We start from the raw sequence: 49,915 nt of genomic DNA on the forward strand, positions 1-49,915 counted from the left end.
TTGTATTTCATGAGAAGTTCTAAATCCGTCAAAGAAGTTTACGAAAGGTATTCTTCCCTCTAGTGCTGTTAAATGAGCAACTGGTGAAAGATCCATTACTTCTTGTACACTATTTGATGCAAGTAGCGCAAATCCTGTTTGTCTAGTTGCCATTACATCTTGATGATCTCCAAAAATGTTAAGTGCATGAGTTGTTAACGCTCTAGCAGCTACATCAAATACTCCTGGTAAAAGTTCTCCTGCAATTTTATACATGTTTGGGATCATTAATAATAATCCTTGAGAACATGTAAAAGTTGAAGTTAAAGCTCCAGTTTGAAGTGAACCATGAACTGCTCCTGCAGCGCCTGCCTCTGATTGCATTTCCATGATTTTAACTTTTTGACCAAATACATTTTTTGTTCCTTTAGCTGCAAGTTCATCACAATATTCTGCCATTGTTGATGATGGCGTTATTGGATAAATTGCTGCCACATCGGTATATGCATACGCAACGTGTGCAGCTGCTGTATTACCATCCATTGTTTTCATTTTTCTCATTTAATAAGCCTTCTTTCGTTAAATTATTTATCTGCTTTCAAAGCTGTTGCAGCGACCCAAGGAGATGATTTAATGCTTAAACTCCACATTTAATGTTTACATTTATGAACCACCATAATTTTATGAAGAATTCAAGATATTACTCCTATAATATAGCATTTTGCTCGTCACCCCTCAGGTATTTCAAGTCTTGTCAATCTATTTTATTCACAAACTTTTCCTGGATTTAATATATTTTTAGGATCAAACGCTAATTTTATATTTTTCATAAGACCTACATACACAGGACCTAATTGTTCTAGCATATAAGCTTTTTTAGCAAAACCAATCCCGTGCTCTCCGGATACTAAACCTTTAAGTTCCCTAGATTTGCTATACATTGCTTCAAATACTTCTGCAATTTTTTTGTCCCATACTTCATCTGTAAGATCATCCTTTAACACATACACATGTAGGTTACCATCACCTGCATGACCAAAACTTCTTATTCTTATATCAAACTGCTTTTGAAGTTCATTAGTATAATTAATAAATTTTGCAACCATGTTTCTTGGAACTACAACGTCACATTCATCCATATAACTTGTTGTTGCTTTAACTGCTTCAAGAAAAGCTCCTCTTGCAGACCAAACAGCTTCTTTTCTTTCATCTGTATCAGTAATAAATACATCAAGAGCACCTTGCTCTAGGCAAATATTTGCAACGCCTTCATAATCTTTTTCTATTTCTTCTATAGTATTACCATCAAAAGTTAATAAAAGGTATGCATCTGACGAATTATCTGGGAACTTTTTACCAAGGAACTCTTCAGCTGCAAGAATAACTTCTCTTTGCATAAATTCTATTGCAGTTGGTGCTGCTTTTGATTTAACTATCAACGGAACTGTGTTTATTGCCATATCAAGGTTAGGAAAAGGTATTAATAGTGATACAGCTTTTTTAGGTAATGGTATAAGTTTTAATATTATTTTTGTTACTATAGCGAGTGTTCCCTCTGACCCACATATTAAATCTTTTATGCTATAGCCAGTAGAATTTTTAACTACTTTTCCACCAACTTCAAGTATTTCTCCACTTGGAAGCACTACTTCAAGACCTCTTATATAATCCCTCGTAACCCCATATTTAACAGCTCTCATTCCACCAGCATTTGTATTTATATTTCCAGCAATTGTTGCAGATTTCTCTCCTGGATCTGGTGGATAAAATAAATCAAACTCTTCAACATATTTACTTATCTCCATTAAAAGAACACCTGGCTCGAGTGTTAGCATTAAGTTTTCTTCATCGATTTCAAGTATCTTATTCATTCTAGACATATTTATCATTATTCCACCGTAGATAGGAACTGATGCTCCAACTAGCCCTGTTCCTGATCCTCTTGCTACAACTGGGATCATATTATCAGATGCATATTTCATAATCTTTGACACTTCAGCAGTATTTAGAACTTCAACTAATACTTCTGGCATTTTACTTATTCCACCCATTTCATCATGGCTAAAATCATCATTTATATTATCGCCTGTAAACACTCTATCTTTGCCTAATATAGAAACTAGAAATTCTATGTCCTTAGCATCAATTTTTTTATAGCTCATAAAATTGCCTCCTTGATTACTTATTTAGTGTAAGTACTAACCTAGTTAGTGAACACTCCCTATTTATTTTGGTCACAAACTTATTTGGTGAACTCCTAATTTTTCTTAGTGAACTCCCAACCTATTTAGTGAACCGCTACATTATCTTTTCTTATTAACGAACACAATATTCTGCACCAAAGTTTTTGATGTCATCAATTAATTGAGGAACTATTTCATATATATCTCCTACTATTCCATAATGAGCTACATTGAATATAGATGCATTTGGATCTTTATTTGCTGCAAATATACGCTCCGAACCATTCATTCCAGCTGTAAATTGAACTGCGCCAGAAATTCCAAGAGCTATTATGAGTTTTGGTTTAACTGTTCTGCCTGAAAGACCAATTTGTTTTTTAGCATCAATCCAACCCGCTTCAATTGTTGGTCTTGTACCTGCTACTTGAGCATCAAGAAGATCAGCAAGTTCTTGAATCATAGCAAGGTCTTTTTCTGATTTTAAAGCCCTACCAACTGCAATTATTACCTCAGCATCTGATATATTTTCTTCAACTTCTTTTTTAGTAACTTTTAGTACTTCTATATTCGATTTAAGTTTTGCTCTATCCATTTCACAAATTGTAATTTTACCTTTTGCCTCACATAATTTTTCAGGAGCATTCATAACCTTATATCTTACTGTTGACATCTGTGGTCTATTATTAGGACATATTATTTGAGCCATAATATTACCACCAAAAGCAGGTCTTATCTGTACTAAGTCTGTATTTTCTTTCATTTTAAGTATTGTGCAATCAGCAGTAAGTCCTGTTCTAAATCTTGCAGCAACTCTAGGAGCAAGTGATCTACCAATAGTTGTAGCTCCAACAAGTAATGATGATGGTTTTACCTTATTTACAAAATCCTCAAATGCTGCCGTATAAGGTTCTATTCTAAAATCTTTTAGTTCTTCGTAATCGTATACAAAAACCTCATCCACTCCATAACTAAGTAATTCTTTTGCTTTTTCCTTTATATTATAACCAATGAATACACAATAAACTGGGAAATTAACAACTTTTGCAAGCTCTCTAGCTTTTCCAATAAGTTCAAATGTTACAGGATGTATAACCCCTTCAACATGATCAACATATACACCTATACCTTTCCATAAGCTCTTATCAACTTGTTTTTCCTTTGTTTCAATAAATTCCATTACACCAGTTGGGCCCTTTTTAACGCATACCTTACACATTTTACAGCCTGCATTAACTTCGATTTTTCCATTATTGTATTCAATAGCACCAAAAGGGCAAATCTTTATTAACTCTTGAACATTTGTTTCATTTACTTTCTCTTGATTACAAATTAATTTACTCATTAGAATTCCACCCTTCTTTATACAAATTTTAATTCTTTAAGTTTTGATGCTATTTTTGAACTAAGTTGTGCTCCAGTACCTGTCCATGTTTCACGATCATTGTTTACAGATGGTGGAAATATTCTCTCAACTTGAGTTGGTGAACCGTTAAGTCCATATTTTTTTTCATTCTTATCTTCAAAATCATTTAATGTTATCATTTTTATATCTCTATCTTTTGTAGCTAGTTTCTTCCTATAAGAAGGAAGTCTTGGTTGATATATGTCTTTATCTACAGTTAGAAGACATGGGAATTGAACCTCGGCTACTTCTATAGTATCTGCCATATCCATTTCTACTACAATTGATTTTTCTTTTAATTCTATTATTTTTAAAACGTTTGCAATGTGAGGAATACCTAAATATTCTGCCATTTCTGGTCCTACTTGAGCAGTGTCACCATCAATTGTTTGCTTTCCACATAATATAAGATCAAAATCGCCCATTTTCCTTACTCCCTGCGAAATTGTATAGGATGTAGCTAGAACATCAGCGCCTGCGAACTTTCTATCAGAAATTAATGCTCCCTCGTCTGCACCCATCATATAAGCTTCCCGAATTACATCCTTTGCTTGAGGTGGCCCCATAGTAATAACCTTTATTAATCCGCCTTGTTGTTCCTTAATTTTAAGAGCTGTTTCTAATGCAAACAAGTCAAAAGGATTCATTTTGGAATCTACACCGTCTCTTTTTAAAACGCCTGTAACTGGATCTACTTCAACTTTTGAAGTTCCTGGAACTTGTTTTATACAAACTAATATTTCCATATATATCTTCCTCCTATATTTTGTATAGAAATTATAAACATTATTTCAATGGTCAGATGGTCTGACCACTTTGTAGTTTCATAATAACATACTATTTAGAATATTTCTATAACATTTTGAATATTTATATAAATTTGTGAAAAAGTTTACATGTATATATGAATTTTATATATTAAGAGGTGTTACAATTATTTTATATATTTTTTTAACAACATTTTGGAAGCTTCATTTCTGCCATATTCTGTGAGTGGCAGTTGTTTAGCTTAGGGAAATTGATTTGGTAGAAGTCTAAATCTGCTTCCAAAGTTGTCAATGCATCTTTTTCAAAGCTGTTGCATCGACCCCGGAGATGATTTAATGCGTATTAACCAACAATTAAGCATATTAATAATAAAGGCAATTTTTTATAGATAAAGAAAGGAATGATTTTATGAAAATACAAAAGGCTCCTAATGAATCTAAAAATAACTTTGAAAATAAATATATTTTTAATATTATTTTAAGCAAAAATAAAATTCCAATAAATTTAACAGGCCTCACAATATCTCTTTTAATTTTAAAATTGGGTTCAGAGATAGTAATAGATTCCGCTCATATTGTAATAACTGATGCCATACATGGAAAAATAACAATAACATTATCTGATTTGAATATTTTATCAATTGGTAATTGTAAGACACAAATATTATTAATAAATAATAAAAACAAGAAAATAAAGTTCCCCGAATTTACGATTAACTCAATAATAAACAATACTATAAAACAAAAAGATGTCATTTCACAAGTTGATGTATCGCACCACTGTGAACATAATCATATAAAAAATGTACAAAGGAAAGTTGTTGACACTAGTACAAATAATACAATACAATTTGCTTTCGTAACGGATCTTCACGCTGATGATTACAAAAATTATTATGATCAAATTGTAAAACACTTAAACGCTGTTATAAATATTGAAAGTTACGGAATATTAGATTTTATTGCTATAGGTGGCGATATACATTCTGGTGTTTATAAAAACAAAGGAAATCCTAAAAGTAAACTAAGTGAAATCGCAAAAATATTAAGAGTATCCAAAACACCTGTATTTGTACTTCACGGTAACCATGATGATAATAGTTATACTGTTGTTTCACCTAAAAATCCTGTTTTATCTAATCTTATTACTAAAAAAGAATGGTTTAATCGAATGATAAAACCTTTTATGAATGGAGAAATACATGATTCTAAGGATAATATGAGTCTTTATTATTATAAAGATTTTTATGACAAAAAAATCAGAGTAATATGCCTTGATTCAACAGACTATCCAATAATAAAGAATAAAGATAACACTGTAAAATGGTGTGGCCAAAATTTTTATGGATTTGGATCAAGGCAAGTTTTATGGTTACAATCTGAAGCTCTTAATACACTAGATAAAAATGATTGGTCAGTTATAATATTATCTCATATGGCTACAAGGGATAAAGATTTGATGTATAACGGTTCTAATCCATATAATGGTACTCTTGTTGAGGGAGTATTGAAATCATTTATGAACGGTGACGAATTTTCAGCAACCACTTCAGGAGATTATGGTCTATCAGTAAATGCCAACTTTAAAAGCCAAGGTCCAAGAAAAATACTATGTTACGTCTATGGGCACACGCATACTGACAATATTAATAAGCCTGTTGATTTGGGATGGAATTTTATAAATACTGCTTCTTGCTATAGTTCAGGCATTAAAGAAAGAACTTTAGGTACAAATAAAGAAGATTTGTGGGATGTTATCGTTGCAGATAAAATCACTGGCGTTATCGATTGTTTTAGATATGGATATGGCGTTGATAGACATATCTTGTAATTTATAATAAAACCAAAACATATAAAAAAATACTTGTAGCTAAACACGTAAAATGTTTATCTAACAAGTATTTTTTTATTATTAATGATTTTTTTAAACAATAATTTCTTTGAAATCACTTATTTCAGCAACAGCGAGTGTTGCATTATCAAGAACCATTCTTGATTTGGCATTTATATAAAATCCATTAGGATAATCTTTAAACATTTTAAAGTATTCTGCTTTTATTTTGTAAGTTGATTTCTGTCTTCCATTTGAGGGGGCTCTTCCATCCACTTATGTATAATCATTAGTTTTCCACCTTTTTTTGCATAATCAAATGTATCCTTTGCAATAATTGCAAGTTTAGTATGTAAATCACTTCTCATACTAAAGGATGTACCTAAAGCATTGTAACCTATTGAAGAGCTAGACACTAAACTTGTTATATACATCATAAGTTTATCAGAAAAAGGTGTCTCAGTTGAATCTGTAGCTCTACCTGCCCATGTACTCGGAGGCTGAATATCACTTTGTAATAATACATTACTTAAATTAGTAATAATCTTTTTTGCTAATTCTTTACCTTCTATGAAATATTCTTTAACTTCACTTTCCGCTGCAACTTGTGCAAACCCTGTCATCAACTGCATACCAAAAATGTTATCTTCAATAGCTTCATTAATAAAACCAACTTCAATTGTATTTAATGCACGTTTATCAGCAAAAATATTATGGCCACTCATGTAATTTTTATCTTCAATAAATTCTATTTTTTGGGGCACAGTTACATACGGTGGCTTTGCAAGCACTCCTTTTTCTAATAGATAGTTTGTTGTCATAACATAATACTTATCAGAAAGATCATAATTATGCTTTAATATATCATGAGCTTCTTTTGTAAATGACATAGCTGAAAATACTGCAGAATGACCAAAATTTAATTTCATCATTTGGCGAAGGAACATTATATTAAAAATGTCATCAAATAGAGGAGGTGCTTCTTTTACCACGTCACGTTCATCAAATCCCATTGGAATAACTGCTTTCTCATTATTAAATACATTCACAATTTCATTCAGTATATTTTGTCCTTGAGGAATATAGGTACTTAATATGTTTTGAGCCTCTTTATCAATAGTTTTATCTTTAAACAAATCAAATATTATTAACCTTGCTGACTTTGATATATAAGTCATCCATAATGTACCTAATTCTGATGAAGTTAATTGTATTTTCGCTTCTGTAGTCATATAAACCCTTCTTTCTATTAAAATTTATAATATGATATTAATAAGAATATATATATATATAATTCTTATATTAGAGAGTTTGAATGTCTAAATTTTGATGTTCTCAATTAATCATTATGCTTTAATTTGTCTTACATTATTATGCTTTAATTTGTCTTACATTATACTGTTATATGATATTTTCATAAATAACTCACATTTTTGCTATTATGTTTGGTGTATTTACTAAGACGTTTATGTATCTTCTATAAATATAAAAACCACGAATGAATATAAATAACTCCATAATATTAATTTGTATAACCCAAAATATACGTATACCATCCAGTAAAATATTGATATAATAACATATATGAAGTTGTTACTATTGTTAATTCAAATAGATTATAAGTTCTAACTAATCCGAATATTTGAGTAGGTTATGCCCATAATGTCATTTCGATTCCCCCAGTATTAAGGAAAAGAGCCTTAAAAATGGAAAACACTTATATTACGAATAAAATGAAATAGTATATGAGCATAATAGCAACTCCAAGAGGAAGTCCTAGCTTCATCCATTCTTTACTTTTGATTTTTAATTTTCCAGAGGAAATAATATTTGGAATGTTACCTGGAATCATCATTCCTCCACTAACAAGTAATCCAATTAACACAGCTTTAACTTGCGTCAAAGACATTTTGGAACTTATTTCAGCCGCAGCGAGTGTTGCGTTATCTAGCACTGCTGAAGACATATTAACCCAATATAAATAACGAGTATCAAGAGGTACTATATAAGCTTCAATTATTGGTTTAAAGCCCTCTCCAAGTAATTCTAGTGCAATAATGAACATAAAAATTTTAATAGCTCTTATGAGGATTATATTATTTGACTCTTCTATATCATTTTCATCTACACTCTTTGTGTCAATTTTTTCTTCTTTACCATACCATGCTCCAATAATTCCAAGAACCAATATACCAGGTATAATATAAATAGCAAAGTTCTCAAAAAGATACCAGAAATCTACATTGAGCTTAGATACCACAATTGTAGATAGTGGTTCACCTATTGGCGTTAATATTGCCCCAAGCCCAATTGAAAAACATGAAACTATATTAATATTTATTTTGTTTTTTCTACTCACTGGTAATATGCTAACTATTTCTACCAGAAGAAGGGCAGCAATAATTGCAGTTATAATACTTGATAAAAGCCCTATAATTACTACTAATAAAAATATAAAAAGTTTTAACGGAACACGTTTTAGAATATGTGTTAATCCTCTTTTTATATGACTAGTAATTGCTTTAAACAAAAATCCACCTAATAATACTGCAAAAGTTATTATATACATAAATTTATTTTCGAGTATATATAAGAAAAGTTCTTTATTTAAAACTCCTGAAGTAATAGCTGCTAACACCCCTACCGTAAATAGAAAAAACTCAAGGTTTCTTTCTACTTTCTTAGATATAATTGGTAACACAAAAGTTATTGCTAAAAGTAAAATTAATATGTATAAAATTATTATCACTCCCTTATTATTATCTATTCCCTAATGTTCTTGTACTTAACAGTAATCCTACCTTTTATTTAGTTCTTCTTGTCTTTTTTCTTTTTTCTTTTTCAAATTTTGAGGTAGTCTAAAGTTAATATAAACAAATCCTATAAACATTACTGAAACAATAATAATTATAAGTATATTTAAAGAATTCATATTATCACCTCCAATAATTGTTAATATATGTTATTTCCCATTTGACAATCAAAAAATAAAAAAGCAGGGAACTCAATATAAGAGTTTCCCACCCTAGAAACAAAATTCTCAGAATCAAACTAAATTTCAGTTTGTCCAACCGCTAAAAAATATTAGATTATAGAGTATATTATACTATATTGTTCTCCTTAACTCAAGTTTTATAATCAATATATACTACAAAACCATTTCAGTATTTAAATTAATCTCATTATTTTCTATTCTCTTCTTTAAATCTTTAACTTTTTTTTCAATTATTTTTGCTGTTTTTATAAATTCTTCATCAGATTTTCCAGTAGGATCATCAAGTCCCCAATCTTCCTCATGCCTATGTGCCATAATTGGACAAACTACATTACATCCCATTTTTATTACAATATCGGCCTCAGGTATATCCTCAATTAATTTTGAAAAGTGGGTTTCATTCATGTCTACCTTATATAAATTTTTTATTATTCTAACTGCATCTTGGTTAATTTGAGGTTTAGTTTCCGTTCCTGCCGAATAAGATTTAAATACAGCTGACCCAAACATCTTTCCCAGAGCCTCTGCTATCTGAGATCTACAAGAATTGTGAACACAAATGAACGCTACCTTTGGTTTCATAATATAATTCTCCTTTATATCTTAAGTAATAATTTTCTCCATAATTTAAGCCTTTTCTTTATCAAAATATTTCTTTTTCCAATGTAATGCAACATTAACTAGTCCTATCATTACTGGAACCTCAACAAGTGGCCCAATAACTGCTGCAAAAGCTTCTTTAGATTGTATTCCAAATACGGCCACTGCAACTGCAATAGCAAGTTCAAAATTATTACTTGCAGCTGTAAATGCTAGTGTTACTGTTCTTTTATAATCAAATCCTTGTTTATAACTAATAAAGAATGATACTGAAAACATAATAACAAAGTAAATTAAAAGTGGAATAGCTACTTTAATAACATCTAAAGGAAGTTCAACAATATATTGTCCTTTATAAGTAAACATAACTACAATTGTGAATAACAATGCAATTAAAGCAAGTGGACTAATCTTTGGAACAAACTTCTTTGTGTACCACTCAGTTCCCATTTTAGGTTCTAAAATTGCTCTTGTGAGAAATCCCAGTGCAAATGGAATTCCTAAATAAACTGCAACAGAGGAGGCCACTTCTCCCATTGAAATATTAACTTTATAACCAGTAAGTCCAAATAAAGGTGGTAATACTGTTACAAAAACATATGCAAATACTGAATAAAATATTATTTGAAATATTGAATTAAAAGCTACGAGTGCTGCAGCGTATTCACTATCTCCACCTGCTAAATGATTCCATACTATTACCATAGCAATACACCTTGCAACACCTATTAATATAAGTCCTGTCATCAAACCCGGATCTGACCTTAAAAAAACTATGGCAAGTATAAACATTAATATTGGTCCAATAATCCAGTTTTGTACCAAAGATAAACTTAAAATCTTTGGACTTTTAAATACCTTGCCAAGTTGTTTGTAATTAACCTTTGCAAGTGGTGGATATAACATTACTATTAGACCAATTGCAATAGGTAATGATGTATTACCTATTGATAGTTTTGATAAAACAACCGATGCTCCCGGTACTGCCCAGCCCAATAAAATACCCACTGCCATAGCAAGGAATATCCATAAGGTTAGGAACCTATCAAGTAATGATAACCTTGATTGTCCTTTCATATTAAAATTCTCCTTTTATAATTATTTTTTTTTAATATAGATATATCTTTTAAATTAGCTATTAACAGCATCCACCCTTACAATCACAACCTTTAGATGGTTTTTTAATAGTTGATTTTAGAGAACTTACTGGCACTTCTAATAATTTAGAAAACTCTTCATCTGTGGGATATTTCTTTGTTTTTACAACAACATCATCAACCATTGTAACTGGAAGCACATCTATTCCGTCATCGTCTAACATTTTATTTATTGTTTTATTATCAACAAATATTTGTGGATTACTTGATACGTTATACCTCTCAACTAAAATACCATTATTTTTTAAATTATTAATTACTGTAGAAACTCTTAATAGCTGTCTGTCAACGCCTGGGCCACAAACTCCTGTTGAACAACACATAGCTGGCTCAAAAATAATCATTTTTTTCATATAAAACACTCCTTTATATTTGTTTATTATTTGCATTCACATTTAGTTTTATCCTTACATATACATTCATCTTTTTCTGTTGTAAGGTTCATAAGAAATAGTATAAGTTTATTACAATTGTTATTATCTAAAGAATAATAACTCCATAATCCCTCTTTTCTACATTTTACAATACCAGATTCCATTAGCACCTTCATATGGTGTGAAAGCGTTGGTTGCGTAAACTCAAAATGTTCTAATATATCGCAGGCACACTTTTCACCGCAGGACAAAATATCAATTATTTTAAGTCTATTTGCATCTGAAATTGCTTTTATATTTTTTGCACCATCATCATAATTTTGTTTCACATCGTCACCTCTTATATTTACGTTCATCTATATATAATATATACCCTTATCTATATTGTGTCAATATGTTCCCTATAAAATAGTATAAACTTTATATATATATTTACAATATTATATATAAAACATTCTATGTAGATTTTAATTAAACGTTCCAATAGTTTTTATTTATTAATCACAATAGCAATTAAGTTAGATTTACAACAAATTATTTTAACAACATTTTGGAAGCTTCAAGTCTGCCATCTTCTATAAGTGGCAGTTGTCTAGCCTAGGAAAATTACTTTGGTTGCATCTAAATCTACTTCCAAAGTTGTCGCAACTCCATAGAGGAGATGATGCATCTTCTTCGAAACTGTTGCGACCCAGGAGATGATTTAATTAAAAAATAGTAACTCAGTTATTAGTAAATTTAAACTAACTGATATATATAATTTTTTTTAGTAGTATAAAGCATTATTAGGTAGTCTTTTAAATATACTCAATAAAGTAATCAATATAAGATTTTCTTTCGTATGATTATCTTATATCGATTTAACTTTTACAAATGAATTTGATCTAAAAAAAAGCTATAGAAACTATAAGGACGGTGTAATAAAATGAAAGCAGTTATTCTAGAAACATATGGTGACAGAAAGCAGCTAAAATTACGAGACGTACCTAATCCAATTGCAAAAGCAAATGAAGTATTAATTGAAAATGCATGCAACTTCAATTAATCCAATAGACTGGAAAGTAAGAGGCGTAACTCTTAAAGAAATGATGCCTTTCACATTTCCACTTATTTTAGGTTGGGATGCAGCTGGTATTGTTACAAACGTTGGTAAAAATGTTTCTTCATTAAAGATTGGAGATAGAGTGTTTACAAGGCCCGCTACTACATCAAATGGCACCTATGCTGAATATATAACAGTTGCAGAAGATTTAGTTGTAAAAATACCTGCAAATATCAAATTTGACGAAGCAGCATCAATTCCTCTTGCTGGTGAAACCGCTTGGCAATGTCTTGTTGACATTGGAGAAATTAAATCCGGTGATCATGTATTAATTCATGCTGGTGCAGGCGGTGTTGGAAGCTTAGCTATTCAAATAGCTAAAAGTTTTGGAGCTTATGTAACTACTACCGGCAGCAGTAAAAATGAAAGCCTTCTAAAATCTCTTGGTGCAGATAAAGTAATAAATTATGAAAAAACTGATTTTGAAAAAGAGCTTAAAGATTACGATTTAGTATTTGACACTTTGGGTAATGATATTCAAGATAAAAGCTATAAAGTATTAAGAAAAGGCGGAACATTAGTTTCTATTGTTCAACCTCCAGATAGTGAAAAAGCAAAAGAATATGGAGTAAATGCAGTGTTTCATATGTTACAACCAAATGGTCAAGATCTTGAGAAATTAGCAAATCTTATGGCCAAAGGCAAACTTAAAGCTGTAATAGGTAAAACGTTCGAATTTAATGAAGCTGGGCTTCAAAATGCTCATGCATTAAGTGAATCACATCATGCTAAAGGTAAAATTATAATAAATATAAAATAATTTACATTTAGAAATTTCAATAAAATCACCCCCAATTATAATTTTATTATCTATAATTGAGGGTGATTTTATAATGTTTATTTTTAGTTGTTTAACGACATTTTTGTAACTTACTCTATTTTTGTTTGAATTCTGACCAAATTGAATCATATAACTTAGATGCACTACCAGCATCCTGTAAATGTTTAGCTTTGGTAAATTCATTTTTAGGTATATATATTGCCTTGTTATTAAGAACCGTTTGAGGCATGAATTTTTTAGCTGCTATATTAACATTTATATATTCTATACTAGTTGTAATATCGCTGCTTGCTTTACCACCAAGTACATAGTTTATAAATTTTTCAGCATTTTTTTGATGAGGTGCATTTACTGGAACAATTAAATTATCCTCTTCAAACTGCATCCCCTCTTTTGGATAAACAATTTTGAACTTTTTATTACCTTTAATTGCTGCTGATGCCTGTGATCCCCACATAACTCCAATATTTGTATCTCCATTAATTAAACTAGTCATTGGTGTATCTGCATCAAACACTTTAACATTAGCTCGAAGTTTAGCAAGCTCAACCTTTGCCTGTGCTAATTTTGCTGGATCTGTCTCATTAATGTTATACCCAAGCTTTGTTAATGCCATACCTATTACAGATCTTGGGTCTTCGAGTAATACCTCGGAACCTTTCAAAGAAGGACTCCATAAATCACTTATTCTCTTAATATCTATTTTAACCTTGTCTGGATTATAAACTATCATCTGACTTCCAAGTGAATAAGGTACTGAGTACTTATTGGTCTTGTCATAATATTGACCTAAGTAAGCCTTATCTATATTTTTATAATTAGGAATTGCAGATTTATTAATAGGCTGTAATAAGACATTTTTCTGTTTTGCCATAATCTGTACCATATAGTCTGCACAAATTATTACATCATATTGTCCACCTTTAGATGCGCGTAACTTTGCAAGCATCTCTTCATTTGTTGAAAAGTTACTATAATTAACTTTAATTCCTGTGCTTTTCTCAAAATTTTTAACAACATTTGCTGGAACATAATTTGCCCAAGTATAAATATTAACTACTTTTTCTTCACTAGTCTTCGATTTTCCGCACCCAACAAGTGTGAATCCTATAATTGAAACTGCAAGTAAAATACTTAAAGCTTTAAATCGATTTTTTAACATAAAAATAAATTCCCCCTTAATTTCTTTAACAAGTGTAAAACCTCATTTAAAATACATTTTATTTTCCTTTTTTCAGTTTTATACCTTGTGATAATAATAAAACAACAAAAGTTGTTACTAGCATAATTGTACACAACGCGTTTATTTCAGGTGAAAGACCAAATCGTATCATTGAGAATATCTTAATTGGAAGTGTAGTACTTTCTGGTCCACTTAAGAAAATATTTATTATAACATCATCAAGTGATAATGCAAACGCAAGCATGGCACCTGAAACCACTGCTGGTAAAATTAGCGGAAGTGTAATTGTTCTAAATACCGTAAATTTTGATGCTCCCAAATCCATTGCTGCCTCTTCAATAGACAAGTCAAAATCCGCAAGTCTTGATTTAACATTTATAAGCACAAATGGTATACAAAAAGTTGTATGTGCTAGTACTAATGTAAATATACCAAAATTAATGTTAAGAGCTGAGAAAAACACAAGTAATGATATTCCCATTATTATCTCTGGAATTACAATTGGAATATAAACAAGAAAACTTATTACTGCTTTTCCTTTGAAATTATATCTCTTTAATCCAAACGCACCAACCGTTCCAATTATTGCTGAGATTGCAGTGCTTAAAGTTGCAATGGTTAAACTATTAACAAGTGCAGTAATTACATCATCATCATTAAATAACTTAGTGTACCAATCAAAAGTAATCCCACCAAATACTATATTCGATTTAGCTGAATTAAATGAGTACATAATAATTATTGCAATTGGAACATACAAAAATGCGAATATAAACAATATATATGCTCTTTCTGATCCTTTGGATAATTTTGAATTCATTAGAACACCTCCGTGTCTAACTTTTTACCAATAACTTTTACATAAATAAGAATTAAAATTAAGGATAGAAAGATCATTACTATTGATAGAGCTGCCCCAAAAGGCCAATCATTTGCTGAAAGAAACTGATTTTCGATTAAATTACCAATAAGCATTACATTACTTCCACCCATTAAATCTGGTATGAAAAAGAGCCCTACAGATGGTATAAATACTAAAATACAACCAGCAACTATTCCTGGCATAGTTAGAGGCACCGTAATAGTTCTAAAAGTCTTCCATCTACTTGCACCAAGGTCTTTAGCCGCTTCAATGTAAGTTTTATCCATCTTATCTATAGAATTATATATTGGAAGTACCATAAATGGAAACATTGTATATATCATTCCGATCATTACAGCAAAATAAGAATATAACATCTTTAATGGTTCTTTTATGATTCCAATTTTAATCAATAAATGGTTTAATACTCCTCCAGTACTTAGTATTACAATCCATCCATAAGTACGTATTAACGAATTAGTTAAAAATGGTGCCATTATTAAAAGCATTATTATAATTTTATATTTCTTTATCTTAGCCGCAAAGTATGCAAAAGGGTAACCAAATCCTAATGTAAATACTGTTGTAACCAAAGCTACTACTAAAGAGTCCCAAAATACTTTAACGTACAATGGGTTAGCCATTTTTGTATAATTTGAAATTGTTGGTATATAGACTATACCACCATCATCACCTCTTTGCATAAAACTAATAAACACAATATACAATAAAGGTATTGCAACTAGTAAAATCATCCAAAAAGATATTGGTGTTATAGTGAATCCAGTTGAAATATTAATTTTTTTCTTCATTTTTCTCACCTAACCTTCTTCAACTAAAACTACATCTTCAGGTTCAAAATATATCCAAACCTCACTACCTATGCCTATTAAATCTTTTTTCTTATCATAATCATATACAATAATTTCTTGACCGCTTTCGGATTCAACAATAGTTTTAATCATAGATCCGATATAACTATGTTCTTTTATTATTGATTTGATTCCAAATTGTGGTTTTTCCCTAGTGTATTTAACGTTTTCCGGTCTTACTAAAGCATAGCTTTCTTTATTCTTTGAATTGTCATAATTTTTATAATTCACAATCATCTCATTTTTATCAAATTCAACAGATATTTTTTCTTCATCAATTTTTTTTATCCTAGTCTTAATTAAATTAGATTCTCCAATAAAACTTGCTACAAATTTTGTTTCCGGCCTCTCATATATATCTTCAGGGCTTCCTATCTGCTCTATAATTCCTTCATTCATAACCGCTATTCTATCTGACATATTAAGTGCTTCTTCTTGATCATGGGTAACATATACAAACGTGATCTGTAACTTTTTCTGCAATTTTTTAAGTTCAATTTGCATTTGCTTCCTAAGTTTCAAATCAAGTGCCCCTAAAGGCTCATCCAATAGTAATATTTTAGGTTTATTTATTAGAGACCTTCCTATTGCAACTCTTTGTTTTTGACCACCGCTTAATCCATCTATTTTTCTTTTTTCATAACCTTCAAGTTGGACTAAACTTAACATTTTCATAACTCTTTCCTTTATTTCTATCTTATTAACCCTTCTGATTTTTAAAGCATATGCTATATTATCAAACACATTCATATGTGGAAATAATGCATAGTTTTGAAATACTGTATTTACGTTTCTGTCATTAGGTTGCTTATTTTCAACATGTTTACCTTCAAGTAAAACGCTGCCACTTGTTGGATTCTCAAAACCTGCTATTATTCTAAGGGTTGTTGTTTTCCCACAGCCACTTGGCCCGAGTAATGTTAAGAACTCCCCTTTATCTACCTTTAATGATATGTTTTTAATTACCTCTTGGTTATCAAACTTTTTTATTATATTGTCCATTTCTAATATAATCTCTGACAATTTTAAAAAACTCCCCCCGTATATCTTGCATTTAAATGAAAAATTATTTATTATATTAATTCCATAATGTTCATTATTTTGATGTTGTTTCTAATTATACTACATATATGATGAGAATTATTCCCATTATATTATTTATTAAATTGAAAGATATTAATGCATTCATAAAACACCTAACCTAATACTGCATTTTAACAACATTTTGGAAGCTTCAAGTCTGCCATCTTCTATAAGTGGCAGTTGTCTAGCCTAGGAAAATTACTTTGGTGGCAGTCTAAATCTGCTTCCAAAGTTATTAATATTGCTGCGACCCAGGAGATGATGTTACAGCTCCACAGAAGATAATTTTATATGTATGCTTAGTATCGTTGAGAATTATCTTAACAAGAAAACAAAGGTTTTAAATAAAACATCAAAATTGAACTCAATAAAAGCATTAAGATTTCAATAATATAATAAATCTATAAATAAAAATTGGAAGGTAATTAGAATAAGTCTAATTACCTTCCGATTTTAAAACTAATTACTTTTTATATAACTATATAAATTCATATAGTTTTCAGCTGATTTCTCCAAACTGTTGTTTGAAATCATGGCATTGTGAATTAATTCATTCCAAGACGCTTTGTCTTTGTATAAATCTAGTGCTCTATTTACTGCATCCAATAATTCCTCGCCACTATAATTATTAAAAGAAAAACCGTTGCCATTACCTGTATATTTACTATAAAAAACAACAGTATCCTTCAATACTCCAGTTTCATGAATAATTGGAATGCTTCCATATTTTAATGCTATAAGCTGTTCTGTACCACTGGGTTCAGATAAAGATGGCATCAAGAACATATCTGAAGCAGCATATATTTGCTGTGCTAGATTCTCGTCAAAAACAATATTTGTTGATATCCTACTTGGGTACCTTGACGCATAAAATTGAAATATATCCTCATAATATTCATCACCATTACCAAGCAATACTATTTGAATATCAAGGCTAAGTAATTCTTCGAGTTTATCTACAATTAAATCTACTCCCTTTTGTTTCACTAGACTAGTCACAATACCTATCATCGGTATATCTTCATCTACTGTAAAACATAGTTCTTCTTGAAACTTTAATTTATTTTTAACTTTTTGTTTTATGTTTTCCGGATCATAATTTTGGAATATTTTTTTATCGGATTTAGGATTATAAACCTCATAGTCTATACCATTTACCATGCCATAAAGTTTTTCAGCTTTTGAGGCCAATAATCCATTTAAACCTTCTCCATAAAAAGGGGTCTGTATTTCTCTTGCATAAGTATTACTTACAGTAGTTATTGCATCGCAAAAAATAATTCCACCCTTCATAAAAGATATAGAATCATAAAATTTCAGTGCATCCTCATTAAAATAAGTCTCGTCTAAATTTAATAACTCCTTTAGCATTTCTTTTGGAAATATTCCTTGGTGTTTTATATTGTGTATAGTAAATATGCTCTTTATTTTATTAAACTTAACATCTTTACTATAGTTCGCTTTAAGTAAAACTGGTATAATTCCACATTGCCAATCATTACAATGAATTATATCTGGCACAAAATCCCTCATGTATTTCATAGATTCTAATATTGCTTTTGAGAAATAAGAGAATCTTTCACCATCATCATAATATCCATATGTACGAGTTCTCTTAAAATAATATTCATTATCTATAAAATAGTAAGGCACATCGTCATAAAGTAAATATTGCAACCCACAATATTGATTTCTCCATCCAACTTTAACCTTGAAAGTAGCTATAGTTTCCATACAGTTTTTAATATACAATGGAATACCACTATATTTAGGTATAATTACTCTAACATCAATTCCTATCTTTCTTAAAGCTTTAGGTAGTTCATCTGCCATATACCCGTCTCCAGCTTTTATAAAAGGATATGCCTGTGAAGCTACAAACAACACTTTTATACTCATACTAACCCCTCCATTTAGTTTACTTATCTTATATCTTATCTCTTAAACTTCTACATAATATTGTAATTCCCTTTAATTTCTAGAATATTAAAAATAAGCTACATTTAGCACAAGTTAAGTCAATATGAGTTATTAGTTATAACTTTATTTTTTAAGAATTTGTATTTCCATAGGTTTTAAATTTAAACTTACTGTACATACTTTACCCATAAACTTACTTCCATCAAATCTACAAGTAATAGTATTCTCTTTAGTCGATACAACCGCCGTAGTCTTTTTGTTGTAATTACTGTAAAGCAGCTTCAATTTTGAAGCTTTAAAATTGAGGATATAATCTATTATCACATAACCAGACCAACTATTCTCTGTACTAGTATTAATGACAACAAGAACTTCTTCATCGTAAAGTATTCTAGAGTAAGCTAATACTCCCCCTTGATATGATGAAATTCCATAATTAATACCATCTCCAGATATTTCTCTAAAATATTGACGACCATATCTAAGAGTAGCCTCATTAGAATGAAGGGTATTAAGCGCCTTCATAGATTTATATATAGGATTAGTAGTATCAAAAGCATTTGGTTTTCCCCATAAAGCTTCCCTTACATTGTCCATTCCACCGCTTCCACTTAATTCCTGCTCAGTGCCATAATATATGCAAGAAATGCCTTGCAATGTTATTAGTGCACCAATTGCCATCTTTAGTTGTTCTTGATATCCTTTTGAATAAAAACGTTGAGCTTGATCATGATTATCAATGAAAGAAACAAAATAACGTCCAGCATCTGCATGAGAACTTAAAAAACTCTTCTGAATTTCCCTGCGATTGGAAAATACCCTTACTACTTCTGAAGGTGGAATAAGTCCCTTTATAACCATAGGCAGAACATAAAAAAGGGGGTAATCTAAAGCAGCATCAACTCCTATAATTCCATTCGTATCTTGGGTATTTCTCCCTATGTATTGGTTTATTTTCAACTCAGTGTCATACACCTCACCAAAGGTAAAAAAATTCTTTTTCCCAATACTTTGGGAAAATTCTCTTATAGCATTACCAAAAATATGTGCAAAATCATTTGAAATATATTTTAAAGTATCAATTCTAAATCCATCACAATCAAATTTTGCTATAGCATATTGATAGGATTTAATTAAAATATCTCTTACAGGACAAAGTCTATCTTTATCCATAAAATCTATATTTATTTTTCTTAGGGAGAAAAAATCTCCACTATTGTTATCCTCTGCATTTCCATTTCCAAGTCTAAAAAAATAGTTGCTATTTCGAAGTTCAGCTGGCCAAACACCTGCATCATGACTACAGTTTTTAGGTGGCACGGACCACTTGCCCTTTCCATTTTTATCTCTCCACAAAATATTACTAGGATGATTTGAAAGTTCTGGTTCATCTACAATGTTACCATTACCTAGGTCATACTTAAAAACTTCCCCTGTATGATTTAAAACAATGTCTAAAATAATGTAAATACCTCGGGCATGAGCTTGATCAATTAGATTCTGTAATTCTTCTTCTGTCCCTAATCGTGGATCAACGTTCAAGAAATCTTGAATACCATATCCATGATATGTATTATCAAAAGCACAGTTTTTAAAGACAGGGCTTAGCCAAATTGCTGAAAATCCTAGAGATTTAATATAATCTAGTTTATCGCTAATTCCATTAAAAGTTCCACCTTGAAAATCATTATATTTTTCATCCCATTTAGATTTTGGTTCTGAATTAGGGTTATTAAACCTGTCATTCAAAATAAAATAAATTGTAATGTCCCTCCAATCCTCAGGTGAGGGAAAAGGCCTTTTGATTTTTACAATTGAATTCCCAACGAGGACATCTTTTTCTTCTGAATTTCTAGCACTCTTTAACACCTTTGAAAATGCTTGAGAATAAATTGAATTAATCATATTATTTTATCTCCTTTTTAAAAAATTTGTTTAAATAGTATATCTGACTGTAACAATTTGCTATAATATTATATTTTATTACATTATATACTATTTTATTGAATTATATTTTATAATTTATAATTTATAATTTATTTATAACTTATTTATAAATAAACACTATCCAATTACAACGATTTTATATCCTATATTAGTATAAAAATACACCCATACTTATAAAACCCCTTTTTTCTTGAATTATCTAAATGATTAGTGAATCTTATTGCTATATCTTGCCTTGTACTACGCAGAGTTTGACGAAAGTTGCGAGTGAATTATAGTACTAAACACACTATAATTGAAGGAAAGTAATATGTATTTGTAGAAATATAAATATATTAAATAATATAAATAGTTAAACAATATAAATAATATAAATAATTAATAAAAGGAGATATGCATTATGAAAAATGTAATGCCAATTATAAATTTGGATTGTAAAGATATTAATGTTGATAAAAATGAATATATAGAAAAACCAGATTTGGAAAAGAATTTAAATGAAAAAATCAAACAACTTGAAAATGAACTTCAGTATACTAAAAAATGTCTACAAACCTCAAATGAAGAGCAACTTGCTTATAATGAAGAACTAATGAGTGCAAATGAAGAATATCAATCAGTAAATGATGAATTGCAAAAACTCAACACCCAGTATCAATATAAAAATCAAGAATTAACTACTTTAAATGATGATATGACAAATTATTTAAATAGTTCAAATATTGGAACTGTTTTTCTTGATGAAAATCTTTGTATAAGAAAGTTTACACCAAACAGTACTAAAGAAATAAACCTTAAGGATCAAGATATTGGACGTCCAATGCATGACATATCAACTAATCTTATTAATGATGACTTAAATGCGGGTGCTAGCGAAGTATTAAGCAGTCACAAGTCTTCTGAACATGAAGTTCAAAGTAAAAATGGAAGTTGGTATTTATTAAAATGCTCGCCATACTGCACGGTTGAAAATCAAATTAAAGGAGTTGTCTTATCTCTTGTCGATATAACGAATAAGAAATTGTTGGATGAAACAATTTTGTCAGAAAGTTTAAAGTCAGAATTTTTCAGCAATCTTTCTCATGAACTTAGAACACCACTAAATGTAATTTTATGTACCTTACAGCTTTTGGATACCTTTAAAATTGGTAGTGATGTTAAAAACCAAAGAAAATTTAAAAAATATAGTAATATAATGAGACAAAATTGTTACAGACAATTAAGACTTGTTAATAATATAATTGATATTACAAAACTTGATGCTGGTTTTTTTGATTTAAATCTACAAAACTGTAATATTGTAAATGTTGTTGAAAGTGTTACCATGTCGGTATCTGAGTATATTAAGTCTAAATCCATTGAATTGGTTTTTGACACTGATATAGAAGAATGTATATTATCATGCGATCCAGAAAAAATTGAAAGAATAATACTAAATCTAATTTCTAATTCAATAAAGTTTACAAAACCAGGTGGAAGTATAAAAATAAATATGTATGATAAAGGAAAAAATATTATAATCTCATTAAAAGATACAGGAATTGGTATACCGAAAAATAAATTAAATATTATTTTTGACAGGTTTAGTCAAGTAGATAGATCACTTACTCGGAATCGAGAAGGAAGTGGCATCGGCTTATCCATTGTAAAATCACTTGTTGAGCTACATAAAGGCACAATTTCCGTATCAAGTGAATATGGCAAAGGAACAGAGTTCACCATTGTGCTTCCAGTAGTAAAACTACCTGAAGATAATAGCGTACGTGAGGAGTTTGAAACTGAATCAGAAGAAAGCATTCAAAGAATACATATTGAGTTTTCAGATATATATTCCTTAGATTAATCATCTCTTTCAGAGATGAAACCGCAATAATATAGAGAATTATAAACTATTGTACTCTAATTAGCAATAATTTGTTATAATAAAAGAATATGATGATGTGTTAAACAATCTGTAAATGGAGGGGTACGATGAAAGAGAATAAGAAATTAGACAAAAATGTAAAGATTAAAAATCCTGAAGACAATTCTTCTGTGCCAACTATTGCAAAAAAAGGCTTTTCAATAGTTGGTATAGGGGCTTCTGCAGGAGGATTAGATGCTTTGTTAACTTTTCTAGGTAATGTCCCTAAAAATAGCGGTTTGGCTTTTGTTATAGTTCAGCATATGGAGAATAACAGTAAGCAAATTTTGGTAAATTTACTTCAGACTGCTACTACTATGAAAACTGTTCAGGTATATGAAGATATATCAGTTCATCCAGACTGCGTCTATGTAATTCCGCCAAATAAGAATATGTCTATTAAGCATAATGCGCTACACCTTTTTGATTATATTGAGCCTCACACTTTGCGAATGCCCATAGATTTTTTCTTTTGCTCCCTTGCAAATGAATTGCATGAGAGAAGTGTTGGTGTCATCCTCTCGGGCATGGGTAAAGATGGTACATTAGGCCTCAACGAAATCAAGAAAAATGGAGGAAGTGTATTTGTTCAGCTACCATCATCTGCTAAATTTGAAGACATGCCTCGTAGCGCCATAGATGCAGGTTTAGCTGACATTATATCAGACGTAAAAACAATGCCTTCAAAAATTATTTCTTACCCTCGGCACAAACCATGTGTCAAGATTGATGACCAGGACAAAACAAACAACCTAAACAGTTACTTCGATAATATTATTGCCCTGTTACGAGTACATACAGGTCATGATTTTTCTTTATATAAAAGAAATACTATACAACGTAGGATTGAACGTTGTATGGATATCCATAAAATTAGCGATTTAGCTACCTATGTATGCTTTTTGAAACAAAATCCTCAGGAACTGAAATTACTATTCAAGGAATTTTTAATTGGGGTTACCAGTTTCTTTCGCGAACCCGCAGAATGGGAATTGTTAAAAAACAAAGTTATACCGGAACTCTTAGAGCAAAGGTCCCCTAGTGATATGCTACGGGTTTGGATATCTGGTTGTTCAACCGGTGAAGAGGCATACTCTCTAGCAATTGTTTTCAAAGAAGTGCTTGAGGAGTTAAAAACATCCACTGACTTTTCTATGCAAATTTTTGCTACAGATTTAGACAATGAAGCGATTGATAAAGCTCGTGAGGGAATTTTCTCAAATAATATATCAAAAGATATGTCTCCTGAGAGGTTAAATAGATATTTTGTCAAGGTGGATCGTGGATATCAAGTTAACAAAACTATTCGTGATATGGTAATCTTTGCTCAGCAAAACATGATTAAGGATCCCCCATTTACAAAAATTGATATATTGCTCTGTCGCAACCTGCTTATATATCTGACTCCAGAAATCCAGAAAAAGCTCATTCCTCTTTTTCACTACAGTCTTAATAATGGTGGATTTTTGTTTTTAGGAAGTGCAGAGTCAGTGGGCAACTTTACTAATCTTTTTAAACCACTTAATCTTAAATCACGAATTTATCAGAGGCTCCAAGCCTTAATTCAAACAGATCCTATAGAATTCTCGACCTCATTTTCTCCGGATCAGACTTCCATGATCCCGCCATCGGAGGAGGTTCAGAACATGCAGTCACTAGCGGATAAATTGATTTTGGAAAATTATTCACCAGCCACAGTTCTCGTAAACGGTAAAGGTGATATTCTCTACATTACAGGGAGAACAGGCAAATATCTTGAGCCACCTGCTGGTAAAGTCAATTGGAATGTTTTTGCCATGGCGCGTGAAGGGCTAAACTATAAACTTAGTGACACTTTCTATAAAGCACTTCGTCAAAAACAAACGGTGAATTTCAAGAATGCAGTTGTGATAAACGAAGGTGGTCCGTTAATTGTTGACATCTCAATCAATCCGCTCAATGAGCCAGGTGGACTATGTGGAATGGTAATGATTGTTTTTACCGATGTGACCAATGCTAATGTTGACGAAATAATAAATACAACTAAGCAAGTCCCTGCAAGTAATAAACGTGAAGAAGAACTAGAACAACAACTACTACAAGCTCGCCAAATGTGGCAAGATACTGGTGCTGAAATGCAAATATCCCAAGAGGAGTTTAAATCCAGTAATGAGGAATTGCAGTCATGCAACGAAGAGCTTCAATCAACAAACGAGGAATTGACCACAACAAAGAAAGAAGTTCAGTCCTCAAATGAAGAACTAAAGATAATCAATTTTGAATTACAGGCAAAACTAAACAACTTGTCACTAGTCACAAATGACATGAAAAATTTAATGGACAGTACAGAAATTGCTACTTTATTTTTGGATAATAAGTTACTCGTTAAACATTTTACCAATGAAATGAAAGTAGTATCAAGATTAATTCCAAGTGATGTAGGTCGACCAATAACTGATATAGCGTCGGATCTTATTTATCCTGAAATGACAGATGATATTAAAGATGTGCAACGCACATTGAAAACTGTTGAAAAACAGGTCATCTCTAGTAACGGTAATTGGTTTAACGCTCGTATTCTTCCTTACCATACGTTAAAAGACAAAATCGATGGTGTAGTTATAACTTATGTAAATATCACTAAATCCAAATCACTTGAAGCGAAGCTCAGCAAATCGAAATTAGCTTTAAAACAAAGGCTTGTTGATCAAGACAAGGAATTATTACTAGTAAATGATAGGTTAAATGAATTACAAAAAGGTCATAGTGAAGTTGCCGCGTCTACCGATCCTGATGATAAATAAGTTTGAGTTATAGTATTTCACCCCTCAAAGTATATTAAAAGTTATTTTTGCGCATAATAATATTTACAATTGAGAGGTGAAAATATTGGATATAATTTCATTAATAAAAAAAGTTAAGAAAAGAGAAGAAAACCTAGATATTCAGGAAGCATTTAATATATATAGTCTTCTAAGGGCAAGATATGTTAGCACACAAACTGTTCAATTATTTAAAAATTTTGTTCATGACGTAGGTTGGGACGTAATACTTTCAAAATTTCAGATGAATTTTGAAAAGCAAATAGAAAATTTAGAGGAATTAGGCGAAATTTTTCGTATCATCATGCCAAACAGACCTCCTCTAGACGTTAAATTTGCAACCCGTGTTAATGATATAACAGATGATTATAACTATAAAAAGATATACCATGACCTCATAGCACAACTGATGTCTCTTATCCATGCAGTTCGTTCAACTAGTACTAATGATAATTTAAGACATATAATCATAAAAGATTTAATAATCCATTTTGAGGATTTTGATACGCTTTATAAATTTGGTAAATTGAAGGGCTGGGAAGAGACATATCCTGTTGACAAAACTTCTATTATTCAAAAATAAGAACAACTTTCCACTTCTGAAGCATTTCATATTTGGGATCATATTACTATGAGGTATGAACAAATTGAACTCATAGGTATATTTTCTAGTTTTGCTCATGATACCGAATTCAAAGTAATACTTCAACATGGAATATACATCTATAATAAACAACTTAACAAGCTTGAGCAATTAGCACTAAAACTTAATGTACCTCTTCCTAACAGACCAGCACTACCTGTAACTTCTCCAATCGATCCTGAAACAATTACGGATAAGTTTATGTACAGAATTATTTTAAGCTGGGAATTAGCTTCCTTAGATACTCATGTAAGAGCAATCATTGAAACTATTAGGAACGACTCATTGCGCAGGTTATGGAGTGAACTTCTTACTGCAGAGTTAGGGTATTATGATAAATATCTGAAATATGGGAAAATGAAGGGCTGGACAAGAGTAGTCCCAATTTATGGCGAGCCTGTTACATAAATAGATAACTATATGTTTTAAAAAAATCATCTAACTTTTAGATGGTTTTTTTAACAACATTTTGGAAGCTTCAAGTCTGCCGTCTTATATGTGGCAGTTGTCTAGCCTAGGAAAATTGCCTTGGTGACAGTCTAAATCTGCTTCCAAAGGTTGTCGCAGCTCCATAGAGGAGTTGATTCATCTTCTTCGAAGCTGTTGCATCTTCTTCCAAGTTGATTTATCTTCTTCAAAGCTCATGCATCTTCTTCAAAGCTGTTGCAGCGACCCAGGAGATGATTTAACTACGGTATTCTTCCCGTTGTCACAATGTTTGTATTTTATTTTACTTACCAGAATGACTTTTTCTTTTGTTATTGTCCATTGTTCCTATTATTTTTCTTTATCAAAAATGGTACGAAGTGGACTAAACAAAATGAATAAAATGTAACCTTTCCTTTGTTTTATAACTTAGTATTTGTATAGAATAAATAATTCGTTGAAACTATGTTCAATAGATGATAAAATGGAATAAAAGTTATATTTTATCATCTATTAAACATTGTTATTTCATTTAGTTGGAATTAGCATTGAAAGGATTGAGTTGATTATGGAAAATATCAAAGAAGATTTGATGAAATCTATTCAAATTAAGTTACCACGTTTAAGTAAAGGTCAAAAGCTGATAGCTGAATATATTTTAGAACACTATGATAAAGCAGCATTTATGACAGCTTCAAAATTAGGTACAAGTATCGGAGTAAGTGAATCAACTGTTGTAAGATTTGCTAACGAGTTAGGCTTTAGTGGTTATCCAAAACTGCAAAAATCTCTTCAACAATTAATCAGAGATAAATTAACTACTGTACAAAGAATCGAATTATCTAATGACTACATGACTCAAGAAAATGCGCTAAAAAGTGTGTTAAAAGCTGATATGGAAAATATCAAAGCTACATTGGAAAAAATAAATTATCAAACTTTTGACGATATAGTTAATTCACTATTTAAAGCTAGAAAAATATATATTATCGGCCTTCGCGACTCATCTGCATTATCTGAATTTTTAGCTTTTTATTTAAATCTTATTTTAGATAATGTTGAAGTAGTGGCCTATGGTGTAAGTGATATATTTGAACAAATGCTTAATGTTAATGAAGAAGACATAGTTATTGGAATAGGATTCCCTAGGTATACTACAAGAACTATAGAAGCCTTAAACTTCGCTAGAAGTAAAAATGCAAATATTGTAGTAATTACAGATAGTTTATTGTCTCCATTAGCAGCTAAAGCTAATTATACGTTAATAGCACAAAGTAATATGACTTCCTTTGTTGATTCTTTAGTAGCACCACTTAGTGTAATAAATGCATTAATAATCGCTGTTGGATTAAGAGAAAAAGATAAGATTTCAAAGACATTTACTACTTTAGAAGGCATATGGGAAGAATATAAAGTTTATCTATAAATTAATAGTAAATAATATCACTATTTAACATAATACATATTTAAAATAGAGTGTCATTAGAAGTTTCAATTCAAATATTCTAATAATAAAAAAGCAATAAAATAAATTACACATTAATATTTTCACAGAGCATTAACAATAGTTTTATAGTAATTATCTATAACCCTATTGTTAATGCTTTATGTCTATTTTGTCGTGGGTCCATTCTTAAGCCTTTCCAGTAATAGTATAACAATAATTGATAATTTACCTAAGATAATTCTTCCAATTTTTTTCATTATTTTAAAGGGTTTATTTTACTTTATGAGGAATTAATGTAAAGTAATGTATATTTTTAAAATTTATTTATGAATTTTTTAAATAAAACACATAAGTTTAACTTGCTTATCATATTATGATAAAATGCTTCTACAAAAGTAGAATTGTTAGTAAACATTAAATAAAATTTTAACGACATTTCAGAAGGAAAGTCTCCCACTTCTATAAGTGGGAGTTACATTCCCTAACAAATAGAAAACTTCAGTGGGAATATAACTCTCCTTCTGAAGTCGTTAATGCATCTTCTACGAAGATGTTGCAGCTCCGCAGGAGATGATAAATGTAAGGTATCAACTATTGCAAAACTATGCATCATATGGGGGAGTTCATTATATGAAGAATAAAATAGTTGTTGTTTCTGGCATTATTTGTATGTTGATAATCGGAATTGGTATTGGGTATAATATAAAATCAAATACTGTTAACAGTATAGCCTCTTTAAAAACAAATACTATAACATTAGCGAGTAATAAGAAAAAACTTGTTGTTCAAAATAAAGCGAAACTTGATAGTGAAAGGCCATCTAAATCTGTATTAAAATCATCAGATAAAGGTGAAGATGTAACAAGAATACAAACTAGACTTAAAAAATATGGTTATAATGTTGTCATTGATGGAGATTATGGTGATGCAATAACCTATGCAGTTATGGATTTTCAGCAAAGACATAACCTTGTACCTAGTGGTACAGTTTCAGGTAAAACATTAGATGCTCTGTATAAATCACCTACAAAAGCAATATGTACAAGCCAGCAACACAATCACTACTTACTGCAGATGATATTGCTAATAAATCCATTTATGAAAAAGAATTAAATAGTGTTGATAGTACAAGCAATACGAATAATTATATTTTAGTAAACATATATCAACAAAAAGTATACATTTTTTCAGGTTGTGTTCATAATTGGAAATTGATTAACATCTTTTCTTGTGGTTCCGGTAAATCTAGTACTCCAACTGTAACTGGACATTTCCGAGTTGGGGTCAAGGGACTATGTTTTAAATCTGGTGCATCCGTTTATTGTAAGTATTTCAGCCAAATTAGTGGTAATTATTTATTTCATAGTATTTTATATGACAGATACGGGAATGTAATAGATGGTAATTTAGGTACAGTGGAATCACATGGTTGCATAAGATTGGCTCTTAAAAGCGCAAAATATATTTATGACAATGTGCCAATCGGCTCTAGTATTTGGATAAAATAAATTATGCACCATGTCTATTAGGGTACAAAATAATTTGTGCCCTATTAGATATTAAAATTAGATAAATATATAATTTATTACATATTTTACAAATTAAATTTTTAATGCTATAATAGATATTACCGCTTCATTATCATTATAAAAATAGGGGATTAATTTAGGAGGATATTTAATGATTACGTTTAAGAAAATGTGGGATGATGTATTATTACTATTAACAAAAAAGGAATACAAGGATATTGATATTTTAGAGAAATTTAATTCTGGGTTCTCTATTAAGGATAGAAATGATATAACCTTTATTTCAAAGGATGACTTTTCGAATGTTTGGTGCAAATTATTGTACTATGACGAATTTTCTTTAGAACAGGTTATCGGTGATGATTTATTAAAACCAAAGTATATTTACGCTATTTTAAAACAATTACCATATATATCAGAAAGTTCAACTGCAATTAAATTAATACAATAATTAAAAAATATTTTTCATATTATTTAAAAATAATAATCCCCCTGGTAGCTACCAGAGGTTTTTATTATTTGCTGGTTTTTTCTATAATTTTTTTCACATTTTTTATCTCTATTAGCAGTTACTCTCCCTATCAAATCAAATATTTTTCTAAAATCTGGTATAATATTTCTGTAATTTTTATATATTAGAGTATCTCATAATTTTTAACAACATTTTGGAAGCTTCAAGTCTGCCATCTTCTATAAGTGGCAATTGTCTAGCCTAGGAAAGTTACTTTGGTGGCAGTCTAAATCTGCTTCCAAAGTTGTACATATCAAACATTAATTATAAATAAAATAATAAACCTAATATATATTATGATAAATATAGGGGGGCTAAATGAGTACTAAAAGTATTAATAATACAACTAATGTGAAAAAAAGTTCTTTTATATATAGTCATAAAAGTAATAAAAGTAATAAAAATTCAGGAATATCCTTTTTTATTCTCACAATACTCACTGCTTTTTTAGTATGCTTAATTATACCTATAAATGTAAAGGCAATAGAAAATAAAAAAAGCAATGCAAATAACATTTATGTTAATGTTATTGATAATACAATGTCCGTAATAAAGTGTTTTAGCAATGAAAGTCAGTCTGCTAATAATGAGGATGTTAGTATTAACTCTTTTAATTTAAATAATAAAGACGTCATTGATTCTAAAACTAAGGTTAACAATTCTAATGTGAATGCTACCCTATATGATCCAGACCTTAAAGGTATTCTAAATAATGCCAAACCACGAGTGCTAATATATCATTCTCATACTAATGAAGCTTATGCAACCTCTGACAAGGATAAATCTAAAACAGACAGAAGTGGGGATCAAACAAGAAATGTAGTTGCAGTGGGTGATGTAATAACCAATTCACTAGAAAAAAATTATGGGATTTCAGTTATACATGATAAGAATGTAAATGATAAACCAAATTATGATAAAGCATATCAGAATTCTGGAGCTACTTTAGCTAAGTATATAAAGAAATATGGGAAATTTGATTTAGTAATAGATTTGCATAGAGATAGTGTAGTTAATAAAAATGAAGAGCTAACTAAAATAAACGGTCAAGATGTTGCTCAATTTATGTTCGTCGTTACACGCCAAAACCCTAAATACGCAAAACAGAAGAAATTAGTAGATTCAATGATAGGAATATCAAATAAATTATTTTCAGGTCTTATAAACAAGGCTCCTATCCTTTATCATGATTATGGAATTAATTTTTATAACCAAGGTCAAAGTGATAATGCAATGCTAATTGAAGTAGGTACATATACTAATAGTATTTTCGAAGTAAAAAATACTGGTAACTATTTATCAAGAATAATTGCAGAGCAATTAAATGGTAAAAAATAAACAATGCCCTTATAGTTTTTTATTAAACTATAAGGGCCTATTTTATTATTATATATTTTATATCATTAATTAATAGTATTGGCATTTTTTCTTTTCTGGAGCATGCTAATAATTCCAGTTGCAATTAATATTATTACTAAAGCAACAATGCCGCAAAATATATAACCTAAAGATGAGTTAAAAAAATTACTACCGAATCCTGGTATAGAATAATCTGGTAACAATGCTTTCCAAATGCCTCCGAGTCTTACCATTCCATCTGGAATAAATCCAAGTTTTGCTTTTAAATCACCACCAGACCATTCACCAAAGGCAGTCCCTTGAGCCAATAATCCAATAGGAGCAAAAATAATTAAAGCGATTATTGCATACCAATATTTCTTTATACCGCCTATCTTCAAGTTTTCAAGTGGAGATTTTTGAAGTGGATAAATTTGAAGCATAGCAGAATTGGATTTTTGTAAATATTTTACTACAAGTCCTGTTACCACTCCTTCTACAGGACCAGCTAAAGTTATATGTGCAAACAACATTGCCGGTATAGTTTGTATAAGAGTATATGGTGCATACAAAGGAGTTCCATTAAGTTTATGGAATAATAACGGTTGAAGCCCAAGTTCAATTGCAGCAAGCAATGCTCCCATGTTAATTGCTATATACCCGGCAATGATCGAACCAATAAATCTACGTTTCGATGTGATTTCAGACTTACCTGATATAAACTTATATACATAATAGCTTACGAATGGAATCACAAATGCCATGTTTACAATATTGGCACCCAATGTAAGAATTCCTCCATCTCCAAAGAAAAATGCTTGAATTATAAGTGCAATACTAACCCCTACTACGGCCGCCCAAGGACCCAAGATTATTGCTAGTATTGAAGCTCCAACTGCATGTGCTGTAGTTCCATCAGGTATTGGTATGTTGTACATCATAATTGTAAATGAGAAAGCTGCTCCAATCGCCAGTAGTGGAACTTGTTTGTCCTTTAATGTTTTTTTTAATTTTACCGCTGCTATGCCTATTATTGGAACCGCTATGGCCCCTAATACAACGCAGGTTTGGGGACTTAAATATCCATCGGGTATATGCATAATATCTCCTCCTAAAATTAAAATTATATATAATTAGCTAAAAAGTTATTCTATCTATATCAAGATAAAAAAAATAACCACAAAAGTTTCATTCCTAAGAAATGAACCTTCGTGGTACATTGTTTTAAAGTAAAATATTGATTTTAAATTATTATTACGTATCCTCGTGATACGCCTTAATTATATAATAAATTTCGGCTTAAAACAACTGTTTTTCACATTTTTAAAAAATGTAATAATTTACTATTATTACTATTAATACTATTGTTACTATTATTAACTATTCATGACTATGAAAATGATTATGATCATGACTTTGATCTGCTTCATGAACATGATTATGATAATGCTCATCTATGAGATTTACAGAAAGTAATAATTCTTTATTTGATAATATATCTCGTGGTGAACCCTGAGCAACTATTTTATGCTCTTCATTAAAAACTATTACTCTATCTGCAATTTCGTAAACAATGTCCAGATTATGAGTACATGTAATTAAAGTTTTTCCTGAATTATTGAGTTGTGCCAATAAATTAATTAGCCATCTCTGACTTCTAGGATCTAAACCATTAGTGGGTTCATCCAATATCAGAACCTCTGGATTTATTGATAATATTGAAGCAATAGCTACTTTCTTTTTCTCACCTCCGCTTAATCTATATGGTGGTCTGTCCTTTAATAATTCCAAGTTAAGCATCTTAATAACTCCATTTACTCTATCATTTACTTCCTTCAAATTAAGCTTCATCTGCAAAGGTCCAAAAGCTATTTCTTCCCATACATTCGTAGAAAACAATTGGGCATCCGAATTCTGAAATATAAATCCGATTCTTTGGCGAAAAGCTTGTGAAAACTGCTCGTCATTTAATGTTTCTTCAGTAACAAGTTGACCAAAAGCCCTATACTCACCTTTACTTGGAAATATCAAACCATTAAAAATTTTTAGAAGTGATGATTTTCCCGAACCGTTAGCCCCTAAAATAACTAATTTTTCACCACTGTAAATATCTAAGTTTATATCTTTAAGTACCGTCTCATCCTTTATATATTCAAATGAAACATCGCTAAGTTGCATTATTCTTTCATTATCCAAGAATTATTTCACCTCCAAAAGCTGCTAAAGTGCAAATTATTACCCCTAAAATCCATTGAAAATCCAGTAAAGTAAATTTAAACCTGTTCATAATAACCGGTTCCCCTTTATAACCTCTTGATAACATAGCCCCATACACTTCTTCACTTAAGGCATAACTTTTGCCAAAAAGACTTCCAATTGCATTTGACACAAATTGGCGGCCTTCTTTTGATTTTATTTTACTAAAAGTTCTGCTTTTTCTAGCAATAAACATATCTGTTGTAATATTTAATAATATAAAAATATAACGATAACACATTTCGAGTGTTGTAATAAATATTTTTGGTAAAAACAAAACCCTTAGTGCCTTCAGCAAATTAGCCCACCGAGTGGTAGTAGTAAATAAAAAAGCTAGAGAGACTGTAACACCAACTCTGACTATTAATAAAATAGCTCCCGATACTCCTTGCGACGTAATCGTAAGAACAGACGGAAATGTCAATGGTCCAAAATTCACTTGATGACCAAAGTTTATAAGTGTAATTAAACTAGTACCAGGCCTTACGAAATTAAAAATTGATGGTAATACCGCAATTCCCGTAAAAAGAGGTGTGATTAACCATATTCGTTTAAAATATAATTTTAAAGATACACATGATATTTTTGCTAAAATACATGATATTAAATAAATAATAGTCAATATAAATACATTATGAATCAAAGTTGACGTTAAAACTAATATAATCAAAGATATTACCTTTGTTCTTGGATCTAGCCTTTGTAGAAAACCTTTTTTAAAAGCTATATCTTCAAAAAAAATGACTTCTTTTAAAAGCTTAGCAATACCATTAGTAGTCTTTTCTAAAAAATTTGCTTTCTTCCTTTTGCCAATACATCCACATGGGCACATCCCTATTTCTCCACTATTTAGCAACCATTCCGGCACTTCATTTTTTGAATTCATTTGATTTCTCCTTTATATTCTAAAAACCACAAAAATTAATATCCGCTTTACAGAAATCAACCTTCGTGGTCACTAATTTAACGACATTTCAGAAGGAAAGTCTCCCCCTTCTATAAGTGGGAGTTACTACCCTAGCAAAAACAAAACCTCAATGGGGGTTTAAATCTCCTTCTGAAGTCGTTAATGCAGCTCCTCGGAGATGATTTAATATACACGTATATTCAAGTTTTGTTATAATTGTACACCCTCGTGGCATACAAATATTAAATATCCAATAATTTGTTGTTTTTAAGAAAAATTTATAATCCATTGTTAATTAACATCTACTCTATTGTTTAAACTAAAACACAATACATCTCTATTTTATAGTATAATAATGCGCATGTATACAAAAAATAAATACCATTGTAATATAATTCAAATCGTTGGGGGTATTATCGTGAAAATTGCAGTTATAGACGCACAAGGGGCAGGTCTTGGCCAGACAGTTATAAAAAAAATTCTTAAAGAAATAGATCATAGTGTTTATATAATTGCACTTGGTACAAATACATTTGCTACCTCCAATATGATAAAAGCCGGTGCAAACGAAGGCATTAGTGGAGAAATTCCAATTTGTACATATTGTAAATCAAATAAAATTGACAGTATAATTGGACCTATTGGGATACTATGTAATGGTGGTATAAACGGAGAAGTTACTTCCATGATTTCTAATTCGATATTTAATATGGATTGTACTAAATATATACTTCCTCTACAAAAACATGGTATTTATATACCAGGAACAAGAAATTTACAAATCAAAGATATGATTGAAGAGATTGTACTTGATATAAAAAACAATATCAAATAACAACTGTATTTAATATTATCTTATATAGTTATTATTTCTAGCAAAAATCAATGGAAGCCATTTAGACTTCCATTAATTTATTATAGCTTCAATTTTTTATTTTTCTAGCCTATGAATTAAGTTTTCATTTACTATTCGTATCCACTGTTGATTTAATTGGTCACTCTTACCAAACCCTTGCATAAACTCAGATTGTAAGTTTAATGCTGAATCTTCCTCTTCAATTTGTTCCTGTATTAATGACAATCCGCCTTCAGATACTGGCATAGTATATAACCAGCTTATTGTACCCTGATCATTGTCAATCCTTGCCTGTTCTGCAATAGCATAAAGCAGTTTAGTAGTTACAAGCTCAGTTGAGTAATATTTTTCAAGTATTTCTTTAATGTCTTTAAACTGATAATCTGAATAGGGTAATACATTTATCTCATAAGCAGCATCCTTATCGTCTAAATAACTTATAACATGTTTATAATGATCATACTCTCCTTCAGCTTGCACACCGAAAAATGATGCCCATCCATCCAAATCTAAGTTAGAGAAATAAGCCTGTATATTGCGATAAATAGTGTGATTATTAAATTCATGTGATATTTGCTCATTTAACAAATTTAATGTTGCTTTGGTTAAAAACATTTAATCGCCTACTTTCATTTAATTATATTCAATATAATCATAATAAGAACAAGTTTTATAATGTTTTTATATCATATAAAGCAACTTAAAGCGACCTAGTAGATGATGCGTCTCTTTCAGAGTTGTTACAGCTCCGATAGGAGATGATTTAACAGCTCTGAAAGAGATGATTTATCTACCTAATTACTTAACCTTAGCTTATCAGCAACCATTGCTATAAATTCAGAATTAGTAGGTTTCCCTTTTTTACTGATAATTTTATAACCAAAAACATTATTAATAGTTTCTTTGGGAACCTTAGACCATGTAACATCTATAGCATGCCTCATTGCTCTTTCTACTCTACTTGCAGTTGTATTATATTTTTTACCTACTAAAGGATACAACTCTTTAGTTATTGCCGATAAAAGATCAACATCATTAATTACCATAATTATTGCCTCTCTTATAAACATATATCCTTTTAAATTAGCAGGGATTCCAATATCATGAATAATATTAGTTGTTTGTTCCATAATATCACTATTAACCGGTTTTCTTTCCTTAATAATACACTCAGTATCATTAAGATAAAGAGGCACTTTCATAAAACTGGAATTATCTGCATCGCTATTTACCATCTGTCTTATTCTTTTAATTAATAATTCCATGTCAAATGGTTTAACAACATAATAATCCGCTCCTAGTGATATAGCTTTTTGAGTTATGTTATCATTCCCAACACCTGATAAAACTATCATACAAGGCTTTGGTCTTAAATCTAATTCTTTTATCCTCTCTAAAACAGCCAGTCCATCAAGAATCGGCATAATTATATCAAGTAAAACCAAATCAGGTTTTTTTTCTTTAATCAAACTAATTGCCTCTATCCCATTTTTAGCAATGCCAGAGACGACAATATCATCCTGAATTGATAGATAATCATAAAGAACATCACAAAATTCCTCGTTATCATCAGCAATAATTATGTTTATTTTTGAACCTTCCATTTTAAAATCCCCCTTATATAATGTCATATCTGTCATATATGTAATATGTCCTAATATTATATAAGTTCGACAATTAAATACAAATTCCTCTTTATATTGGCATTTATTTTTAACCTTTGTCGAAACGCGCATAAATAGAAGTATCAAAAACCACATTTTCTAATATTAAAGTACTCTTTCTTAGCCGTTCATATTATAATCTATAATAAATAAATGGAAGCCGCTCTGGCTTCCATTTATCAGTCTCGATATTTTGAAATTTTTTATTTTTTGTATCCTTGTGGATGACCTTTATGCCAATTCCATGCAGACTCTATAATAGTTTCAAGAGACGCATACTTAGGAACCCAACCAAGAATTTGTTTAGCCTTATCACTAGATGCAATAAGCACTGCTGGATCTCCTGCACGTCTAGGAGCCATTTCAGCCTTTATATCGACACCAGTAACCTTCCTAACTACATCAATAACTTGTTGAACAGAAAAGCCTTGTCCATTTCCAAGATTGCAAGTTACGCTATCTTCTCCTCGTCTAAGCCTTTTTACTGCAAGTAAATGAGCACTAGCAAGGTCAGTTACATGAACGTAATCTCTTACGCAAGTACCATCCTCTGTTTTGTAATCATCGCCAAATATCATAATCTTTTCTCTTTGGCCAAGTGCTACTTGAAGTATAATAGGGATTAAATGAGATTCTGGTCTATGATCTTCTCCTATTTTCCCACTTATATGAGCACCTGCTGCATTGAAATATCTTAAAGCAGTATATTTTATGCCATAAGCATTATCACACCATTTTAATATTTTCTCAACGCAAAGCTTTGACTCTCCATAAGGATTTGTTGGGAAAGTCTTATCGTTTTCAAGTATTGGAATATTATCCGGCTCACCGTAAGTTGCTGCAGTAGACGAGAAAACTATGTACTTAACATTATGATTTTTCATAGCCTTAAGTAAATTAACTGTAGATCCAATATTATTTTCAAAATACTTTAAAGGCTCTACAACGCTCTCCCCTACAAGTGAATATGCTGCAAAATCTATAACTGCATCTATCTTATTCTCTGTAAATACCTTATTAAGTATCACATCATCTCTTAAATCTCCAACGTAGAGTTTTCCACCTAATAATGCATCATGATGACCCTTTTCAAAATTGTCTAAAACAACAACCTCTTCGCCTTTTTCTAGAAGCTCAGCCACCATATGACTTCCAATATAACCTGCTCCACCGCATACTAAAATAGCCATTAATTTAACTCTCCTCTCATAACAATTTATTATTAATTATATACAATACTATTTTAACACATATTTTGTATTAGTCCTTAAATTGTTAATAAATGAATTTTATTTACAATTGACACTGAATGAGTTCAAGGCATATAATAAGAAGATTGTTCCCTTTATAACAATTAGGAGGTGTACCATGTTCAATGGATTAAACGAAGAAGAACTAACCGAATTTTTGCTAACAGAGACCATTGATGAGATAAATAAACTTATTCAATTCATTCATCCAGCAGATATTTTAATAGCTATTAGGGAATATGAGGGCAATAAACTTGATTTACTTGGAAAATTGTCTCCAATTATAGTAGCAGATATTATTGATGAAGCTGATGATGAGGAAAAATATGATTTATTATCCATTCATTCTAAAATAAAACAGAGAACTATCATACATGAAATGTCTTCCGATGAATTAGTTGATTTATTAGAATCAGTTTCAGAAGATGAAGCTAAAAACATTATGATAAATATGAATAAAGAAGATGTAGATGAAGTAAAAGATTTGTTAGCCTATGACCCAGACTGTGCGGGTGGGATCATGGCTACTGAATTTATTAGTATAAAAGAAAATATGACTGTAGATGAAACACTTAAGTATTTACAAAAAGAAGCTCCTGACGCAGAGACCTCTTATTACATATATGTAGTAGATGGAAATTCTCTTTTAAAAGGCGTTATTTCACTAAGAGATATAGTCGTTAACAAATTTGATGTTAAAATCTCAGAAGTTATGAATAGAAGCGCTATGAGCATACCCGTTGATATGGATAAAGAAGAAGTTGGACATATATTTGAAAAGTATGGCTATTTAACTATGCCAGTAGTTAACGAATTTATGCAAATTCTAGGGATAGTAACTGCTGATGATGTAATGGAGATTTTAACTGATGAACATACTGAGGATTTATATCGTCTTGCTGGTGTGCAAGAGGATGAAAAAGTTACTGGTTCTCTTAGTTCTTCAATTAAAAGTAGATTACCTTGGCTATTTGTAAATTTAGTAACTGCAATTCTTGCAGCCGCAACTGTTAGTCTATTCCAAGGCACCATTCAAAAAGTTGTAGCTCTCGCCACTTTCATGCCAATAGTTGCAGGTATGGGTGGTAATGCAGGTACGCAAACTCTAACCATTATCATTCGTAGTATTGCACTTGGAGAAATAGACGCTAAAAATGCAAAAAAAATATTAGTTAAAGAATTTGGTGTAGGTATTATTGCAGGTATTGCTATAGGTATTGCTGTAGCAATATTAGGTTATATGTGGGAAAAGAATGTTGTTTTCGGATTAGTCATTGGTCTTTCTATGATACTAAACATGGTGGCAGCAACAATGTCCGGGTTTACAGTACCAGTTATACTAAAAAAGGTTAACATCGATCCAGCACTCGCATCTGCTGTGTTTGTTACTACTGTAACCGACGTCTTGGGTTTCTTTTTCTTTCTAGGACTCGCTACATTATTTTTACCTTACTTAATCTAATAAATAGAAAAAAGTATAATGATAGTTCATGTGGATGAACTATTATTTATGGTTGTAAGTATGATTACCATGTCCACCATGATTATGCTGTGGCAATAATTTTTGTATTTCAGTTTCTTGTTCTTTTGTTATAGTACCATTATCAATAAGTACCTTCATTGGACTAACTTTAGTATTCTCCATTTTTTTCATATAACTTTCTCTTTCTTTTTCACTCATACCTTTCATTTTCTTAAACATTTCTTTTCTTTGAACCTGTGCTGACATTATAGACGAATTAACTTTATTACTTTGATCGAGAGTTAACACTTTTTTAATTACAAGTATGTTCATGCCTTTTTTAAATTCAGCAGTTCTTATTTCTGTAACTTTAATATACATACTTTTTTTAAGTGCATCTGATTTCTCCTGGGTTAAAATGTTCTCAGTTACCAAGTCTCTAAATAATCCGCCTTTTTCACCGTCACATTTTTCTTTTTTACATTTTTTATCTTTTCTCAATTCGCCACGATTTTTCATGGATTTAGAATTTACATACTCTAAGACCTTATCACCTTCAGTTTTTGTAATAATCTTTGAAGATACACCTTCCTTAATTACAAGCTTTAGTGTAACTTTCATCTGAGCGTGATGAGCTTTTGCATCTTTTTTCCCATTTTCATTAGCCTTTAATTCCATATTAATATTCTCTTTTGCATTATCATTTTTAACAGCGGCAAAAGTAAGACCTGTTGAAGAAAATACAAGTCCTGTACATAACAGGCCACTTAATAATTTCATTCTAAGAGATTTGTTTTTCAATTTTATTCCTCCCTAAAATATTATTCATGTCAACATATTATTACTGTATTAGGATGATAATATACATCACTATAATTCTACATAAATCTCTGTTTTTTTTATAATATTATCAATATTATTAATATTACATGCCAAATGAAAAATTATATGGATTTATGATTTATTTAATGCTACAATTTTACAATATTATTGTTTTAAAACGACATTTCAGAATGAAAGTCCCCCACTTCTATAAGTGGGATTATAAATCTTCTTCGAAGCTGTTGCAGCTCCTTTAGGGAGATGATTAATTAAAAAGTAAAAGTGAGTGATGAAAAATGATAAACCTCGATTATATTAGAAATAAAATGTTACAAACAATAAATTTTTTTAAAAATGAAGTAGTTTTTACTTTGGCTTTATCTCTCGCCATTATTACATCATTCTTTTCCACGCCCAAGGTAGAATACATTGATTTTAAAGTTTTAACGACATTTCAGAAGGAAAGTCTCCCACTTCCTATAAGTTGGAGTTAACTACCCTAGCAAAATAAAACTTCAGTGGGAGTTTAAATCTCCTTCTGAAGTCGTTATACTACAGCTCCGCAGGAGATGATTTAATTACTTTATTCAATCTTATGATTATTGTAGGTGCCTTTAGTCATATGAAAATACTCGACAAAATAGCTGTAAGTTTACTTACTAAATTCAATAGTTATAAAAAAATTTCTCTTATTTTAATATACTTAACCTTTTTCAGCTCCATGCTTATAACAAATGACGTAGCTCTAATAACATTTATACCCTTAACTCTTATAATAAGTAAAAGAGCTCACATAAATCCGATGAAACTTGTAATCTTCCAAACGCTTGCCGCTAATATTGGTTGTGGCCTTACCCCTATGGGAAGTCCTCAGAATTTATTTATTTTTTCCTTTTATAATCTAAATGCTTCTCAATTTTTTAAAATAATGCTTCCATTTACTATTTTTGGCATCCTTTGGCTTTTTATCTTAAACATATTAGAAAAGAGTAAAGAATTTAATTTTAATTTAGAAGATATAATTATTGAAAATCAAACTCATGTGTTAATCTTTTGTGTCTTGTTTATATTTATCTTATTATCTGTATTTAATATAGTAAATTATAAAATAGCATTAATAATTACGATTTTGGTTGTGTTAATATTAAACAAAAGACTATTAGCAAAAGTAGATTATATTTTACTACTTACTTTTATTTGTCTTTTTATATTTACTGGAAATTTATCAAGTTTCCCTTTTATAGAGTCCTTTGCAAGAGCTTTCTTGCATAATAAAACCACGACTTATTTTTCTTCAATATTATTAAGCCAGTTTATTAGTAATGTTCCATGTTCAATGCTTCTTGCAAACTTTACTTCAAACTGGAAAGAACTTTTACTTGGAGTAAATATCGGTGGACTTGGGACTTTAATTGCATCTTTAGCTAGTGTTATCTCCTATAAGCTCTATATGAACGACAGAACTTCAAAAAATCAAAATACATACATAATTTGGTTCACATTTTATAATGTAATCAGTTTAATAGCATTTACATTAATAAACTATTTTATTTTTATTTTTTAAATTTAAATAAAAACATTTTTTAAACATAAAAATTACTATGTACAATGTTGACATAATAATCTATAATTGACTTGATTATATAATGCTATTGACATAAATAGCTCATTAAATATTAATTTAAATCTGAAGGGAGGAATTTATCAAAAGGATAATTACTGCTTTTGATAAAATCAAAAATGCCAAATGACTCTAATTTAAAACCTATTTATAAAAAAATAGCTATTGATATTAGTAATAGAATATTATCGGGAGATTATTCTATAGGCGACAAACTATACGGGAGATCTTCACTTGCAAGTGAGTATAATGTATCACCAGAGACCATAAGAAGAGCAATAACTCTTCTAAGCGATATGGATATAGTTAAAGTAACAAAAGGCAGTGGAATAGTCATAAACTCCGTAGATAATTGTTTAAGCTTTATTGATAAATTCAAAGATATAGACTCTATAAGTTCTATTAAAAAAAATATTATAGAATTACTAGAAAAGAAAAAAACAATAGATAAAAGTATCGATGATTCAATCGATGAATTAGTAGATTATTCTAGTAGATTTAGAAATAGTAACCCCTTTACTCCATTTGAATTTGAAATACATCCTGAAATGTGTATCATAGGTAAAACAATATCGGAAACTAAATTTTGGGAAAAGACAGGTGCCACCGTTATCGGGATTAAAAGAAATGGTAAGTTAATACTTTCGCCAAATCCACTTACTACATATAAAGTTAAAGATATATTTGTAGTGATTTGTGACGAAAATAGTTATTATAAAATTAAAACTTTCCTTTATGGAAAATAATAAATTTATATTTGCCCCTATATCTCATTTTATATTAATGTGATATAGGGGTTTTTCGTATTATATATCAATATATTATCATATATGTACCTTTTTCCTAATAAAACTACAATTATCCATAAAAAACGACAGATTAGTGCTATAATAAGTCAGATAGGAAGTAGCAACTTAACACTATGTTTAAGTCGTTGCTAATAAGCAATTATGGGGGGGTATTAACTTTGATAGAATTCAAAAATGTAAATAAAAGTTTTAATGGTAGGAAAATATTAAAAGACATAAATATTACTATACAAGACGAAGAATTAGTTGTTCTAATTGGACCGAGTGGTTGTGGAAAAACTACAACGCTTAAAATGATTAATAAATTACTAATGCCAACTTCTGGTGAAATTAGAATTAACGGTAAAAAAGTTGCAGACCAAAATACAATAAAGCTAAGACGAAATATGGGTTATGTTATACAACAAGCAGGACTTCTCCCACATTTAACTATAGGTGACAATATAGCATTAATACCTTCTATAGAAAAAATGGACAAAGATAAAATACATACTAAAGTAATTGAGTTGTTAAAACTTGTAGGACTAGACCCCGATATGTATATAAATAAATATCCCAATCAATTAAGTGGTGGTGAGCAGCAAAGAGTAGGCGTTGCAAGAGCCTTTGTAATGAATCCCGAGATAATACTCATGGATGAACCCTTTAGTGCCTTAGACCCAATATCGAAAGCTCAACTTCAAGATGAGGTATTTAGTATACAACAAAAATACAAAAAAACAATAATATTCGTAACTCATGATATGGATGAGGCATTAAAATTAGGAGATAGAATTTGCATTATGCATGATGGTCATGTGGTTCAATTTGATGCTCCATCAGAAATACTTAAAAACCCTATTAATGACTTTGTACGTGACTTTGTAGGTAAAAACAGAATATGGGATCAACCTGAATTAATTAAGGCAAAAGATATTATGATAAATAAGCCTGTAAAATCAGTTGGAGAAAGAACAATACTTCAAGCAATTGAAATAATGAAAACAAGTAGTGTAGATAGTTTACTTGTTGTTGATGAAAATAATGCTTTAACCGGTCTTATCACCCTAAAGCAAATCAGAACAACTCTTAGAAAAGATCCAGATAGCACCAAAAAAGTAAAAGATATAATGCAAAAAGAACTAATAACAGTAAATGATGAAGATTCAATAATAGATGTATTAGAATTAATAAAAAAAGAAGATATAAACTTTGTTCCTGTAGTTGATAATGAAAAGAAACTAACAGGTCTTCTCACAAAGAGCAGTCTTTTATCTATACTAAGTAATCAATTTATAGATATGGAGGTAGATATTGATGAATAGTTTAACTTCATTTATGAATTTCGTAATAGAAAGAAAAGATCAAATAATAAGTTTGTTTATTCAACATATCCAACTAACTTTATTCGCAATTGTTATTGCTATTGCTATAGCTATACCGCTTAGTATACTTATAGTTAAATATAGAAAACTTTCAGTTCCTATCATTGGTTTTGCAAATGTAATTCAATCAGTACCTAGTCTTGCATTACTTGGATTTTTAATACCTTTACTTGGTATTGGAAGTAAACCAGCAATTGTTATGGTAGTTATGTATTCACTTCTACCAATCTTAAAAAATACATTTGCAGGACTAACTAACATTAGCCCAGCACTTATTGAAGCTGCTGATGGTATGGGACTTACAAATACGCAAGTCTTATTCAAAGTCCGTTTTCCACTAGCTATGCCAATTATTATGTCAGGTGTTAGAATATCTGCAGTCACGGCAGTTGGACTTATGACCATAGCTGCATTTATAGGTGCTGGTGGCCTTGGATACTTGGTTTTCTCAGGTGTACAAACCGTTAATAACAATATGATTCTTGCCGGAGCTATTCCTGCTTGCTTTCTTGCTATTTTTCTAGATTTCATTTTAGGAAAAGTAGAAGATGTAGTAGTTCCAGAGGGTATAAAAATCACCCAAACTAAAACCCCCAAAAATAAAACAATTTTTAGTAGTAAAAAATTCAAATATATAGCATCAGGATTAATTCTTTTAGTAATTATATCCTCAGTAGCTGTAAGTTTTGTTAAAAATGAAGATACAATAGTCGTAGGCTCTAAAAATTTTAATGAGTCAATAATACTTGGAGATATGATGTCTTCACTAATAGAAGCTAAAACTAAGTATAAAGTTGAGAGAAAATTAAATTTAGGAGGATCTGCTGTAGTATTTACTGCTATGAAATCAAAAGACGTAGATATATATCCAGAATATACTGGAACGGCTCTTGTAGACATACTAAAAAAGCCCACAATTAGCGATCCAACTAAAGTTTATAATATAGTAAAAAGCGAGTTTTCAAAGAAATATGATCTTGATTTTTTAGAGCCCCTAGGCTTCAATAACACCTTTGTATTGGCTCTAAAACCAGACTTTGCTAAGAAAAATAATATAACCACCATTTCAGATTTAGCAAAAATAAGTGGTGATTTAAATGCCGGACTTACTATGGAATTTGCAAATAGACAAGATGGTTATATTGGACTAAAGAAAACCTATAGCCTAAATTTTAAAAGTTTAAAAGGAATAGATGGAGGGCTTAGATATACTGCTCTTGAAAAAGGTTCAACCCAGGTTACAGATGCATTCTCCACAGATGGAATGATCAAGAAATTTAATTTAAAACTTCTTAAAGATGATAAGGCTTTTTTCCCACCTTATTATGCAGTTCCTATAATAAGAAATGACACATTAAAAAAGCATCCTGAGCTAAAGGGTATATTACAACTTTTAGCAGGGAAAATTACTGATGAGGATATGCGTACTATGAATTATAAAGTAGATAACGGTGCACAATCTAGAACAGTTGCTGAAGACTTTTTAAGGTCTAAAGGTTTGATAAAATAAATAAGTCAAAAAGCGATATATTGTAAAAATATATCGCTTTTTTCTGCTCAAATTAAAATAGAATTTTAAATCATAAAAATTTTTGTATAAATATTCTTTAACTGATAAATAATAATCATATTATAGTTATATACAAAATTGTATAAATTCACACTTTCTTTACAGAGTAACAACTCAATGATATAATAGAGGTTGTTACTCACTGAAAAATTAGGAGGTTTTAACTTTGATTGAATTTAAAAACGTAAGCAAAAGTTTTAACGGTAGAAAAATATTAAAAGATATAAATATTACTATACAAGACAAAGAATTAGTTGTTCTAATTGGACCAAGTGGTTGTGGAAAAACTACTACACTAAAAATGATTAATAAATTATTAGTACCAACTTCTGGTGAAATTATAATTGACGGTAAAAAAGTTGGAGACCAAAACACAATAAAGCTAAGACGTAATATGGGTTATGTTATACAACAAGCAGGCCTTCTCCCGCATTTAACTATAGGTGACAATATAGCATTAATACCTTCTATAGAAAAAATGGATAAAAATCAATTACATACTAAAGTAATTGAGTTATTAAAACTCGTAGGACTAGATCCTGATATATATATAGATAAATATCCTAACCAATTAAGTGGTGGTGAACAACAAAGAGTAGGAGTTGCAAGAGCTTTTGTAATGAATCCTGATGTAATACTCATGGATGAACCCTTTAGTGCCCTGGATCCGATAACAAAAACTCAGCTTCAAGATGAGGTATTTAGCATACAACAAAACTACAAGAAAACTATTATATTTGTAACTCATGATATGGATGAAGCATTAAAACTTGGTGATAGAATTTGCATTATGGATGGTGGACATGTGGTTCAATTTGATACACCATCAGAAATATTAAAAAATCCTATTAACGACTTCGTACGTGACTTTGTGGGCAAAAACAGAATATGGAATCAGCCTGAATTAATTAAGGCAAAAGATATTATGATAGACAAGCCTGTAACATCAGTTGGAGAAAGAACCATACTCCAAGCAATTGAAATAATGAAATCTAGAAATGTAGATAGTTTACTTGTTGTAGATAAAGATAATACTCTAACTGGACTTGTTACATTAAAACAAATTAGAGCGAATCTAAGAAAAGATCCAGATAAAGCTAGAAGAATAAAAGATTTAATGGAAACTAAACTTATAACCGTAAATCAAGAAGATTCAATAATTAATATATTAGAAGTTATAAAAAAAGAAGATATAAATTTTGTTCCAGTAGTAGATGATAAAAATAGATTAGCTGGCCTTCTTACCAAAAGTAGCCTTTTGTCTATACTAAGTAATCAATTTATAGATATGGAGGTAGACGTAAATGAATAGTATTAATTCTTTTATTAGTTTTATAGTAGACAGAAAAGATCAAATAATGGATTTGTTTATCCAACATATTCAACTAACTTTATTCTCAATAGTAATCGCTATAGCAATTGCTATACCACTTGGTATACTTATAGTTAGGTATAGAAAACTTTCGGGTCCTGTTATTGGTGTTACAAACGTAATTCAATCGGTTCCCAGCCTTGCATTGCTTGGATTTTTAATACCAATACTTGGTATAGGTAGTAAACCAGCAATTATAATGGTAGTTATGTATTCTCTTCTACCAATTTTAAAAAATACATTTACAGGACTCACAAACGTCAGTCCTGCGCTTATTGAAGCCGCCGATGGCATGGGACTTACCAATACTCAGGTACTTCTAAAAGTTCGTTTTCCACTCGCTATGCCAATCATAATGTCAGGCATTAGAATATCTTCAGTTACGGCTGTTGGACTTATGACCATAGCTGCTTTCGTAGGCGCTGGTGGCCTTGGATATTTAGTTTTTTCCGGAGTTCAAACAGTCGACAATAACATGATTCTTGCTGGAGCTATTCCCGCTTGTTTACTTGCTATTATATTAGATTTTATTTTAGGTAAGATAGAAGACATCGTAGTTCCTGAGGGAATAAAAGTTACCCATACTAAAAAATCTAAAAAGAAAAGTTTGTTCGGTAGCAAGAAGTTTAAACTTATAGCTTCAGGAATTGTACTTTTAGTTATATTATCAACAGTAGCTATAAGTTTTTTTAATGATAAGAACAAAATAGTAGTAGGTTCTAAAAACTTTAACGAACAATTAATAATGGGAGATATGGTATCCTCTTTAATTGAAGCTAAGACAAAATATAAAGTTGAAAGAAAATTAAATTTGGGTGGAACTAATGTAGTATTTAGCGCTTTGAAAACAAAAAACGTTGATCTGTATGTAGAGTATACTGGTACAGTTCTTGTAAATATGCTAAAAAAACCTACTGTGAGCGATCCAAAAAAAGTTTACGATATCGGAAAAGCAACTTTGGCTAAAGATTATAGTATAGAAATGCTTAATCCAATAGGATTTAACAATACCTATGTTATAGCAGTAAAAAAAGATTTTGCAAAAAAATATAACTTAGAAACTATATCTGATTTAGCAAAAATAAGTCCAAAAGTAACTGCTGGAGTTACTATGGATTTTGCAAATAGACCAGATGGTTATCTTGGACTTCAAAAAAAATATAATTTAAAATTCAAAAGTGTAAAAGGTATCGATGGTGGACTTAGATATAAGGCACTTGAAAGTGGTGACACTCAGGTTCTAGATGCATTCTCCACTGATGGACTAATTAAAAAGTTTGATTTAAAACTTCTAAAAGATGATAAGCAATTTTTCCCACCATATTATGCAGTTCCACTAGTAAACGCAGATACACTCAAAAAATATCCTGACTTAAAGGGTGTTTTATCCCTCTTAGACGGAAAAATTAACGATGATGAAATGCGGTCTATGAACTTAAAAGTAGATAATGGTGCACAATCTAAAACAATTGCAGAAGATTTTTTAAGATCTAAAGGTTTGATAAAATAAAATAAGTGAAAAAAGGTTTGATATATTTTATATATCAAACCTTTTTTATTTTCCCTGATATCCATAATAACTATATAAAAATTAGATTATTTTACACTAATTAGTATATGTATATAATATTGTCTTTTTTAGCATACTAAGATAAAGGTTAATGCTAATACCAATACTGTTACTATTATTGCAAAATAATTTTTGATAAATTATGGAGATGTTATTATGAATTATAAAAAGATTTCATTAAAAATGATAATATTACCTCTTATATTATTAATATGTATGTCATTTATACCCTTAACATTAATACCTATAGTTAATAAAACTCAAGATACAAAATCAGTTATGGCAATTGCTAAAAGTGTACCAAACGAGAAACGAGGATCCCCCCATTATGATTACATTATAGGACAGGATCACCTACCTCATTTCAGAGTATTTTTTTGGGTTCCCAAAAATGCAACCCATTTTCAGCCTTATGCAGATAGCGGAGTTAATACCGATGTATCAGAACATGGCCCTGTTACAAATTGGTCTATAGTTACTACAAAACAAATAAAAGGTAATGATAAGTTAGTATTCATATATGTGCCTAAAACTTTTGTTATTTTATATGGAGATGGTTTTCAAGATGTTATACATTTAAAATATAACTAGTTAGAGCGACCCAGGAGATGATTACAACTCTACCAAGAGATGCTTACAGCTCTGCCAAGAGATGCTTACAGCTCTGCCAAGAGATGCTTACAGCTCTGCCAAGAGATGCTTACAGCTCTGCCAAGAGATGCTTACAGCTCTGCCAAGAGATGCTTACAGCTCTGC

The 49,915-nt window shown here is 30.3% G+C and carries 42 protein-coding genes and 2 pseudogenes; 20 read left to right on the forward strand and 24 right to left on the reverse strand.

The window, feature by feature from the left end:
- From KPL38_RS06760 to KPL38_RS06775, 4 genes and pseudogenes are all read right to left on the reverse strand, one after another.
- Positions 1-540: pseudogene (locus KPL38_RS06760) on the reverse strand (pyruvate:ferredoxin (flavodoxin) oxidoreductase); the annotation flags it as partial.
- Positions 541-743: 203 nt separating this feature from the next.
- Complete coding sequence (locus KPL38_RS06765; protein ID WP_216288389.1) at positions 744-2,141, reverse strand: FAD-binding oxidoreductase; 1,398 nt, start codon at positions 2,139-2,141, stop codon at positions 744-746.
- A gap of 154 nt (positions 2,142-2,295) precedes the next feature.
- Positions 2,296-3,504 carry an electron transfer flavoprotein subunit alpha/FixB family protein gene (locus KPL38_RS06770; RefSeq protein WP_216288390.1) on the reverse strand — a complete coding sequence of 403 codons (1,209 nt, stop codon included), beginning with the start codon at positions 3,502-3,504 and terminating at the stop codon, positions 2,296-2,298.
- Positions 3,505-3,521: 17 nt separating this feature from the next.
- A complete protein-coding gene (locus KPL38_RS06775; RefSeq protein WP_216288391.1) occupies positions 3,522-4,310 on the reverse strand; it encodes an electron transfer flavoprotein subunit beta/FixA family protein in 789 nt (262 codons plus the stop codon).
- 430 nt (positions 4,311-4,740) lie between these two features.
- On the opposite strand from KPL38_RS06775, the gene KPL38_RS06780 reads away from it, so the two are divergent.
- Positions 4,741-6,162, forward strand: a complete 1,422-nt coding sequence (locus KPL38_RS06780) for a metallophosphoesterase (protein ID WP_216288392.1) — start codon at positions 4,741-4,743, stop codon at positions 6,160-6,162.
- A gap of 224 nt (positions 6,163-6,386) precedes the next feature.
- On the opposite strand, the gene KPL38_RS06785 is transcribed toward KPL38_RS06780, so the two are convergent.
- The 7 genes from KPL38_RS06785 to KPL38_RS06810 all read right to left on the reverse strand — a co-directional run bounded on the left by KPL38_RS06785 (position 6,387) and on the right by KPL38_RS06810 (position 11,617).
- The gene (locus tag KPL38_RS06785; protein ID WP_216288393.1) at positions 6,387-7,394 is read right to left on the reverse strand and encodes a DUF3231 family protein; all 1,008 of its coding nucleotides are present in this window, start codon (positions 7,392-7,394) and stop codon (positions 6,387-6,389) included.
- Positions 7,395-7,879: 485 nt separating this feature from the next.
- Entirely contained in the window at positions 7,880-8,902 is a 1,023-nt protein-coding gene (locus tag KPL38_RS06790) for a DUF1646 family protein (RefSeq protein ID WP_216288425.1), read from the reverse strand.
- Positions 8,903-8,959: 57 nt separating this feature from the next.
- Positions 8,960-9,094, reverse strand: a complete 135-nt coding sequence (locus tag KPL38_RS19985; RefSeq protein WP_281419330.1) for a hypothetical protein — start codon at positions 9,092-9,094, stop codon at positions 8,960-8,962.
- 216 nt (positions 9,095-9,310) lie between these two features.
- Positions 9,311-9,739: an arsenate reductase/protein-tyrosine-phosphatase family protein gene (locus KPL38_RS06795; protein ID WP_216288394.1), complete on the reverse strand. Its 429-nt coding sequence runs from the start codon at positions 9,737-9,739 to the stop codon at positions 9,311-9,313.
- 45 nt (positions 9,740-9,784) lie between these two features.
- Positions 9,785-10,834: an ACR3 family arsenite efflux transporter gene (arsB, locus tag KPL38_RS06800; RefSeq protein ID WP_216288395.1), complete on the reverse strand. Its 1,050-nt coding sequence runs from the start codon at positions 10,832-10,834 to the stop codon at positions 9,785-9,787.
- A 61-nt stretch (positions 10,835-10,895) separates the two neighbouring features.
- Complete coding sequence (gene arsD / locus KPL38_RS06805; RefSeq protein ID WP_216288396.1) at positions 10,896-11,267, reverse strand: arsenite efflux transporter metallochaperone ArsD; 372 nt, start codon at positions 11,265-11,267, stop codon at positions 10,896-10,898.
- A 26-nt stretch (positions 11,268-11,293) separates the two neighbouring features.
- Positions 11,294-11,617, reverse strand: a complete 324-nt coding sequence (locus KPL38_RS06810) for an ArsR/SmtB family transcription factor (protein WP_312884166.1) — start codon at positions 11,615-11,617, stop codon at positions 11,294-11,296.
- A gap of 696 nt (positions 11,618-12,313) precedes the next feature.
- On the opposite strand from KPL38_RS06810, the gene KPL38_RS06815 reads away from it, so the two are divergent.
- Positions 12,314-13,150, forward strand: coding sequence for an NADP-dependent oxidoreductase (locus tag KPL38_RS06815; RefSeq protein ID WP_216288398.1), 837 nt, complete (start codon positions 12,314-12,316; stop codon positions 13,148-13,150).
- 115 nt (positions 13,151-13,265) lie between these two features.
- On the opposite strand, the gene KPL38_RS06820 is transcribed toward KPL38_RS06815, so the two are convergent.
- From KPL38_RS06820 to KPL38_RS06845, 6 genes are all read right to left on the reverse strand, one after another.
- Positions 13,266-14,333 carry a polyamine ABC transporter substrate-binding protein gene (locus KPL38_RS06820; RefSeq protein WP_216288399.1) on the reverse strand — a complete coding sequence of 356 codons (1,068 nt, stop codon included), beginning with the start codon at positions 14,331-14,333 and terminating at the stop codon, positions 13,266-13,268.
- Positions 14,334-14,391: 58 nt separating this feature from the next.
- A complete protein-coding gene (locus KPL38_RS06825) occupies positions 14,392-15,174 on the reverse strand; it encodes an ABC transporter permease (protein WP_216288400.1) in 783 nt (260 codons plus the stop codon).
- A complete protein-coding gene (locus tag KPL38_RS06830; RefSeq protein ID WP_216288401.1) occupies positions 15,174-16,028 on the reverse strand; it encodes an ABC transporter permease in 855 nt (284 codons plus the stop codon). Before KPL38_RS06830 ends, KPL38_RS06825 begins: the two co-directional genes overlap by 1 nt.
- A gap of 9 nt (positions 16,029-16,037) precedes the next feature.
- Positions 16,038-17,111 carry an ABC transporter ATP-binding protein gene (locus tag KPL38_RS06835; RefSeq protein WP_281419331.1) on the reverse strand — a complete coding sequence of 358 codons (1,074 nt, stop codon included), beginning with the start codon at positions 17,109-17,111 and terminating at the stop codon, positions 16,038-16,040.
- 519 nt (positions 17,112-17,630) lie between these two features.
- Complete coding sequence (gene glgA / locus KPL38_RS06840) at positions 17,631-19,064, reverse strand: glycogen synthase GlgA (protein ID WP_216288427.1); 1,434 nt, start codon at positions 19,062-19,064, stop codon at positions 17,631-17,633.
- 150 nt (positions 19,065-19,214) lie between these two features.
- A complete protein-coding gene (locus tag KPL38_RS06845) occupies positions 19,215-20,996 on the reverse strand; it encodes an alpha-amylase family glycosyl hydrolase (RefSeq protein WP_216288402.1) in 1,782 nt (593 codons plus the stop codon).
- A 442-nt stretch (positions 20,997-21,438) separates the two neighbouring features.
- On the opposite strand from KPL38_RS06845, the gene KPL38_RS06850 reads away from it, so the two are divergent.
- The 9 genes and pseudogenes from KPL38_RS06850 (at position 21,439) to KPL38_RS06890 (ending at position 31,636) form a co-directional block, all read left to right on the forward strand.
- A complete protein-coding gene (locus KPL38_RS06850; protein WP_216288403.1) occupies positions 21,439-22,881 on the forward strand; it encodes a sensor histidine kinase in 1,443 nt (480 codons plus the stop codon).
- 128 nt (positions 22,882-23,009) lie between these two features.
- A complete protein-coding gene (locus KPL38_RS06855; protein WP_216288404.1) occupies positions 23,010-25,724 on the forward strand; it encodes a CheR family methyltransferase in 2,715 nt (904 codons plus the stop codon).
- A gap of 85 nt (positions 25,725-25,809) precedes the next feature.
- On the forward strand, positions 25,810-26,325 hold the full coding sequence (locus tag KPL38_RS06860; RefSeq protein ID WP_216288405.1) for a hypothetical protein: 516 nt from the start codon (positions 25,810-25,812) through the stop codon (positions 26,323-26,325).
- A 12-nt stretch (positions 26,326-26,337) separates the two neighbouring features.
- A pseudogene (locus KPL38_RS06865) lies at positions 26,338-26,793 on the forward strand (DUF3231 family protein); the annotation flags it as partial.
- 586 nt (positions 26,794-27,379) lie between these two features.
- The gene (locus KPL38_RS06870; protein ID WP_216288406.1) at positions 27,380-28,237 is read left to right on the forward strand and encodes a MurR/RpiR family transcriptional regulator; all 858 of its coding nucleotides are present in this window, start codon (positions 27,380-27,382) and stop codon (positions 28,235-28,237) included.
- 651 nt (positions 28,238-28,888) lie between these two features.
- Positions 28,889-29,371 (forward strand): peptidoglycan-binding domain-containing protein, encoded by a 483-nt coding sequence (locus tag KPL38_RS06875; RefSeq protein WP_216288407.1) that lies wholly within the window; start codon positions 28,889-28,891, stop codon positions 29,369-29,371.
- Positions 29,296-29,766 (forward strand): L,D-transpeptidase, encoded by a 471-nt coding sequence (locus tag KPL38_RS06880; protein WP_216288408.1) that lies wholly within the window; start codon positions 29,296-29,298, stop codon positions 29,764-29,766. The genes KPL38_RS06875 and KPL38_RS06880 overlap by 76 nt, the downstream gene beginning before the upstream one ends.
- Positions 29,767-29,938: 172 nt before the next feature.
- The gene (locus tag KPL38_RS06885; protein WP_216288409.1) at positions 29,939-30,238 is read left to right on the forward strand and encodes a hypothetical protein; all 300 of its coding nucleotides are present in this window, start codon (positions 29,939-29,941) and stop codon (positions 30,236-30,238) included.
- 378 nt (positions 30,239-30,616) lie between these two features.
- Positions 30,617-31,636, forward strand: coding sequence for a stage II sporulation protein P (locus tag KPL38_RS06890; RefSeq protein ID WP_216288410.1), 1,020 nt, complete (start codon positions 30,617-30,619; stop codon positions 31,634-31,636).
- A gap of 65 nt (positions 31,637-31,701) precedes the next feature.
- On the opposite strand, the gene cbiM is transcribed toward KPL38_RS06890, so the two are convergent.
- The 3 genes from cbiM to cbiQ form a co-directional block, all read right to left on the reverse strand.
- Positions 31,702-32,736: a cobalt transporter CbiM gene (cbiM, locus tag KPL38_RS06895; protein ID WP_216288411.1), complete on the reverse strand. Its 1,035-nt coding sequence runs from the start codon at positions 32,734-32,736 to the stop codon at positions 31,702-31,704.
- A gap of 280 nt (positions 32,737-33,016) precedes the next feature.
- Positions 33,017-33,832 carry an energy-coupling factor ABC transporter ATP-binding protein gene (locus KPL38_RS06900; RefSeq protein ID WP_246577849.1) on the reverse strand — a complete coding sequence of 272 codons (816 nt, stop codon included), beginning with the start codon at positions 33,830-33,832 and terminating at the stop codon, positions 33,017-33,019.
- Positions 33,825-34,778, reverse strand: a complete 954-nt coding sequence (cbiQ, locus tag KPL38_RS06905) for a cobalt ECF transporter T component CbiQ (RefSeq protein WP_216288412.1) — start codon at positions 34,776-34,778, stop codon at positions 33,825-33,827. The genes KPL38_RS06900 and cbiQ overlap by 8 nt, the downstream gene beginning before the upstream one ends.
- A 439-nt stretch (positions 34,779-35,217) precedes the next feature.
- Between cbiQ and KPL38_RS06910 the strand changes: the two genes are divergently transcribed.
- Positions 35,218-35,634: a DUF3842 family protein gene (locus KPL38_RS06910; protein ID WP_216288413.1), complete on the forward strand. Its 417-nt coding sequence runs from the start codon at positions 35,218-35,220 to the stop codon at positions 35,632-35,634.
- 96 nt (positions 35,635-35,730) lie between these two features.
- On the opposite strand, the gene KPL38_RS06915 is transcribed toward KPL38_RS06910, so the two are convergent.
- From KPL38_RS06915 to galE, 3 genes are all read right to left on the reverse strand, one after another.
- Positions 35,731-36,270, reverse strand: coding sequence for a ferritin-like domain-containing protein (locus KPL38_RS06915; protein WP_216288414.1), 540 nt, complete (start codon positions 36,268-36,270; stop codon positions 35,731-35,733).
- A 179-nt stretch (positions 36,271-36,449) separates the two neighbouring features.
- Positions 36,450-37,259, reverse strand: coding sequence for a sporulation transcription factor Spo0A (gene spo0A, locus KPL38_RS06920; protein WP_216288415.1), 810 nt, complete (start codon positions 37,257-37,259; stop codon positions 36,450-36,452).
- 263 nt (positions 37,260-37,522) lie between these two features.
- On the reverse strand, positions 37,523-38,509 hold the full coding sequence (gene galE, locus KPL38_RS06925; protein ID WP_216288416.1) for a UDP-glucose 4-epimerase GalE: 987 nt from the start codon (positions 38,507-38,509) through the stop codon (positions 37,523-37,525).
- A 178-nt stretch (positions 38,510-38,687) separates the two neighbouring features.
- Between galE and mgtE the strand changes: the two genes are divergently transcribed.
- Positions 38,688-40,031 (forward strand): magnesium transporter, encoded by a 1,344-nt coding sequence (mgtE, locus tag KPL38_RS06930; protein WP_216288417.1) that lies wholly within the window; start codon positions 38,688-38,690, stop codon positions 40,029-40,031.
- 42 nt (positions 40,032-40,073) lie between these two features.
- Here the strand turns inward: mgtE and KPL38_RS06935 are convergent, their stop codons facing one another.
- Complete coding sequence (locus KPL38_RS06935; protein ID WP_216288418.1) at positions 40,074-40,832, reverse strand: hypothetical protein; 759 nt, start codon at positions 40,830-40,832, stop codon at positions 40,074-40,076.
- A 598-nt stretch (positions 40,833-41,430) separates the two neighbouring features.
- Between KPL38_RS06935 and KPL38_RS06940 the strand changes: the two genes are divergently transcribed.
- From KPL38_RS06940 to KPL38_RS06970, 7 genes are all read left to right on the forward strand, one after another.
- Entirely contained in the window at positions 41,431-42,417 is a 987-nt protein-coding gene (locus tag KPL38_RS06940) for an SLC13 family permease (protein ID WP_312884167.1), read from the forward strand.
- A gap of 176 nt (positions 42,418-42,593) precedes the next feature.
- Positions 42,594-43,220, forward strand: coding sequence for a GntR family transcriptional regulator (locus tag KPL38_RS06945; RefSeq protein ID WP_216288430.1), 627 nt, complete (start codon positions 42,594-42,596; stop codon positions 43,218-43,220).
- Positions 43,221-43,441: 221 nt separating this feature from the next.
- Positions 43,442-44,587, forward strand: coding sequence for an ABC transporter ATP-binding protein (locus tag KPL38_RS06950; RefSeq protein WP_216288420.1), 1,146 nt, complete (start codon positions 43,442-43,444; stop codon positions 44,585-44,587).
- Positions 44,580-46,157: an ABC transporter permease/substrate-binding protein gene (locus tag KPL38_RS06955; protein ID WP_216288421.1), complete on the forward strand. Its 1,578-nt coding sequence runs from the start codon at positions 44,580-44,582 to the stop codon at positions 46,155-46,157. Before KPL38_RS06950 ends, KPL38_RS06955 begins: the two co-directional genes overlap by 8 nt.
- A 226-nt stretch (positions 46,158-46,383) precedes the next feature.
- Positions 46,384-47,529, forward strand: a complete 1,146-nt coding sequence (locus KPL38_RS06960; protein WP_216288422.1) for an ABC transporter ATP-binding protein — start codon at positions 46,384-46,386, stop codon at positions 47,527-47,529.
- Entirely contained in the window at positions 47,522-49,099 is a 1,578-nt protein-coding gene (locus tag KPL38_RS06965; RefSeq protein ID WP_216288423.1) for an ABC transporter permease/substrate-binding protein, read from the forward strand. Before KPL38_RS06960 ends, KPL38_RS06965 begins: the two co-directional genes overlap by 8 nt.
- A gap of 216 nt (positions 49,100-49,315) precedes the next feature.
- Entirely contained in the window at positions 49,316-49,750 is a 435-nt protein-coding gene (locus KPL38_RS06970) for a hypothetical protein (RefSeq protein ID WP_216288424.1), read from the forward strand.
- Positions 49,751-49,915 lie beyond the last annotated feature (165 nt).

This window comes from Clostridium psychrophilum (genome assembly GCF_018861705.1).
GTDB classification, from domain to species: domain Bacteria; phylum Bacillota; class Clostridia; order Clostridiales; family Clostridiaceae; genus Clostridium_AD; species Clostridium_AD psychrophilum.

What these genes read in the sequence shown, in the direction of transcription:
- KPL38_RS06765 (WP_216288389.1), bottom strand. Translation starts at nt 2,141, where the DNA reads ATGAGCTATAAAAAAATTGATGCTAAGGACATAGAATTTCTAGTTTCT.
- KPL38_RS06770 (WP_216288390.1), bottom strand. Translation starts at nt 3,504, where the DNA reads ATGAGTAAATTAATTTGTAATCAAGAGAAAGTAAATGAAACAAATGTT.
- KPL38_RS06775 (WP_216288391.1), bottom strand. Translation starts at nt 4,310, where the DNA reads ATGGAAATATTAGTTTGTATAAAACAAGTTCCAGGAACTTCAAAAGTT.
- KPL38_RS06780 (WP_216288392.1), top strand. Translation starts at nt 4,741, where the DNA reads ATGAAAATACAAAAGGCTCCTAATGAATCTAAAAATAACTTTGAAAAT.
- KPL38_RS06785 (WP_216288393.1), bottom strand. Translation starts at nt 7,394, where the DNA reads ATGACTACAGAAGCGAAAATACAATTAACTTCATCAGAATTAGGTACA.
- KPL38_RS19985 (WP_281419330.1), bottom strand. Translation starts at nt 9,094, where the DNA reads ATGAATTCTTTAAATATACTTATAATTATTATTGTTTCAGTAATGTTT.
- KPL38_RS06795 (WP_216288394.1), bottom strand. Translation starts at nt 9,739, where the DNA reads ATGAAACCAAAGGTAGCGTTCATTTGTGTTCACAATTCTTGTAGATCT.
- arsB (WP_216288395.1), bottom strand. Translation starts at nt 10,834, where the DNA reads ATGAAAGGACAATCAAGGTTATCATTACTTGATAGGTTCCTAACCTTA.
- arsD (WP_216288396.1), bottom strand. Translation starts at nt 11,267, where the DNA reads ATGAAAAAAATGATTATTTTTGAGCCAGCTATGTGTTGTTCAACAGGA.
- KPL38_RS06815 (WP_216288398.1), top strand. Translation starts at nt 12,314, where the DNA reads ATGCATGCAACTTCAATTAATCCAATAGACTGGAAAGTAAGAGGCGTA.
- KPL38_RS06820 (WP_216288399.1), bottom strand. Translation starts at nt 14,333, where the DNA reads ATGTTAAAAAATCGATTTAAAGCTTTAAGTATTTTACTTGCAGTTTCA.
- KPL38_RS06825 (WP_216288400.1), bottom strand. Translation starts at nt 15,174, where the DNA reads ATGAATTCAAAATTATCCAAAGGATCAGAAAGAGCATATATATTGTTT.
- KPL38_RS06830 (WP_216288401.1), bottom strand. Translation starts at nt 16,028, where the DNA reads ATGAAGAAAAAAATTAATATTTCAACTGGATTCACTATAACACCAATA.
- KPL38_RS06845 (WP_216288402.1), bottom strand. Translation starts at nt 20,996, where the DNA reads ATGATTAATTCAATTTATTCTCAAGCATTTTCAAAGGTGTTAAAGAGT.
- KPL38_RS06850 (WP_216288403.1), top strand. Translation starts at nt 21,439, where the DNA reads ATGAAAAATGTAATGCCAATTATAAATTTGGATTGTAAAGATATTAAT.
- KPL38_RS06855 (WP_216288404.1), top strand. Translation starts at nt 23,010, where the DNA reads ATGAAAGAGAATAAGAAATTAGACAAAAATGTAAAGATTAAAAATCCT.
- KPL38_RS06870 (WP_216288406.1), top strand. Translation starts at nt 27,380, where the DNA reads ATGGAAAATATCAAAGAAGATTTGATGAAATCTATTCAAATTAAGTTA.
- KPL38_RS06875 (WP_216288407.1), top strand. Translation starts at nt 28,889, where the DNA reads ATGAAGAATAAAATAGTTGTTGTTTCTGGCATTATTTGTATGTTGATA.
- KPL38_RS06880 (WP_216288408.1), top strand. Translation starts at nt 29,296, where the DNA reads ATGTACAAGCCAGCAACACAATCACTACTTACTGCAGATGATATTGCT.
- KPL38_RS06885 (WP_216288409.1), top strand. Translation starts at nt 29,939, where the DNA reads ATGATTACGTTTAAGAAAATGTGGGATGATGTATTATTACTATTAACA.
- KPL38_RS06890 (WP_216288410.1), top strand. Translation starts at nt 30,617, where the DNA reads ATGAGTACTAAAAGTATTAATAATACAACTAATGTGAAAAAAAGTTCT.
- cbiM (WP_216288411.1), bottom strand. Translation starts at nt 32,736, where the DNA reads ATGCATATACCCGATGGATATTTAAGTCCCCAAACCTGCGTTGTATTA.
- cbiQ (WP_216288412.1), bottom strand. Translation starts at nt 34,778, where the DNA reads ATGAATTCAAAAAATGAAGTGCCGGAATGGTTGCTAAATAGTGGAGAA.
- KPL38_RS06915 (WP_216288414.1), bottom strand. Translation starts at nt 36,270, where the DNA reads ATGTTTTTAACCAAAGCAACATTAAATTTGTTAAATGAGCAAATATCA.
- spo0A (WP_216288415.1), bottom strand. Translation starts at nt 37,259, where the DNA reads ATGGAAGGTTCAAAAATAAACATAATTATTGCTGATGATAACGAGGAA.
- galE (WP_216288416.1), bottom strand. Translation starts at nt 38,509, where the DNA reads ATGGCTATTTTAGTATGCGGTGGAGCAGGTTATATTGGAAGTCATATG.
- mgtE (WP_216288417.1), top strand. Translation starts at nt 38,688, where the DNA reads ATGTTCAATGGATTAAACGAAGAAGAACTAACCGAATTTTTGCTAACA.
- KPL38_RS06945 (WP_216288430.1), top strand. Translation starts at nt 42,594, where the DNA reads ATGCCAAATGACTCTAATTTAAAACCTATTTATAAAAAAATAGCTATT.
- KPL38_RS06955 (WP_216288421.1), top strand. Translation starts at nt 44,580, where the DNA reads ATGAATAGTTTAACTTCATTTATGAATTTCGTAATAGAAAGAAAAGAT.
- KPL38_RS06965 (WP_216288423.1), top strand. Translation starts at nt 47,522, where the DNA reads ATGAATAGTATTAATTCTTTTATTAGTTTTATAGTAGACAGAAAAGAT.
- KPL38_RS06970 (WP_216288424.1), top strand. Translation starts at nt 49,316, where the DNA reads ATGAATTATAAAAAGATTTCATTAAAAATGATAATATTACCTCTTATA.